This window comes from Paenibacillus endophyticus (assembly GCF_014192395.1).
GTDB classification, from domain to species: domain Bacteria; phylum Bacillota; class Bacilli; order Paenibacillales; family Paenibacillaceae; genus Pristimantibacillus; species Pristimantibacillus endophyticus.
The window spans coordinates 176,074-233,744 of sequence record NZ_JACHXW010000009.1 but is presented as its reverse complement, the minus strand read 5'-3'; the positions used below and the strand labels follow the sequence as shown (position 1 = coordinate 233,744).

The 57,671-nt window shown below is 49.3% G+C and carries 52 protein-coding genes (1 of these 52 running past the window's edge); 30 read left to right on the top strand and 22 right to left on the bottom strand.

Annotated features, from left to right (window positions below):
- The 6 genes from FHS16_RS16790 to FHS16_RS16765 form a co-directional block, all read left to right on the top strand.
- A protein-coding gene (locus tag FHS16_RS16790; RefSeq protein WP_183564769.1) for an MGDG synthase family glycosyltransferase crosses the window boundary here: on the top strand, positions 1-1,161 show its 3' portion. 3 nt of this gene lie to the left of the window's left edge; only the last 1,161 of its 1,164 coding nucleotides appear in the window; its start codon lies beyond the left edge, outside the window; its stop codon occupies positions 1,159-1,161.
- A gap of 18 nt (positions 1,162-1,179) precedes the next feature.
- The gene (locus tag FHS16_RS16785) at positions 1,180-2,379 is read left to right on the top strand and encodes an MFS transporter (protein ID WP_312890945.1); all 1,200 of its coding nucleotides are present in this window, start codon (positions 1,180-1,182) and stop codon (positions 2,377-2,379) included.
- A 4-nt stretch (positions 2,380-2,383) separates the two neighbouring features.
- Positions 2,384-2,992: a TVP38/TMEM64 family protein gene (locus FHS16_RS16780; RefSeq protein ID WP_183564766.1), complete on the top strand. Its 609-nt coding sequence runs from the start codon at positions 2,384-2,386 to the stop codon at positions 2,990-2,992.
- A gap of 11 nt (positions 2,993-3,003) precedes the next feature.
- The gene (locus tag FHS16_RS16775) at positions 3,004-3,366 is read left to right on the top strand and encodes a hypothetical protein (RefSeq protein WP_183564763.1); all 363 of its coding nucleotides are present in this window, start codon (positions 3,004-3,006) and stop codon (positions 3,364-3,366) included.
- A gap of 299 nt (positions 3,367-3,665) precedes the next feature.
- The gene (locus FHS16_RS16770; RefSeq protein WP_183564760.1) at positions 3,666-3,809 is read left to right on the top strand and encodes a hypothetical protein; all 144 of its coding nucleotides are present in this window, start codon (positions 3,666-3,668) and stop codon (positions 3,807-3,809) included.
- Positions 3,810-3,834: 25 nt separating this feature from the next.
- Positions 3,835-4,131: a transposase gene (locus tag FHS16_RS16765; RefSeq protein ID WP_183564757.1), complete on the top strand. Its 297-nt coding sequence runs from the start codon at positions 3,835-3,837 to the stop codon at positions 4,129-4,131.
- Between the two features lie 120 nt (positions 4,132-4,251).
- Here the strand turns inward: FHS16_RS16765 and FHS16_RS16760 are convergent, their stop codons facing one another.
- The 4 genes from FHS16_RS16760 to FHS16_RS16745 all read right to left on the bottom strand — a co-directional run bounded on the left by FHS16_RS16760 (position 4,252) and on the right by FHS16_RS16745 (position 9,185).
- A complete protein-coding gene (locus FHS16_RS16760) occupies positions 4,252-5,310 on the bottom strand; it encodes an FUSC family protein (RefSeq protein WP_183564754.1) in 1,059 nt (352 codons plus the stop codon).
- A complete protein-coding gene (locus FHS16_RS16755; protein WP_183564751.1) occupies positions 5,307-6,434 on the bottom strand; it encodes a DNA alkylation repair protein in 1,128 nt (375 codons plus the stop codon). Before FHS16_RS16755 ends, FHS16_RS16760 begins: the two co-directional genes overlap by 4 nt.
- Before the next feature lie 131 nt (positions 6,435-6,565).
- Positions 6,566-7,333, bottom strand: a complete 768-nt coding sequence (locus FHS16_RS16750) for a sporulation protein (protein ID WP_183564748.1) — start codon at positions 7,331-7,333, stop codon at positions 6,566-6,568.
- A gap of 73 nt (positions 7,334-7,406) precedes the next feature.
- On the bottom strand, positions 7,407-9,185 hold the full coding sequence (locus FHS16_RS16745) for an ATP-binding protein (RefSeq protein WP_183564745.1): 1,779 nt from the start codon (positions 9,183-9,185) through the stop codon (positions 7,407-7,409).
- Positions 9,186-9,469: 284 nt separating this feature from the next.
- Between FHS16_RS16745 and mscL the strand changes: the two genes are divergently transcribed.
- From mscL to FHS16_RS16730, 3 genes are all read left to right on the top strand, one after another.
- Positions 9,470-9,931: a large-conductance mechanosensitive channel protein MscL gene (gene mscL / locus FHS16_RS16740; protein ID WP_221226377.1), complete on the top strand. Its 462-nt coding sequence runs from the start codon at positions 9,470-9,472 to the stop codon at positions 9,929-9,931.
- Complete coding sequence (locus FHS16_RS16735) at positions 9,924-10,559, top strand: NUDIX hydrolase (RefSeq protein ID WP_183564741.1); 636 nt, start codon at positions 9,924-9,926, stop codon at positions 10,557-10,559. Before mscL ends, FHS16_RS16735 begins: the two co-directional genes overlap by 8 nt.
- A gap of 79 nt (positions 10,560-10,638) precedes the next feature.
- Positions 10,639-10,977, top strand: coding sequence for a hypothetical protein (locus FHS16_RS16730; protein ID WP_183564738.1), 339 nt, complete (start codon positions 10,639-10,641; stop codon positions 10,975-10,977).
- 227 nt (positions 10,978-11,204) lie between these two features.
- Here the strand turns inward: FHS16_RS16730 and FHS16_RS16725 are convergent, their stop codons facing one another.
- Positions 11,205-11,627: a hypothetical protein gene (locus FHS16_RS16725; RefSeq protein WP_183564735.1), complete on the bottom strand. Its 423-nt coding sequence runs from the start codon at positions 11,625-11,627 to the stop codon at positions 11,205-11,207.
- A 167-nt stretch (positions 11,628-11,794) separates the two neighbouring features.
- Here FHS16_RS16725 and FHS16_RS31790 point away from each other — a divergent pair, with 167 nt between their 5' ends.
- The 3 genes from FHS16_RS31790 to FHS16_RS16710 all read left to right on the top strand — a co-directional run bounded on the left by FHS16_RS31790 (position 11,795) and on the right by FHS16_RS16710 (position 14,287).
- A complete protein-coding gene (locus FHS16_RS31790; RefSeq protein WP_246431788.1) occupies positions 11,795-12,445 on the top strand; it encodes a hypothetical protein in 651 nt (216 codons plus the stop codon).
- A gap of 122 nt (positions 12,446-12,567) precedes the next feature.
- Positions 12,568-13,464 carry a manganese catalase family protein gene (locus FHS16_RS16715; RefSeq protein ID WP_183564731.1) on the top strand — a complete coding sequence of 299 codons (897 nt, stop codon included), beginning with the start codon at positions 12,568-12,570 and terminating at the stop codon, positions 13,462-13,464.
- A 160-nt stretch (positions 13,465-13,624) separates the two neighbouring features.
- On the top strand, positions 13,625-14,287 hold the full coding sequence (locus FHS16_RS16710) for a TraX family protein (RefSeq protein ID WP_183564728.1): 663 nt from the start codon (positions 13,625-13,627) through the stop codon (positions 14,285-14,287).
- On the opposite strand, the gene FHS16_RS16705 is transcribed toward FHS16_RS16710, so the two are convergent.
- Positions 14,239-15,183, bottom strand: a complete 945-nt coding sequence (locus FHS16_RS16705) for a serine/threonine protein kinase (protein WP_183564725.1) — start codon at positions 15,181-15,183, stop codon at positions 14,239-14,241. The two genes, FHS16_RS16710 and FHS16_RS16705, sit on opposite strands and share 49 nt — an antisense overlap.
- Positions 15,184-15,383: 200 nt before the next feature.
- On the opposite strand from FHS16_RS16705, the gene FHS16_RS16700 reads away from it, so the two are divergent.
- Positions 15,384-15,554, top strand: a complete 171-nt coding sequence (locus FHS16_RS16700) for a hypothetical protein (protein ID WP_183564722.1) — start codon at positions 15,384-15,386, stop codon at positions 15,552-15,554.
- Positions 15,555-15,682: 128 nt separating this feature from the next.
- Complete coding sequence (locus FHS16_RS16695; RefSeq protein ID WP_076337062.1) at positions 15,683-15,901, top strand: hypothetical protein; 219 nt, start codon at positions 15,683-15,685, stop codon at positions 15,899-15,901.
- 128 nt (positions 15,902-16,029) lie between these two features.
- Here the strand turns inward: FHS16_RS16695 and FHS16_RS16690 are convergent, their stop codons facing one another.
- The 6 genes from FHS16_RS16690 to FHS16_RS16665 all read right to left on the bottom strand — a co-directional run bounded on the left by FHS16_RS16690 (position 16,030) and on the right by FHS16_RS16665 (position 26,800).
- Positions 16,030-17,829: a methyl-accepting chemotaxis protein gene (locus FHS16_RS16690; RefSeq protein ID WP_183564719.1), complete on the bottom strand. Its 1,800-nt coding sequence runs from the start codon at positions 17,827-17,829 to the stop codon at positions 16,030-16,032.
- 21 nt (positions 17,830-17,850) lie between these two features.
- Positions 17,851-19,143, bottom strand: a complete 1,293-nt coding sequence (locus FHS16_RS16685; RefSeq protein WP_183564715.1) for a putative bifunctional diguanylate cyclase/phosphodiesterase — start codon at positions 19,141-19,143, stop codon at positions 17,851-17,853.
- A gap of 233 nt (positions 19,144-19,376) precedes the next feature.
- A complete protein-coding gene (locus FHS16_RS16680) occupies positions 19,377-20,108 on the bottom strand; it encodes a response regulator transcription factor (protein ID WP_183564712.1) in 732 nt (243 codons plus the stop codon).
- 103 nt (positions 20,109-20,211) lie between these two features.
- Positions 20,212-24,072 carry a response regulator gene (locus FHS16_RS16675; RefSeq protein WP_246431801.1) on the bottom strand — a complete coding sequence of 1,287 codons (3,861 nt, stop codon included), beginning with the start codon at positions 24,070-24,072 and terminating at the stop codon, positions 20,212-20,214.
- 178 nt (positions 24,073-24,250) lie between these two features.
- Positions 24,251-25,246, bottom strand: a complete 996-nt coding sequence (mgrA, locus tag FHS16_RS16670; RefSeq protein ID WP_183564706.1) for an L-glyceraldehyde 3-phosphate reductase — start codon at positions 25,244-25,246, stop codon at positions 24,251-24,253.
- Positions 25,247-25,354: 108 nt separating this feature from the next.
- A complete protein-coding gene (locus FHS16_RS16665; RefSeq protein ID WP_246431787.1) occupies positions 25,355-26,800 on the bottom strand; it encodes an HD-GYP domain-containing protein in 1,446 nt (481 codons plus the stop codon).
- 284 nt (positions 26,801-27,084) lie between these two features.
- Between FHS16_RS16665 and FHS16_RS16660 the strand changes: the two genes are divergently transcribed.
- Both FHS16_RS16660 and FHS16_RS16655 read left to right on the top strand, forming a co-directional pair.
- Positions 27,085-28,269 carry a peptidylprolyl isomerase gene (locus FHS16_RS16660; protein ID WP_183564703.1) on the top strand — a complete coding sequence of 395 codons (1,185 nt, stop codon included), beginning with the start codon at positions 27,085-27,087 and terminating at the stop codon, positions 28,267-28,269.
- A gap of 473 nt (positions 28,270-28,742) precedes the next feature.
- Positions 28,743-29,615 (top strand): aldose epimerase family protein, encoded by an 873-nt coding sequence (locus FHS16_RS16655; protein WP_312890942.1) that lies wholly within the window; start codon positions 28,743-28,745, stop codon positions 29,613-29,615.
- A gap of 85 nt (positions 29,616-29,700) precedes the next feature.
- On the opposite strand, the gene deoC is transcribed toward FHS16_RS16655, so the two are convergent.
- A complete protein-coding gene (gene deoC, locus FHS16_RS16650) occupies positions 29,701-30,390 on the bottom strand; it encodes a deoxyribose-phosphate aldolase (RefSeq protein WP_183564700.1) in 690 nt (229 codons plus the stop codon).
- Between the two features lie 270 nt (positions 30,391-30,660).
- Here deoC and FHS16_RS16645 point away from each other — a divergent pair, with 270 nt between their 5' ends.
- Together FHS16_RS16645 and FHS16_RS16640 are read left to right on the top strand one after the other, a co-directional pair.
- Positions 30,661-31,488: a purine-nucleoside phosphorylase gene (locus tag FHS16_RS16645; RefSeq protein ID WP_183564698.1), complete on the top strand. Its 828-nt coding sequence runs from the start codon at positions 30,661-30,663 to the stop codon at positions 31,486-31,488.
- A gap of 296 nt (positions 31,489-31,784) precedes the next feature.
- A complete protein-coding gene (locus FHS16_RS16640) occupies positions 31,785-33,446 on the top strand; it encodes a GGDEF domain-containing protein (protein ID WP_183564696.1) in 1,662 nt (553 codons plus the stop codon).
- 40 nt (positions 33,447-33,486) lie between these two features.
- Here the strand turns inward: FHS16_RS16640 and FHS16_RS16635 are convergent, their stop codons facing one another.
- Positions 33,487-34,677, bottom strand: a complete 1,191-nt coding sequence (locus tag FHS16_RS16635) for an MFS transporter (RefSeq protein WP_183564694.1) — start codon at positions 34,675-34,677, stop codon at positions 33,487-33,489.
- 136 nt (positions 34,678-34,813) lie between these two features.
- Between FHS16_RS16635 and FHS16_RS16630 the strand changes: the two genes are divergently transcribed.
- Positions 34,814-36,358 carry an HD domain-containing phosphohydrolase gene (locus FHS16_RS16630; RefSeq protein ID WP_183564692.1) on the top strand — a complete coding sequence of 515 codons (1,545 nt, stop codon included), beginning with the start codon at positions 34,814-34,816 and terminating at the stop codon, positions 36,356-36,358.
- A 182-nt stretch (positions 36,359-36,540) separates the two neighbouring features.
- Here the strand turns inward: FHS16_RS16630 and FHS16_RS16625 are convergent, their stop codons facing one another.
- Positions 36,541-37,002: a cupin domain-containing protein gene (locus tag FHS16_RS16625; RefSeq protein ID WP_183564690.1), complete on the bottom strand. Its 462-nt coding sequence runs from the start codon at positions 37,000-37,002 to the stop codon at positions 36,541-36,543.
- 207 nt (positions 37,003-37,209) lie between these two features.
- On the opposite strand from FHS16_RS16625, the gene FHS16_RS16620 reads away from it, so the two are divergent.
- From FHS16_RS16620 to FHS16_RS16580, 9 genes are all read left to right on the top strand, one after another.
- On the top strand, positions 37,210-37,575 hold the full coding sequence (locus FHS16_RS16620) for a hypothetical protein (protein ID WP_183564688.1): 366 nt from the start codon (positions 37,210-37,212) through the stop codon (positions 37,573-37,575).
- Between the two features lie 48 nt (positions 37,576-37,623).
- On the top strand, positions 37,624-38,115 hold the full coding sequence (locus FHS16_RS16615; protein WP_183564684.1) for a cation:proton antiporter regulatory subunit: 492 nt from the start codon (positions 37,624-37,626) through the stop codon (positions 38,113-38,115).
- A gap of 2 nt (positions 38,116-38,117) precedes the next feature.
- The gene (locus tag FHS16_RS16610; RefSeq protein WP_183564681.1) at positions 38,118-39,359 is read left to right on the top strand and encodes a cation:proton antiporter; all 1,242 of its coding nucleotides are present in this window, start codon (positions 38,118-38,120) and stop codon (positions 39,357-39,359) included.
- Between the two features lie 184 nt (positions 39,360-39,543).
- Positions 39,544-40,218 carry a response regulator transcription factor gene (locus tag FHS16_RS16605; protein ID WP_183564678.1) on the top strand — a complete coding sequence of 225 codons (675 nt, stop codon included), beginning with the start codon at positions 39,544-39,546 and terminating at the stop codon, positions 40,216-40,218.
- Between the two features lie 26 nt (positions 40,219-40,244).
- Positions 40,245-41,603: a sensor histidine kinase gene (locus tag FHS16_RS16600; protein ID WP_246431786.1), complete on the top strand. Its 1,359-nt coding sequence runs from the start codon at positions 40,245-40,247 to the stop codon at positions 41,601-41,603.
- Positions 41,604-41,659: 56 nt separating this feature from the next.
- Positions 41,660-42,676: a S66 family peptidase gene (locus tag FHS16_RS16595; RefSeq protein ID WP_183564675.1), complete on the top strand. Its 1,017-nt coding sequence runs from the start codon at positions 41,660-41,662 to the stop codon at positions 42,674-42,676.
- A gap of 169 nt (positions 42,677-42,845) precedes the next feature.
- Positions 42,846-43,760, top strand: a complete 915-nt coding sequence (locus FHS16_RS16590; RefSeq protein ID WP_183564672.1) for an ATP-binding cassette domain-containing protein — start codon at positions 42,846-42,848, stop codon at positions 43,758-43,760.
- Positions 43,757-44,485, top strand: a complete 729-nt coding sequence (locus FHS16_RS16585; protein WP_183564669.1) for an ABC transporter permease — start codon at positions 43,757-43,759, stop codon at positions 44,483-44,485. The genes FHS16_RS16590 and FHS16_RS16585 overlap by 4 nt, the downstream gene beginning before the upstream one ends.
- Before the next feature lies 1 nt (position 44,486).
- Positions 44,487-45,236 (top strand): ABC transporter permease, encoded by a 750-nt coding sequence (locus FHS16_RS16580; protein ID WP_183564666.1) that lies wholly within the window; start codon positions 44,487-44,489, stop codon positions 45,234-45,236.
- Positions 45,237-45,560: 324 nt separating this feature from the next.
- On the opposite strand, the gene FHS16_RS16575 is transcribed toward FHS16_RS16580, so the two are convergent.
- A complete protein-coding gene (locus tag FHS16_RS16575) occupies positions 45,561-51,524 on the bottom strand; it encodes an S-layer homology domain-containing protein (protein WP_183564663.1) in 5,964 nt (1,987 codons plus the stop codon).
- Positions 51,525-52,005: 481 nt separating this feature from the next.
- Between FHS16_RS16575 and FHS16_RS16570 the strand changes: the two genes are divergently transcribed.
- Positions 52,006-52,758 (top strand): DUF6843 domain-containing protein, encoded by a 753-nt coding sequence (locus tag FHS16_RS16570; RefSeq protein WP_183564660.1) that lies wholly within the window; start codon positions 52,006-52,008, stop codon positions 52,756-52,758.
- A gap of 18 nt (positions 52,759-52,776) precedes the next feature.
- Here FHS16_RS16570 and FHS16_RS31465 read toward each other — a convergent pair whose 3' ends face one another.
- The 5 genes from FHS16_RS31465 to FHS16_RS16545 all read right to left on the bottom strand — a co-directional run bounded on the left by FHS16_RS31465 (position 52,777) and on the right by FHS16_RS16545 (position 56,104).
- A complete protein-coding gene (locus tag FHS16_RS31465; RefSeq protein WP_221226376.1) occupies positions 52,777-53,673 on the bottom strand; it encodes a DUF4275 family protein in 897 nt (298 codons plus the stop codon).
- Positions 53,674-53,684: 11 nt separating this feature from the next.
- Positions 53,685-54,473, bottom strand: coding sequence for a hypothetical protein (locus FHS16_RS16560; protein WP_183564657.1), 789 nt, complete (start codon positions 54,471-54,473; stop codon positions 53,685-53,687).
- Positions 54,474-54,562: 89 nt separating this feature from the next.
- Positions 54,563-54,907 (bottom strand): hypothetical protein, encoded by a 345-nt coding sequence (locus tag FHS16_RS16555; protein WP_183564654.1) that lies wholly within the window; start codon positions 54,905-54,907, stop codon positions 54,563-54,565.
- Positions 54,908-55,003: 96 nt separating this feature from the next.
- A complete protein-coding gene (locus FHS16_RS16550) occupies positions 55,004-55,540 on the bottom strand; it encodes a hypothetical protein (protein ID WP_183564651.1) in 537 nt (178 codons plus the stop codon).
- Positions 55,541-55,693: 153 nt separating this feature from the next.
- Positions 55,694-56,104 carry an Lrp/AsnC family transcriptional regulator gene (locus FHS16_RS16545; protein WP_183564648.1) on the bottom strand — a complete coding sequence of 137 codons (411 nt, stop codon included), beginning with the start codon at positions 56,102-56,104 and terminating at the stop codon, positions 55,694-55,696.
- A 127-nt stretch (positions 56,105-56,231) separates the two neighbouring features.
- On the opposite strand from FHS16_RS16545, the gene FHS16_RS16540 reads away from it, so the two are divergent.
- A complete protein-coding gene (locus FHS16_RS16540; RefSeq protein ID WP_183564645.1) occupies positions 56,232-56,990 on the top strand; it encodes an MBL fold metallo-hydrolase in 759 nt (252 codons plus the stop codon).
- Between the two features lie 138 nt (positions 56,991-57,128).
- Here the strand turns inward: FHS16_RS16540 and FHS16_RS16535 are convergent, their stop codons facing one another.
- Entirely contained in the window at positions 57,129-57,494 is a 366-nt protein-coding gene (locus tag FHS16_RS16535; protein WP_246431785.1) for a c-type cytochrome, read from the bottom strand.
- Between the last annotated feature and the right edge of the window lie 177 nt (positions 57,495-57,671).

The window sequence follows — 57,671 nt, the reverse complement described above, 5'->3', positions numbered from 1 at the left end:
ATTCATTTCGAAAGCAATCCTCAGCCTAAAATGTTAATTTTGTATGCCTCTTACGGCGATGGCCACCTGCAGGTTGCCCGCGCACTCAAAAGCGCCATGGAGGAGCTGGGCAACTTCCGCACGGTTATGATCGATTTGATGGCGGAATCGCATCCATGGCTGAATGAGATGACAAGACGCTTTTATCTCAAAAGCTATACCAACATGCCTTCGCTCTACGGCTGGATGTATGATTTCACCAAGCCTATGAAGCATGACTCGTGGTTTGGAGGGCTGCTTCACTCTTTTGGCAAAGATAAAATCAAGCGCATTCTTCTCGCGGAGCAGCCTGACATCGTCGTTCATACTTTTCCGAGCTTCGCCCTGCCGGAATTAAAAAGAAGCAATGGCTTCCATCCGCCTTCCTATGCCGTTATTACAGACTTCGACTTGCACTGCCGCTGGGTTCATCCCAGTATTGACCGTTATTATGTCGCAACGGAGGATTTGAAGCAGGAGCTCGCAAAGCTCGGTATTTCGAATCAAGCCGTGCAGGTAACCGGCATTCCCCTTAAACGCGGATTTCGCGCAGCTGTACCCTCAACTGAGCTCTATCATCGTTACAACCTTAATCCAAACAATCCCATCATCCTCATTATGGCAGGCGCGCAAGGCGTCATGCCCGATGCGGCCCCAATCTGCAGCATGCTGCTGGATGACGCTCATGTGCAAGTCGTGCTTGTATGCGGGCGGAATCTTCCGTTAAAAAACACCATACAACAGCTTTTCCAGCATCATAGCGGCAAGTCCCGTTTATGCGTTCTCGGCTATGTCGATGCGATACATGAGCTGATGGCCTTATCCGATTGTCTCGTAACGAAGCCTGGAGGCGTCACGCTCTCTGAAGGCATCACTGCAGGCCTGCCTCTATTCATCTACCGCCCGGTACCCGGTCAGGAAAAGCAGAATGCGCAATACCTTGCAGCTAAAGGCGCAGCAAGCATTTCGTATGAGGCAGCCGAGCTAGCGAGCCAAATTTTGAAACTCGTCCATGATCCTTTACGTCTTACTAATAGCAAACTGTCCATCAAGCGGCTGCCGTCCTCCCAAACGGCTGCGGACAGCATTGTTTTGGATATTTTATCCAACATACGTATAATAGAGAAAGCATCTACTCTATAGGAGATAAGGAGCCCCGCCGTGCGCAATAATCACGCTTTCGGAGCGGAGATGCGCCTTATCTCCGCCATATTGTTCGTTGTGGAGTTTGTACGGGGAGCCGTGTTGGTTAGCCTGCTGCCTATTTATGGCGCAAAGACGCTAGGCCTTGCACCTGATGTCATTGGAGCTGCCATCTCGGCACATTACTTAGTGGATACGATGCTCAAAATGGCGATCGGCTATTTATTAGACCGCTTTTCGATTCGCATTGTCGTGCAAGTTGGGCTTATCGTATCGCTTGCCGGTGTTGTTCTCCTGCGGTTCGCAGAGCTTCCGTGGATGTTTATTGGGGCAGCTGCTCTATATGGCATTGGCATGTCCCCGATCTGGATCGCTTGCTTGACCAAAGTAAGCGCGCAGCAGCGAGCCGCGCAAATGGGTCTGCTGTATACCGTCTGGATGGTTGGTCTCGGGAGCGGGCCGATCGTTTGTACTATTTTGCTCGATGTCAGCGTATCGTTTACGTACAACCTGCTCGTCAGCTTGTCTGCCGCAGCATGCCTGCTCACGCTCTTCGTGAATCGCACAAAAGCTCAGGCGACTGAACGCATTCCGCTTGGCAAGCAGCTAAACCTCCTTAAGGGACAGGTTCGGTCCATGCGGCTTCTGCTGCCAGGCATGATCCTGCAAACGGCTGGGGCGAGCATGCTCGTTCCCATACTCCCCGGTTACGCGGAGCAAGAGCTTGGATTATCTGGAGCCCAGTACTCTATTCTCTTGACGACAGGAGGACTTACAGCGATTGCGAGCCTCATTCCAATGGGGAAATTATCCGATCGGCTGACCAGCAAAAAGTGGTTTCTCGTCGCAGGATTCGGGGTATTCGGATTTGGTTTATGGATGCTGGCTTCGGGACTTGCATTCTGTTATTGTTTACTTATATCTGCCATGCTTGGCCTTTCCTATTCGGCTATCCTGCCCGCTTGGAACGCGCTGCTTGCGACCTACGTCCCGCCTAAGCAAGAAGGGGTAGGCTGGGGAATGCTTTCCACCTTCGAAGGGTTCGGCGTCATGATCGGACCTGCTGCTGGAGGCCTCCTTGCCGCACAAAACGGAGAGAGCTCTGTCTTCTGGACGAGCGCGGCTCTGTTTGGACTGATTGGCTTATTTTATTTATGGCTTCCCAAACGAGCATTTGCAACAACCAATAAAAGCGATAAACAAGTAGAACGGAGTTAACGCTATGGATGATTGGCATAATTGGCTGGAATACATCAAACATTTGGATTTGGATTCCATACAGTGGACACTCGAGAGTTATTCGCAGTGGGGGCCATTTCCGGGAATTCTTCTGCCCATGATCGAATCCTTTCTCCCCTTCCTGCCGCTGATTCTTATTATCGCGGCTAATGCCAATATTTACGGTCTCGGATTCGGGTTTCTTTTCTCATGGATCGGCGTTACCGCCGGCGCGGTAACCGTCTTCTGGATTAGCCGCAAGCTTGGTCGCAACGTAAAGGGACGTCTGGAGCGGCGTTTTCCAAAGTCAGAACGGTTTTTTAACTGGGTGGAGCGCCGCGGCTTTACGCCGCTGTTTCTACTCGCTTGCTTTCCCTTTACGCCGTCCGTCATCATTACGGTCGTTTCCGGCCTAAGCAAGGTGCCTTTTCATACGTTTCTGCTGGCAACGCTTCTCGGCAAAGCCGTTATGATTTTCTGTATCTCGCTAATCAGCTTCGATATCGGCAATTTGGTCGATGAGCCTTGGCGTATCTTTGTATCGATTACAGCCGTGCTGGTCATGTGGTTCGGGGGCAAACGGCTCGAATCCCGATACCAGGTGAATGGATGAGGTGATGCCGCATGCTCCTTTGGCATAGCTTGCTAGCGTCACTGTCGCCTGCTCTGCTTACTTGGCTTGATGTTGGCATGGGCTCTATCGTACTCTTGATTGCCGGCGGATTTCTCGCCGGCATGTTTATGTTCGTACGTATTGCATCGGATGATTCCGACAAATACAAGGATCTCAAAGAGATGGTCGAGACGATATTCGGCACGCCTGCACATCTTAGGCCATCGGCAGACGATGCCGACAAGAACCGTCATGATCCTGACAAGCTGAGAGCAGCGGCTGCTCTCCCCTTCTCGGAGCCTTGTCCTGCTTGCAGCGAAACCGTCACCGAGCAGGATGCGGCCTGTCCATCCTGCGGTCTCCAGCTTTTATAAGCTTCAGATTTGACTTTATCCTTAGTTTTATCCTTGGTTTTATCCTTGGTTTCAGATTTGGCTTCTTCTCTAGCTTCTCTTTAGCTTCTCTTTAGCTTCTCTTTAGCTTCAGATTTGGCTTCTCCTTTAGGTTCTCTTTTGCTTCAGTTTCATCCTTGGCTTTTTCTTTCTCTTTAGCTTCATCCTTGGCTTCTTCTTTAGCTTCGTCATAAGCATCCCCTTAATCCGAACTCATACATTTCTTCCTTTTGTGGCACACTGTTGAGGAACTTCTTATGAAGAGAAGGGAGGGTGATGACATGTCAGACCAACAGCCATCCGATCAACAGAAAGCGGCGAGCAAAGCACAATCGCGGGCTGACCGCAATCAAGCGAACAAACAATCTGCAAGCGAGCTGCAATCAGATGCCGACCGCGCAGCGGTGCCCAAGCATGGATTATGACAATAGGAAGGTTGGTTAACAACATATGAGCGAATCTAACCACCATGAGATGAATCCCCTGTCGGGGGAGCCGGTTGAGGTCAAAGGCACTTATCGCAATGAATGGGGACGCGAGGAGCAGCTGGAGCGAGGCGACGTTTTCCCGGCGGATCCGATGCTCGGTTCCACGGAATGGCAGCTTGTCGAGCTGTTTTTCAACAATCACCATGAAGGACATACCGATCCTCGTTTGGTGCCGCATGACGATGATAATAATCCAGAAGCGCATATGCAGCATCCACGCCGCCATGAAGGTAGCAACAAAACCGACGATGATCAATAGGCAGCAGCCAGAGCGGTGTTAACAAGCTAATAAGGCAGTTTCAAACCAAACAGCAGGCCGGAGCGCGCTAGGGGCGCATCTCCGGCCTGCTGTTTTGTTATTTGTTTATCTTTAACAAGTCTAAGCTGATTCCTGCGCCTCGTCGGTATCGCGCCTCGCGTTTTCTTCACGCTGCTGCACCTGATCAAGCAGCTTCTCCAAACGTCTAAGGTGATAAGCGTATTCGAATAACCCAGATGCTACAAATATAAGGCGCTTATGCTCATCCGGGTCCTCCATCACATAGGCCGTTAAATCCTTGACGAACCTCGCTTCACGTTCTTCCTCCGGCTCAATCAAGGCGTTAGGCTTCATCTTATCCTCGGCCTTCAGCAGAATTTGCTCATGATATTTCGATAAGTCTTCGATTTGCCGATCGAAGCGCAGCGCCCACTCCCCCGCACTAGGAGAGGCGAAGTAATGCTCCTCCACGACATCAAGCAGGTCTGCCCCTTTTTGCAGCGTCTTAATCATTTGCTTGGACACGAGCAGCTGCCTGGCATGACTCGTCTTCGTTCGGGCGAGAACCTTGCGCTCTTCTTCGAATACGGTATGGCGCTCCTCCAGCTTGCGAAGCGTGCCGTGAAGCTTGTCCTTCTCTACGCGGAACACCTGCTCCTTCATTTCATTGGACACCGCTGTTCTCAGCAGCAGGGAGAGCTGCGTATAAGCCTGATGGACCTGCTCCGTGAATTGTTTTCTCGGCCTGGGCGGGAATACGAGCACGTTCACCAAAAAGGAGGAGCCGATGCCCGTCAGCACCATTAGCAGCCTTGAAATCGCAACATCCCAGCCCTGTCCGTTCGCCTCCATAATCGCAACTACAGTAACCAGAGTTAGGCTTATTGTACTTTCCATTTTGAGCCTGATACTGATTAGAATGACCAATATGCACACGAGTCCCGCCGCAATCGGCGTATGGCCGAATAAACGAACCGCGGCTATAGCGATAACCGCGCCGAGCAGATTCGTCTGTACCTGATCCGCTACTCGCTGCCAAGAGCGGTAGATAGACGGCTGAATTGTAAATATAGCCGCTACTGCAGCAATCAGCGGGGAAGCAAAGCCAAACAGGCTGCTCAAATAAATGGCGAGCGCGACAGCCATCCCCGTTTTTAATACTCTGGCGCCGATCGTCATAACGGTTTCGCCTCCGTTACCGTCAGCTCCGCTGAGGCTACCTCTCTCCCGTTCACCCATAGTGTCACGACATGAAGCCCGCTATAGTGCTTCCGCGTCGTTAAATCCGCAAAGCGATGTACGCGTACATTGGAAGCAGCAGCGCCTCCTGCATACTCGCGGTCAGAGAGGAGAAAACGTTTAATCGATGTTTTGCCTCCGGACTTTACGAATGCAATGCCATATTCAATACGAAGCTTGGCGGATTTTCCCTCGCGCAATCGTACATGGTATCGCAAGGAAATCTCGTCTCCGATGGCTACTATGCTTGGAGTGGCCTCCAGTTCTGCATAAGCAACAAGCGGCTGCTCCGTCTCTTCCGCTGCGTCGTGCTTCGCATATCCAAACAAAGCCATAATCTCAGGAACCGACTTCTTGATTAACGTACGGCAGCCATGCCGCACGATCCAATCCGTGTGCGGATTTTCGCCGATCCATGCCTCCGCTAGTGCAATGACAAGCTCCGGATGATCCTTCGCAATATCATTCAAATTATTAGCCACACTCTTGCGAACGTAGAGGGATGGATCCCGTTTCAGCTTCTCCAGTATTGGTACAATAGGCGATGGATCCCGCTTGAATAACGGGAGAGCCTGCGCCCATGGAAGGCGCGGCCTGATTCCTTCGCTCGCAAGCCGTCGAACATGCTCATTCGGATGCTCCGCCCAGGCAAGCATCTGCGAAGCCATGCGCTGCGGATCATTCAGGATAAATGCCCGAATGGCAAATTCAGCAGTAGAGCGTTCCGTGAAACGCGTCAGCGCCGCCAACGAAAGGTCCCAGTTATGCGGCTCCATGCCATATACCTCTACAAAATCCGAGAAGAAAATATAGGGCAGCCCCGTGCATTTCTCATCTATTAAATAAAGGACAGCAATCGCCTCATCATATGATCGCGGCAGTGCAGTGCCTAATGCTTCTGTAATTTTTCGGGCGCGAGCCTTCAGCTCCAGCTGCTCCCAATTGCCGTCCCTCACATGCTCCACAAATTTCGATTCGTTAAACGGACTCCATGCGGTCTTCACCAATGCTGCAAATCTCTCTAGAAAAAAGCCATCATACATGGCCTTAAGCGGTTCTGCCAAAGTAAATCCCCTCCTCCAGCTATTATACCGAAAAATGAAAGCCAATCATGCTTTCTCTATCTTAATCGCAAAAAAAAGCTCCGAAACACCCCGCAGGCGTGCTTCCGAGCTTTTTACAACGATTCAGCGGTTTATGCGTAGCGTGCAATAATACCGGACAGCTGGTTTGCGATTGCATGTGGTCCTGCCGCCAACTGCTCATTCGTAAAACGGGTACGCACAAAGGATTCATCCATATTCATGGCCTCCGCGAAAAAGCTGGACAAGCCGCGTGCGCGCCGATCGATTTGGAGCACGAGCTCCAGCTCGCGATCCGACGGATAGAACATCACTTCCAGCTCGTCGAGTTGTCCGCGGAATTGCGTCGTCGGTACAAATTCAAGCTCTTGGATAAAGGGCATTTTGCCGCCAAGCTTGGATGAATACTCACATTCTGCCTTCCGCAAGCGGAACCCGAGGACGTTCAATGCTTCGAGTACCGTATTCATGGCAGCGGTTGGGACAACCTCGATTCGGTCGTTATCGCCGGGATCAACGCCGCCTCGCACATCCAGCTCGGTCTTCACCCATACAGGCGCGCGTCCGATCGTAAGCGGCGTTTGGTGTGGCAGCTGGAAGTTGAATGGCACCTCGCGCTGCTCGTTTGCGTTCAACGTGAATGGAGCGCTCACATGATAGCGGCCAACCTCGCCATTCTGCGTTATTTTGCTGTCATTGCTCTCGCGGATATATTCTGTCATTACCGATAGCTGGATCGTTTCGATTCGCTGCTCCACGTTGCCGCCTTGAATCTTCACGATGCCTCGAACCTCTTCGCCAGGCGCATAACGAGGTTTCTCCAGCAGTGTATCAATTTTCGCGGACCCTATGCCGATACTTGCCAAAAAACGATTAAACATCTTAACGACCTCCACCCTCATAATGGTGATGCAGAACTTCTAAAGCATATTACGAGACCTCTCATTTTAGGTTTCACAATGCAAAATCCGATTCCTCAGCCTTTGCGACAGCTATTTCCTTATAAGGCAATTGGATCACAAAAGTCGTTCCCACGCCTAGCTTGCTCTCTGCTGAAATCCGTCCTTGATGGTTGTCTATAATCTTGTAAGTAACCATTAGGCCAAGCCCGGTGCCTTTATCCTTAGTCGTATAAAACGGCTGTCCGATCTTAGCCAGCTGCTCGTCCGGTATGCCTGAGCCTTCATCCTGGATACGGATCAACACAGCGGATTCCTCTTCAAGGGACATCGTAATCGTGACAACACCGCCATTGTGCATCGCTTCAATGGCATTCTTAAGAACATTGATGAACACCTGCTTAAGCTGATTCTCCACGCCAAGCACCCATAATGGGCGATAATCGGAATGGAATTCAATCATCACATTATGCAGAATCGCTTGCGTTTCGAGCAGGTTCACAGTATCCGCCATAATTTGGCGGGAGTCTTTATGCACAAATTCATATACCTGAGGCTTAGAGAGCATGAGCAGCTCACTTACGATGGATTCGATGCGAATCAGCTCTGATTTCATAATATCGTAGAAATTGCTGCTGTTGCCGCGGCCCGAAGCGATAAGCTGCAAAAAGCCCTTCAAGGAGGTAAGCGGATTGCGAATTTCATGTGCAATCCCGGCAGCCAGCTGGCCAGCTACATACAGCTTCTCCGAATTGATCAAAAGCTCCTCGTTCTTCTTCCGTTCGGAAATATCTCGTATAATGACCTGTTTAATCTGCTTTCCAGAAAAGGTGGAGCTGGCGCTTACCATTTCCGTATGCAGCAAGGTCCCTTGTATCGACAACCATTGCAGCTCAAGCGGCTTGACTGGGACAGCCTCGTTGTCTTGCCCTGCCGCAAGCCATGCCCGCATCTCGTCATGGTGCTGCGGAGCCAGCAGGACGTATACGCTTTGGCCCATCAAAACCGTCTCAGACTGCGCCTCGAACATACGCAAGCCTGCGCGGTTCATAAATTCCCATTTGTCATCACTGATCAATGCAATCGTGTCCATTGAATTCTCGACGAGCAGCTTGTAGCGCTCATCGATCTGGCTATATTTATTGGAAGCGAGCCAGGTCGTCAGGCTAAAGCTTAGAATAATCAACGTGGACAGCCCTAACAGGAAGGCTAACAGAAGCAAATATTCGTTCAGCAGATCGGTCGATAAAATATTGTCATATTCGATTTTGAGCGCATGCATGCCAATTTGGTGGATCGCCATATTGGATAAGCCTAATGACACACAGCTTTTGAATTTATAATACGGGGACTTGGAATCCAGCCAGTAGAAGGCCAAATAAGCGCCGGCAAAACCGACACCAAAGGAGAGCCAGAAGAGCGGCCAATTCATTTGGAGAATGACTACGGACTCGGATAACATCGATATATACTGAAGCATAGTCGATCCCAGCGCCATTAACAGAGCGCTAAAAAGATAACGTCCCCTTACGAGCTCCTGCTTTTTCAAGACCAGCAAGGAGGAGTAGACGATAATCGCGCAAACGACCAATACGAGCAGCATGCTCCAATCCATGACCATCCGGTAATCGGATGCGAGCAAGGAAACGACATGCATCGTCCATAAGCCAAGCCCGTAAACGGAGGCTCCGCCAATAATCCAATTGAACCCATACATGCGCCGCTTAGGCTGAAGCTGCTCTACCATATTCAGCATCGTATAAGAAGCAAAACACATGATGATGACCGATAAAACGAGATAATAGGGGTTTCCAGAAACGATAGAGTCAGCCATAGGGCTCCTTAGATATCCATATATTTACCTACAAATAGTAAAATTCGACAATTATCCAAAAAACCCTCTGTTTTATTCATAAAATTTTGTAGGATTATGGCGTAATAGCAGTCACTATTTCTCTTCTCCCAAACTTCCGCTATTATGATAGGATGGCTCTAACCAAAACAGGCCATACTAGCAGAATAGAAAACCGCCCGCTTGCTCCATGGGCAGAATCCTATCTATTAAGCTGCACCTGAAGAGCCATTATCGTGTCATCATATTTGCTAGGAGGAAAAGAAATGAAGATCGTCAAGGAATTTAAAGAGTTTGCCATGAAGGGCAATGTCATCGATCTCGCAGTCGGGGTCATTATTGGAGGGGCTTTCGGAAAAATCGTCACCTCGCTCGTCAATGACATTATTATGCCGCCGATTGGCCGAATATTGGGGGGAGTAGATTTTAAAGATTTAAAGATTCCTCTCTACTCTGAAGAAGAAATCAACAAACTAACAGATCCAGCTACCGCACCGTACATCGCCTACGGCCAATTCATCAACGTGTTGCTGGACTTTATCATCGTAGCATTCTGTATTTTCATGCTCGTTAAAGTGATCAACGTGCTGCGCCGCAATGAGAAAAAGGAAACGGCTCCCGTGGAAGTAACCGAAAAGGACTGCCCTTACTGCTTGTCCAAAATTCCCGTTAAAGCTACTCGCTGCAAGCACTGCACCTCTCAGCTTGAGGCTGCCGCGCATGGCTGATGAGCTGTTCGATATTTATGACGAGCAGCTTCGGCCGCTTGGCACGGCGACGCGTGCGGAAACGCATGCTCGCGGCTATTGGCACCGCACGTTCCACTGCTGGCTGACCCGCCGCGAAGGCGACCGCAGATTCGTGCGGTTCCAGCTGCGGCAGGACAGTAAGGATACGAATCCTGGCTGCTATGATATTACCGCTGCCGGTCACCTTGCAGCAGGCGAAAACATCCGTGAGGCGATGCGTGAACTGGAAGAAGAGCTTGGCGTAACCGCCTCGTTCGAGCAGCTCATCCCGCTAGGGCAAATTCGCGAGGACGCAAGCGGCGTAGTGAATGGCATGCCATTCATAGACAGGGAGGTCAGCGATGTTTTTGGCCTCGTTTGCGAGGTGCCTTTGCACGAGCTGAAGCTCCAGCCAGAAGAAGTGGCCGGCGTTTACGAGGCTGACCTTGATGCGTTGATCGCACTATTTGAAGGCTCTTTATCCGAGGTGTCTGCTTTCGGCGTCGAGCTTGGCGAACCGGGCGCTCCGCTGAAGGCCGTGCAGCTTTCCGTCCAATCCAGCCAGTTCGTTCCCCGCGACTTTGCTTATTACGTGAAAGTGCTCCAGGCACTGCACGGCTGTACTTAACCTGTGTCTCGTCCGAATGGGTCTGACCGCGAACTCCCCATGCCTGCTCCCAGTTGGTATACCACTGATCAATCAAGCCATGAATATTATAAAACTCTGTATGGCGCGGGGCGAGGTCGAAATCATTCAGCTCAGGCTGATTGTAGAGACGCGCCCCCATTTCATGGAAGCATCCATGAAGGTTGGTCTCAATAAAGCTGCCAAGCTGATCCAGCGATTGAAACGACCGCGGGTTCGATTGTACTCTTTGCTCAGCTCCGGCATCGTAGCAAGAGGAACGACGTATGCCCTCCGGCACCTGGCTCCATGGTGCAATCCATCTTCTATCGTAGCCCATCGCGTCATACCAGCTGTACACCCGATTAATATAATCGCGATGAAACCGCAGGAATCGCTCGCCATAACCCGGCGGCGGTAACGTCCCAGGCACCAAATGGTAGGTGTGATGCCATATCTTGTGCTCGTCTAACAGCGCTTGCGGAAAATTAGGAATTAACGGCATCTTGCTTCCCTCCTTGCTCGTTCGAACCTCTTAACACTCACTCCTCTACCGTATGCTTCTGTCCCTGCTTCTGTGATTCAAATGCCTGCAAACGGCAAAAAGACTGCCTCCTAAAGAAGGCAGCCCTTTCAAAAACAATAATCTTAGTACCACATGTTGCGACGGCATGGATCTTGAACGCGTTTAACACAAATGTCGAATGATACGGAAACGTCATGGTTTCTGCCGAATGAGCAGCAAATTCTTACACAATCTTTCTCATGCGTACAGAAGAAGCAAACGACGCGGCAATGGCAATCGAGCAAGCATTGAATGGCTCTAGCGTCGCGGCAGCGGATCGCTCTCACGAATTTTTCTGCGGTTTGCTCGTCTTTTAATTGCTTGAACAAATCGCTTAGCTCTGATCCTGCAACCTGCATAGCTTCAACTGCTGGTTCAGTGCGTCGGCTGCAGCCGCAGCTTTTATGCTCATCTTTGCATGTGCAGCTGGTTGATATACGGGCACTTCTTTTGGATTTGCGATTGGTTTTGACGCTTGTTACTTTTACTTTTAATTTGGCGGACATTTCTATCCCCCCTCCCTCTCGAACTTACTCTATTCTATGCAAATTTGAGAGATTGGTATGGACGAGTGCTACCCGCCAAACGCTTGATTCCTTTCTCGCAATTGTTGTATGACCCGTGATTCTTCCGCATACCTATATGAGATACCATTCGAATGGAGGTCATTGGCTTGGCGGAAAACATGATGAATATGGGCAATATCGGAAATATGGGCCATGTAGGGAGCATGCCGAATGTCGGCGGGGCGGGCAGCATGCCGGGTATGAACAGCATGCCGAATGTCGGCGGGGCGGGCAGCATGCCGAGTATGAACAGCATGCCGAATGTCGGCGGAGCGGGCAGCATGCCGGGCATGAACAGCATGCCGAATGTCGGCGGAGCGGGCAGCATGCCGGGCATGAACAGCATGCCGAATGTCGGCGGAGCGGGCAGCATGCCGGGTATGAACAGCATGCCGAATGTCGGCGGAGTGGGCAGCATGCCGGGCATGGGGTATATGGGGAACATGCCCCATAAGGGACATATGGGCAGCATGGAGAACAACGCTCCCGTTCTCTATCAAGCAGAGCCTCAGCATACGGAGATGGTCATGCAGGTAAGGGATCGCGTCATGGGCATGTGCGGCGGCCATATGCATAAGCATGTTCGCGTACAGACAGTCGATGGGCATATTTACGAAGGCATGCTGATGCATATGGACCACTGCATCTTGTATTTGCAATGTACCATGCACAACCCGCGCGCCTTCATGAATCCATATAATGCGGTGCTGCCGCTCGTATTGTATGAGCTACTCGTGATTACGCTGCTGAACACCTAGGCGGAGCAGCAGCACGTTTATTCGACAATAGATTGTCCCTTGCGACAAATTCGGTATATGGTTGCGCATTCGGTCATACATTGGTTTAGATCGAATCGTCACTGAAATGAGGTGAGCAACCCGTGATTGAACGAATGAACAGGCTTCAGGTAGAGCTTCCCCCATCCCCTTACGCGGATGCAAACGCTGCGGCGGCGGTACAAGAGCTGCTCGGAGGAAAGTTTGGCGAAATGTCCACGTTGAACAATTACATGTACCAATCGTTTAATTTTCGCGAGAAAAAAAAGCTTAAGCCGTTCTACGATCTTGTATCAAGCATAACTGCCGAGGAGTTCGGGCATGTGGAGCTGGTATCGACCGCTATTAATATGGTGCTTACAGGCACGACCAGCCCAGGCGATCCCAACTCAGCACCGCTTAAAGAAGGCGTCAACAAGCGCAACAGCTATTTTTTCATTCAAACCGCGCAAACCTCCTTGCCAGGCGATTCAATGGGCCGTGCTTGGACCGGTGACAATGTGTTCAGCAGCGGAAACCTTGTGCTGGACCTGCTGCATAATTTCTTCTTGGAATGCGGAGCGAGGACGCATAAAATGCGCGTGTATGAAATGACAGATCATCCGACTGCTCGGGCAATGATCGGTTATTTGCTTGTCCGCGGCGGCGTTCATGTGCTGGCTTATGCCAAAGCGCTCGAAATTGCGACTGGCGTTGATGTGAAAAATCTTATTCCCATCCCCGATCTTAGCAATAATCGGTTCGAGGCTGCCCGCAAATATGAAGCAATGGGCCTTGGCAACAAGCTGTATACGTTCAGCCAAAACGACTATAAGGACATTGTACTTATTTGGAATGGCCAGAATCCCCTTACCGGCGCGCCGCTAGAGGTTATTCAGGGTGCACCGCAAGGGGCGCCGATGCCTGATTTGAGCGAGCTGCCGGAGGAATTTGCTCCCGGTATCTCGCAGGAAGACTTTATTCAGATTGCTCGCCGCTTGCAAAAGAACGCAGGTCTTTAGCGACCGTGCGCGCGGCCGGCATTTTCCGTTCTAGACCATGCAGCCCGTCCACGAAGACCTCCTTATCCGCACTGTCGCGGCTCGGAGGTCTTCCTGCTCCCATTCTCTCGTATTTCGTATGCTATACTAGAAAAAATACGAGAGAATGAAGGTGTCCTAGTTGCAATTTTTGGCCATGCTGACGATGCTTATTGATCATATCGGCCTATTATGGTTTCCTGAAAGCTCTGCTTGGCGAATTGTCGGCAGACTTGCGCTGCCATTTTATGCTTTCACTATGGTGCTGGGCTATTTCCGAACCCGAGATGTCAAACGTTATTTGCGAAGAGTCGCATGGATTGCCGTTTTGTCCCAGCTGCCTTACCAGTTCGCTTTTGATCGGCTAGAGGTCAATACGGTTGGCTCCCTGTTCGTATGTCTCCTTCTTCTGCGGCTTCTGGATCAGTGGAAAGGCAAACAAGTCCTGCAGGTTATCGCTGCGGCTGGCTTTGCTGCCATATTGGAGTTTTTCCCGTTCAGCTATGGCGCATATATAGTATTGCTCGTGCTTATTTACCGTTACGCTCAAATCCAATGGTTTGCCTTGTTTCACTTCTCACTGAACGTGGTAAGCTTTTTTATAAAAGGATGGTTCCTTCAAGCCTTCAGCTTGTTCGCTACTTTTCTCATCGTATATTGGCCCGGGTTCATACGCAGCGCGGACAAAATAAAGGTTCCGCGTCTCGTTTGGCGCAGCTTCTACCCGCTTCATCTTGCCGTGCTCGCCATCATCTATCATCTAACGAGCAACCAGGTCTTTATCGATATCCTGCGCGCGCTATGAGGCATCTGATCATTCTCCAGCTCAAGTACTTCCAGCAGCTCTCTAAGCTCCTGACTGCATTGCTCGGCCGTCACGTTGCTTGTTCCGCTGCATTGAAGAAGTCGGCTTACAAACTGCTGTACCGCAAGCGGAAGCTCCAGCTCTTCTTGCCAGCTTCGCTCCGCCTGTCCTTCATCATATTCATAGCCGGCATACATCATGAATAGAAAAAAATGCCCAAGGCCATAAAGGTCGCTGGCCGTCTCAGGCCGGCGCATCCGCTGCTTCGCGTAGAGCCAGTTTCCCGATTTTGAAGCGGTTTCCTTCATCTGGCTTTGAAGCTGCGGCTCCTTTAAGCTCATACGCAGCGATTCCGGGAGCTGTTCGCCAATGCGGCACGAGAGGCCGTAATCAATCAAATAAAGGCGCTGGCCATTGTCAACGGCATTCGGTATGCGAACGTCGCAGTGAACAAAACCCAATTGATGCAAATACTGCAGCGGGCGAAGCAGCTCCTGCAGAATACGCAGCGCCTCTTGAACCGAATAGGTCCGGCCTTGCTCCATCGCCTGCTCCAAATTCGCGCCTTCAATAAGCTCCATGATGAGCGCTTCGTGCCTGCCATGCTTCTCATAGCGAATCCATTGCGGAATTTGCGGATGCTTCAATTGTTTCAGAATCTTGCTTTCCCTCTCCAGCAGCTCCTTGCTCAACAGGTTTTTACTTGGGAGATTACGTTTCAACAGCACGCGCTTACCGAGCACAATATCCGTGCAAGCATAGGTTTGACCATAGCTGCCCATTCCGATAAAACGCTCGATCCGGTACCTTTTCAGCCACAATACGCCTGTGCGGAGCGGAAAATCCCGCCAGTCTTTAATAATCTCCTTGAATTGGCCCGCAATAAACGAAAGCATGATCCTTCTCCCCTAACGCTTGATGATCATTCAAGGCAGCTGCCGCCTATGGCATGTTCAGTGAATAAGAAACCTTGATGAAATAAATCCGTACGGTTATGAATAAGAAATCGTACGCTTTGGCCGCATATTCGTTTCACGAGATCGGACGAACGCGTTTTTCTACATCATTCGACAATTTCATTTAGGAGGTCTGTTTTATGTTAAGACATTTGCTTAAGCGTTTGTTGTATTCACTCATGGGTCGCAAGCAGCACCGTCGTCGTCATTACAGCAGCAGTGACCATAATAACGGGCATTATCGCCCGCACAACCGTCCACATAGCGGACATGGCTATTACAAAAAGAAGCGCAGCAGCTATTCCAGCTAAAAAACGCGACATTTGTCGAAAATGTTAGAAAAGTGTAAGTAAAATAAACAAAATCCTGACCACCGTTTCATAAGAGGCTAAAAGGTTTACGTTAGAATGGGGGAAATCGATCGGAGGTGTAATAGGAAATGATGAAAATCGTTACCTTCAAAAGTCGTTCCGTCCCTGTATATTATCCTAACGAACAATCAGCATCCTTAGAACTGCTTAATCATAAATTGTACGAATTGGAATTGGATTTTGATTTCCGCAAAAAATGGAGAAGAATTAAGTCCGTAGAAATGGTGCGCGATGTGGCTATTTTCCAGTATAACGACGGCACAAAGCTCTATCTGGAAGTATGTTAAATCCCCCGAGAAAAAAGACCTGACGGCACACAACATGTGCTCCTTCAGGTCTTTTATATTTTCCGGCATCTTATCCATAAAAAAAGCCCGGCAGCAATAAGCTGCAAGGCATTTGTCCTTCATTTCTCTTACACTTTAAACTTCGAAATTTCATTCTGCAAACGCTCAGCCATATTGGCCAGCATTGCAGAGGAGGCTGCAATTTCCTCCATGGAAGCTGTCTGCTGCTGCGCCGCAGCGGCTACCGTCTGCGTACCTGAAGCACCTTCTATCGCAACATCCACAACCTCTTTGATCGTAAGCATGACCCGTTCCGTGCCTGCAGCAATGCCGCTTGCCGCCTGGGAGACCTCGTCAATCTGCTGAGCCACTTGGATGACCTCGTCGCGGATCGTTCCGAACATGCTGCCAGCGCCCTCTACGGCTAGAATGCCGCTCGACACGACGCTTCCCGCATCACCCATGGCGATGACTACACGTTCTGTCTCTGCTCCAACGGCTTTTACGATGCTCGTAATATGCTCGCTGGATTCCTTCGTCTGCTCTGCAAGCTTGCGCACCTCTCCTGCTACGACCGCAAAGCCTTTGCCATGCTCTCCCGCTCTAGCTGCTTCAATTGAAGCATTCAATGCGAGTAGATTCGTCTGCGAGGAAATGTCGGAGATGACCTGAACCATCTTCACGATTTCTGTAGAGCGCACGCCAAGACCGCGCACTGCCTCCGCCAATCCATCAAACGATCGCTGAATCGATTCCATCTGTACAACTGCCTGCTGCAGCGCGTCGCTGCCTTCCGTTGCTTGAATAGAGGTTCTTCTTGCCGAATGAGAGGCCTGCTCCGTGCTCACCGCGATTTGCTGTACGCTGGCTGACATGTCATGAATAACCTGATAGCTCTGTTCTGCGCTCGTTGACTGCTTCTCAGCCCCATCAGCGACCTTCTGAATCGTATAGGCAATATGCTCGCTCGCTTGGCTGGTCTGCTCTCCGCTTGCCATCAGCTCCTCAGACGATGAAGCTACCTGATCTACGCTGTGCCCAACCTCATGGACGAGCGTTCTGAGCTGCACGACCATTTCATTAAAGCTGTTAGCCAATACGCCTGTCTCATCGCGGTAATGGCATACGATTGGCTCGATGCGAAGATTGCCCTGCGCAACCTCTTTGGCAAGCGCGGACACCTGCTTAATCGGTTTCGTCATGCGTACAGTGAATAGGATCGTTGCTGCAATTCCGATCACGATCATAATGAGCAGCGTAATGATCGTAACCTTTATGATTTGCTGAGCGCCTTGGTTGAAATCATTCATATAGGTACCCGCAGCTACATTCCAACCCCAATAAGGATCCTTCTCGATATATACAATTTTGGATGCGATTTCATCTTCCGTATCGGGAAGCGTCCAATCGTAATAAACGAAACCGCCGCCTGCCTCCGCTTTTGCAAGAAAGGCGTCCGTAACCGGGATTCCCTTCTCATTATCAAGGACAAGCTCCCCTCCGCTGTTTGCCATACCGGCCAAACTGCCGCCTTCGGACGAAGGATGGGCAATGACGACCATCTCGCTGTCGAATGCAAACGGATATCCGTTTTCGCCTAGATCAATGCTTTTATTAACAGGACGCTTGCCTGCCTCATCCTTCACGCCAAGCATGGATATTTTCACGAATTCCTCTGCCGCCTTACGGTCAACCGCTCCAGTCTTCACTTGTGTATCCAGCAAAGCAATTAAGCTGATCGTGCTCCTTACACTATTCTTAAGCTGCTTCTGCCCGCCGGTATTCAGCGCATCAACTGCAGATTGGTAGCTAAACACGCTAACGAGAATACTTGGAATAAGCAAGAGCGATAAACATAAAAGCATGAGCTTTAACCGAATAGTCGGCTTGATCGATCGAATGTTTTTGAGCTTGTTTAATAGAAGCATGCTTTCATTCCCCTTTAGCTGTTACGAAGTTGTGTATGCTGAGCAGCGAATCATCGTTAAATCGAGCATATCCGGCTCTTTGGGCTTACCAAGCAGAAAACCTTGCACATAGTTGCATCCCCACTCGCTTAGCAGCTCATATTGCTCCTTATACTCCACGCCCTCGGCTATTACCTCTAGCCCCAGTTTGTGAGCAAGCTTAATAATGCCTTCAACGATAATCCCCTCTGCACTCGGAAGATCCATTTTCTTAATGAAAGACTTGTCAATCTTTATGCATTGAATCGGCAAATGCTTCAGATTGACAAGCGAAGAGAAGCCCGTGCCGAAATCATCCAAGACGACGCGAACACCAGCTGCCCGCAGCCAGCTCAGCGCTGCTGCTGCCGTGTTCGAATTGTAGATCATATTGTCTTCCTTGATTTCAAGTTCGAAAGAAGAAGGAGCGATCCCATGCTCCTTCAGCGCATGCAGCACCGTTTGCGAGAATGTGCTGCTCTGCAGCTGCTGTGCGGATACGTTAATGGACATAATCAAATTGCATAAGCCGTACTTGCTCATACTCGCCAGCATTCTGCATGATTCGCGCAGTACCCATTCGCCGATCGGCACAATTAGCCCGTTATGCTCCGCAATCGGGATAAATTCCGTAGGAGATATCTCTCCAAGCTCTGGATGCTCCCAGCGGATCAACGCTTCAAATCCTCTCAGCTTGCCGTCCGTCATCTGATATACGGGCTGATAGCTTAGCCGGAATTGTCGCAGACTCAAGGCAGGCCGCAGGCCTGCCTCAATAACGATACGACGATTCAACTGAATCGTATCCTCTGTATTATAGAATCTCGCTTGGTTGCCGCCTCGTTCCTTGGATTGATAAAGAGCTGATTCCGCCCGGCAAATCAGTTGTTCACTTGTCCGTCCATCCTGTGGAAACAACGTTGCCCCGATGCTGGAGGTTAAGTACAGCTCCGTTCCCTCGACATCAATCGGCCGTTCAACCGCATTCTTGAGCGCCTCCACGGCCTGAATGCTGTGACAGTCATCATTCTCAAGCGGCATAGCGACCAGAAACCGATTTCCCCCTACCCGGCTCACACTCGTTGCAACCCTTCTTGCCGTTGACAAACGCTCGCTTATCTTGCAAAGCAATAGATTCCCGAATTCCGTCCCTTTGGTTTCATTCACCCGATAGAAGCGATCTACATCGACCATCGCTACCACCATTCGCTTACCTGCCGCACGTACGACATTTACCGCCACTTCGAGCTGTGCAAAAGCTTCCTTGCGGCAAGGCAAACCGGTTAACGCATCCATTTTTTTCGACCACCGTCCCAATCCTTTAATTAAGACTATTGTCCCATACAACCATTAGAAAAATTAATGAGAGAGATTTAGAAGATTGTTAGATATTTTAATATCATTTCCAATATCCCTTACATTTAGGGAAGGAGAATACATAATAGACTCCCTCCGCCAACTTATTTGTCTCTGTAAACGCAAAAAAAGAACGAATTCGCCGCCGCGAAGTCGTTCTTTAAGGTGAAACGTTAGCCTTTACTCATACTTGTATGCTGAGCCGTATACTTGTAGCCAAATCCCCAAACCGTTCGAATAAGACGCGGCTCCTTCGGATTTTGCTCGATCTTCTTCCGAAGATTAACGATATGTACGTCGATGGCACGGTCTGTCACAAAGGAATCAAAGCCGCGAATCGTATTTATAAGTTCTTCCCTGCTGAATACTTTGCCTGGATAGGCAAGAAACAGCTTCATTAACTCATATTCCGAAAAAGTAGTTTCAACCAGCTGTCCTCGCACTAGCAGCAGCCTTCTTTCGAAATCAAGCTGGATCGGATCACCGTCATCGATTACTTCCACCGCGGCAGCAACCTGCTGCTGCGTCGTTTCTGTCTGCATGGAGCTGGAACGGCGAATAAGGGCTTCTACCCTTGCCGTCATCTCATGCATGCTGAATGGCTTACACATGTAATCATCGGCGCCAGCCTTCAAGGCCTGGACCCGCTCCGACACTTCACTCTTCATCGACAAAATCATAATCGGTACGTTAGAACGTTTCCTAATGAGTGAGCAAACCTCCATACCGTCTAAATCGGGAAGGATTAAATCAAGCAGTACCAAATCAGGATCAAACTCAGACGCGATTCTCAGTCCATCGTCTGCTCTGTAGGCCTGCATGACGGAATATCCTTCTTCTGATAAATACATAGACAGCATATCACTCATCATGACGTCATCTTCAATAACTAGAACTTTATACATTTGTCGTCACCCTTTTTGAGGATAGAAGATTTCTGTCGAATATTTATTGTATCTCTACTATACAATACCGACAATAAAGGGACAACAATTTGTTAGAATTTTGTTAGGATTTTGTGTCGAAAACATTTTTTGCCTGTCGAAGACCGTTTAAAAGCTGATTTAGCGCTACTTCCAGCTGATAAATAGCTGCTTGAAGGCCCTCCGCCTCCAATTCAGGAAGCTTTACAATCCGCTCTACCTCGCATGCGGCATCTAGCAATTCATAAGCCGATAGATAACCGGCTGCCCCTTTAAGCGTATGGGCCATTCTTTTGACAATAGTCAGCTCCGACTGCTTGACCATCATCCGAAGCTGGTCGGCAAAGAAATCGTAATCGAGAACGAATTGATCCATCATATGGAGGAGGATTGGCAGCTTGCCGTTCACTCTTGCCAGCGCGCTCTCGATATCCATGCCCGCTATTGCAGGAAGAGGACTTTCACTCGCTTCTTCAGGCGCCCGGTGACGCTTGGATTCTCCCTGCGCTTCTTGCACTGCAGCGGGAGTCCCAATCAGCTTGCAGCCTTCCTTAAGCCAATAGGAGATGACCGTATGCAAGCGCTCTGAAGAGATTGGCTTCGTTACAACATCGTTCATACCCAGCTTTATGTAACGCTCGTGATCATTGCGAAGCACGTTTGCCGTTACCGCAATGATCGGAATATCATCATATTCCGCTTGGGCTCTAATTAAACGAACCGCCTCCGAACCATCCATGACCGGCATATGGATATCCATCAGAATGAGATCCCAATGCTCTTCAACGAGCTTTTGGAGCACCTCTTCGCCATTCTCTGCCAACCCTACCTCATAGCCCTGCTCCTTGAGGATTTCGATAGCGACAAGCTGGTTAATCTTATTATCCTCAGCAAGCAATATTCGGATATTTACGTTATTCAGCTGTGCTGGAGCTGCCGGAGCCTCGCGTTCCTCACTGCCTGCATCAGTGACCTTCTGCTCCAGCACGCCCTCGATTGCCCGCAGCATCGCTGATCTCATAATCGGCTTAATCAGCAGTGTGACAGGCCGCTGCTCCGCCGGGAGCTGCATCATCTCATCACGGCCGTAAGAGGTTGTCATTGCAATCGTCTTGACGCCCGCAAGCTCAGCATCCCGATGGAATTCCAGCCAGGTTTCCGCCCCGTACATATCCGGCATCTCCATATCAAGCACGATCAGCTTCGGCAGCGCTCCCGCACCAATCCGGCGCAAGCGATCCCTTGCTATTTTCCAAGAATGGAACACAATCGGGGTCAACCCATAGGTCTCGATCATATCGCCCCAATGCCCGCGCATCTCATCATCGTCCTCAACAATCCATATCGGCTGCTCCAACATGTCCTCGCGAGCCCGCCAGCGCTGCCCCGCGTACTTATGCGCAACGGTAAACGGCAGCGTGAAATAAAACTGGCTTCCCACGAATGCTTCACTGCTCACCTCCAGCTTGCCGCCCATGAGCTCTACCAAGGATTTGGATATGACTAGCCCAAGTCCGGTGCCGCCGAACTTTCTTGTGGTTGAACCATCAGCTTGAGTGAACGGCTTGAACAGCTTCTCCACTTGCTGCTGGCTCATGCCGATTCCCGTATCCGAGATCGTGAAGCGCAGGCTTATCGTGCTATCCGTTTCATGAACCAGCTCCAGCTGCAGCCTTACCCTTCCCCGGTTCGTAAACTTAATCGCGTTCATGCAAACATTAAGGAGCACCTGCTCCAGGCGCATAGCATCGCCAATAATGGTCTGCGGCAAATCCTCCGGCGTCTCAATGATGAACTCGAATTGCTCCTTGCCCCCCATAAACACGCTAAGCTGATCGGTGATGCGGTTCATCATCTCATCGGGCTGAAATGGCAGCCTCTCGATATCAACCTTGCCCGCCTCGATTTTGGAGAAATCCAAAATATCGTTAATCAGCCGCAGCAGTGTCTCGGAGGAGGTGTGCATCTTGTCCATATAGTCTTTCTGCGAAGCGGAAAGTCCCGTTTTCCGCATAAGCTGCGTCAGGCCGGTAATGCCATTAAGCGGCGTGCGAATCTCGTGGCTCATCAGGGCGAGGAATCGGCTCTTCGCCTGATTCGCTTCTTCCGCTTCGAGCGTGGCTCGGATGAGCTCCTCCTGGACCATTTTCTGCTCCGATATATCCCTTGCGATGCAGGAGAAGAAGATCTCACCCGTATCTTCGTCATTATGCGCCACAACAACCATCGATACATGAATGGGTTCGCCATTGCTCTTCAGAAGCTGAGCGCCGCTCTCCCAATAACCGTATTGGCGCGCTAAAGACGCGCCTTTCACGAGCTCCGCGTACATTTCCGGCTCAGAATGCTGCTTGACGGAGTGCACGTTGTTCCCCGTACTCACCAAACCCAGCATCTCCCGGCCTGCGCGGTTCATATAAACGAGCTTGCCGTCTGAGCTTACCGAGGCAATCAAATCCTTCGCCGACTCTACGATATTAAGCAGCCGGTTGCGTGCCTTCTCTACATGCTTGCGATCCGAAATATCGAGCACCATGCCGACGACGCCTGAGAAGCGGCCATTGCGGTCACGGAGGCCGTTCGAGCTATGCAATGTCGGAATGCGTGTCCCGTCTTTGTGAATAAAGGTCCATTCCCGCTCGTACGAGAAGCTCTCGCTGCGCAGCTCCTTGAATACCTCGAGTCCCGGCTGCACCTCACGCCCGAGACTGATCGTCAGCTTCTCAGCCTCCAAGCGAATTTCGTCCAAATCCATGAACATCAGCGGTGTTGCGACGCCTGCCAGCTCCTCCGTCTTGTAGCCCAGCATCTCTTCCGCTGTTTTGTTAAGATAGGTTACCTTATAGTTGTCATCGAGCACGATAAATGCATACTGATTCTGGTTAATGATCGCCTCAAGCCGGTCAAACATCTCCTGCAGATGCTCCATCATGCCATTGACGGAATGGCCGAGCTGGCCAATCTCGTCATGAGGCTCAACCTCCAGATGCTCTGCTTCGAATATGCCCGCGGCAGCCTGCTCTGTCACACCTAGAATCCGCTCAAGCCGTTTAACGATACGTTCGAAATAAAGAAAGAAAAAGACGGCAATGATGGCCTCAGCAATCGCAATCATACTGAAAATACGCCAGAATATCGGCCTTATATTTTCCTGAAGCTTGGACTCCGGCTCCTGGAGCGCGAAACGCCAAGGCGTCTCGCTAACCTTCGTATAAAAGACAGCATACGGCACGTCTTCTATGGTTATATTGGAGACGCCTTGATAGGAGGAAAGCATATCGTCTGCGATAGGAAGCAATGGCGACTCCTTATCGAACAAGTTGGTAGGAGTAAGCAGATCAGATTCAGAGCTATAGATAAGCCCTCCAGCGTCATTGAACAAACGGATGACAGAATTGTCGTCCGCGAACTCTATGAATGGACGCAGAGTTGAAAAGACAATCGAAGCATATACGATACCCTTAAGCTCATTCGTAGCTCCATAGACGGGTACTAGAATGAGAGACTGCTTCGTATTCGAGAATGTCGGTGTGAAAGGGTCCGTAATGACCACTTTCCCTACGGCTGCCTGTTGGAAAAAGCTCTCCCCGCTCATATCTCTGCGAGTTCCGTCCGTTCGCAAAGCCAAGCCATTCTCGTCAATAAAGCCGAGCGCATGATAAATAAATCCGCCCCGTACAAGCTCCCTCCCGAAATAATGAAGGCGTTCCTCGTCCGTGCCGAACCTGACCACCTCTGTACGGCTCATGACGACAACTTCTGCCTTGCGGATTGCCATCCATGCTGCCAAATCATTGGCGCGGTTATCCTGCCTGCTGCCGGTCTTCTCTATCTCCGATTGCAGCATCGCCTTCTTCACTACGGAATAGTTGCCGACGCCGGCAAGCAATAGCGGGAACAAAGAAATAAGCACGATTAAAATTAAGCCTTTGGTCCGCAACGACATCTTTTTCAAGCCGGTTTCCCCTTCCGCTTTGCGTATTCCCGCAGTTGTCGAACTTTGACACTATTATACCTCTTTTAACTGATCATGGGAGTAAAAAAAAGCTGGAGCAATCACGCCGCGTTATAGCGGAATGATTGCTCCAGCTGATTGTTAATATGGCTTCAAAATACCGCTGCTGCTATTCAGCCGCAAGGATCGTTTCGATGCGGCTAAGCTCTTCGTCACTGAAATCAAGACGGCTGAGTGCCGCCACATTGTCATCAATTTGCTCGACCCGGCTTGCGCCGATCAACGCCGACGTTACTCGCCCGCCCCGCAGCACCCACGCTAAGGACATCTGGGCAAGCGATTGCCCACGCTCCGCGGCTAGCTCGTTAAGCTGTTTGATTTTGTCCAGCTTCCCATCCGTAATATGATCCGCCTTAAGAAACACGCTTGGTCCGCCCGCACGTGAATCGGCAGGAACCCCGTTCAAATATCGGTTGGTCAGCAGGCCTCCGGCAAGAGGGGAAAATACGATAGAGCCTACGCCTTCTTGATCCAATACATCCTGCAGCCCATTCTCGATCCATCGGTTGAACATGGAGTAGGATGGCTGGTGGATAAGAAACGGCGTGCCCAGCTGCTTCAATATAGCAGCAGCTTGAGCCGTCTGCTCTGCGCTGTAATTCGAAACGCCGACATAAAGCGCCTTTCCGCTGCGAACCAGATGATCAAGCGCCCCCATCGTTTCCTCGAGCGGCGTATCCGGGTCTGGACGGTGATGGTAGAAAATATCTACGTAATCCAGGTTCATTCGCTTCAAGCTCTGGTCCAGGCTGGAGACCAGATATTTGCGGGATCCCCATTCTCCATAGGGGCCTTCCCACATATAATAGCCCGCTTTGGTAGAAATAATAAGCTCGTCACGGTACGCTGCCAAGTCCTGCTTCAGAATTTGGCCGAACATCTCCTCCGCTGAGCCTGGCGGCGGTCCGTAGTTATTTGCAAGATCAAAATGAGTAATGCCGAGGTCGAACGCACGGCGCACCATGGCCCGTCCATTCTCGATGCGGTCTACGCCGCCGAAATTATGCCAAAGGCCTAAGGATATGGCGGGCAGCTTCAAGCCGCTTCGCCCAACGCGATTATACTTCATGCTCTCATACCGATTATTAGCCGCTAAATAAGTCATGTTCGATATCCCCCAAGCTATTATTAATTGCGCGCTTTGCCTATGTGAAGGCGGTCAGGCGCAATCACTATCTATTGTACTGCTACCGCGCATGAATTGGAAATTCCGCTACCTCACAAGCCTCTTATCCAGCTTCAAATGCGGGCTGTTCCTTATCGTTTCCTCGAAGAAAGTCGATTGCTCCAGAACGAGCCGCTCCCATGCCTCTACGCAATACGGATCGAAGTGCTTCCCGCTTTCCTTCAGAATAATCGCCATAGCCGCTTCATGCGTCATAGCCTTGCGATAAGATCGCGAGGAGGTCAGCGCATCATAGACATCCGCAACGGCAGTGATTCGCGCGAGAAGCGGTATTTGCTCTCCCGCGAGCTGATCCGGATAGCCGCTGCCATCCCATTTCTCGTGATGGGATCGAATGACCGACAGCTCTTCCGGCATAAATCCGAGCCTCTTGCACAAGTCGTAGCCAGAAACGGGGTGCACCTCGATAATATTGCGCTCCTCCGGCGTGAGCTTGCCTGGCTTGTTCAGAATCGTATCCGGAATGCGCAGCTTGCCGACATCATGAACGAGACCTCCCTGCGCAATTGCCCGAAGCTCCTCGGAGGATAGGGAAAGCTCCTCTCCCAGCTTTAGCGCATACAGCGCAACACGGTAGTTATGGCCGGCCGTGTAGGAATCACGGGCCTCCGTTGTCATGACTAATTCCCGAACGCTTGTAGACATATAAGTATTGATCCAATCGCTCGGGTTCGAGCGAAACATGAGCTTAATGGATGAAGTAATGGATTTGGAGCTGACGTATTGGCTGACGATGCCTGCAACCATAATGAGAACAGACGCTAACAGCAGGAAATGATACAGCCACCAGCTCAAATTCCAAGATTTTCCCGTTACAATTATAATCTGAGCGACGATCATCCAGCCCGCGCTGTAAACGATCGAAAGCTGCAGCGGAAACCGTGAGGATAAATAGATCGTCAAATAACGATAAATCGTCCATCCGTTCATTAGTATGATGAATAGGGTAGCCACCCACATCATCGGTCTTTCCTTAAGGTGGAATTTCATAATCAAATCAGGGAAAAACCACAGCAAGGTACAAACGCCGCAAAGCAGAACAATCCATATAGGAAGAAGCTGCCGCTGCCACTCTGAGAACCACTTTATAAGAGGCAGATCCACCGAAAGCGAAGACAGCCACAGCCATGCTACAGCAAGCAGGACGCTTAGCTGAGCCGCGCTTGCTGCAATTCCGGAATGATGCATAATGAAGCCCGGCGTAGACAGGCCATGCAGAACAAACATACCGGTTAGGGATACATAAGATAACGAAAGAAAACTAATCTTAATATTGCGGAGCTGTATCGCAACGATACCGACCGCTATGGCAAGTCCCAGCGAGATCAGCGCCACTAGGCTGACGATGTAGAAATGCTCATGAGGCGCGTTGAAGCTTTTGTCGAGCGCCGTGCCCCTCAGTGCCAAATAAGCCGCAAGCGGTAAAAGCATAGCTGCTGCAAATTGTGTGAATACCCCCGTATTTTTACGCAAATTGCTTCCTCCTACATGACTTTCATTAATATGTTTAGTAACCCTGCCGCCAATGGGGGTGTATAAAGACGTTGGAGAACGATAGACAACTCGAAATTTGTAGGATAATGTTGGATTATTTCTCCTCTTATCATAACACCCTTGCAGCTTTGTATAAATAGAGAAGTTAACTAGCGGCTGTATATTTGCGATTCGACATATTATATTTTATTTTAGATTAAGGTTTTTTTAGGCTTGTTTTGTTATAGTAAATGAAGATAGGCAAATCGAAGGGAGTTTATGGAATGGATAACAAAGAATCGCAGTCAAAAAAAGACGCAGAAAAAGAATTGACTGCGAAAGAAGAGCGTTACACATTTGATGAAAACGAAGGAAAGCAGGACAATCTTTCCGAGCATGAAGCAGCGATCGAAGAAGACCTGCAGCATGCGATCGAAGAAGAGCTGCAGCAAGAATCGAATGAAGAGCATGCAGAAGCTGCGAACGAAGAACTTCGTGCAACTTCATTAAGTGCAGAAGGCAATGATCAAGCACCACGAAGCGGAAGCGGCAAAATATGGGCGATTGTATCGGCCGTGCTGGCGATTGCGCTCATCATCGTATTGATTAAGCCGCCATTCGGTGGATCTGGCGACGAAACGGTCGCAACGGTCAATGGCGTCAACATAACGCAGGACAGGCTGTATGATGAACTCGTAACAGCTGGCGGGAAAGCTACGCTGGAGAACGTCATTACGCAGGAGCTCATCAGCCAAGAAGCCAAAGCCAATAATATTGAAGTTAGCGACGCGGACATCGATTCCGAGATCGCTCTGATTAAAAAAAGCTTCGGCAGCGACGAGGAATTTGAAGCAACGCTTGCACAGTACCAAATGACGCTGGACAGCTTGAAGAAGGATACGAAGATCAACCTGACGATCCGCAAAATTCTAGAGCCTAAAACAGAAGTTACTGACGAGGAAATCCAACAGTTCTACGATGCCAATAAAGAAACGCTTGGCACTCCAGAAGAGATTCAAGCTTCGCACATCTTGGTTGCAACCAAAGAAGAAGCCGACGCTATTCTAGCTGAGCTGAAGCAAGGCGGCGATTTCGCGGCTATTGCAAAGGAGAAATCCATCGACCCAGGCTCGAAGGATAAAGGCGGAGACCTTGGGTTCTTCGGCAAAGGTGCAATGGTTCCCGAGTTCGAAACGGCTGCTTTCGCCTTGAAGGTCAATGAAATCAGTGCCGTCGTTCAATCGGAGCACGGTTTCCACATCATTAAGAAAACCGCTGAGAAAGCGGCTGTTATTCCAACGTTCGAAGAAAAGAAAGAAGAAATCAAGAAACAGCTAGTCGCTACTGAAGCGAATGAGTTGTCGGAAGCTTGGATGACTGAGATTCGTGCAAAAGCGAAGATCACGAATACACTGTCGCCGGAAGCTTCCGCTGATCCTGCGGCTACAGAAGCACCAGCTGCACAATAATGCAATGGCAAGAAGACAGCGTTCCACAGGCGGTTATGCGCTTAGGAACGCTGTCTTCTTTGTACACCGATAAGAAAAAAAAGCCCCCCAGTCACCTGGAGGGAGAGGCTTAGGGGAGCTTGGCTTCAGATCGCGCAAGCCGGCGGGAACAGTTACTGTGGCTGGCTGTATGATGCGGCATGTTAACAGGATGATTCCGGCATCGTGTTCGGCTTCGTTGTCTGGAGCGCTGCTGCGGCTGCTGGTCGACTCGCTTGCGTTTCTCTTAAGCTAATATATACTATTCGAATCTCTGCGATTGGAGTAGATGATTGCTTTACTAGATTCGACCATTTTGAAACCTGCAAGCTGAGGCTCGGCAATGGACGGACTATTAGCCGGGAAGGCGATATGACGCGCTAGGCAGCAATCGGGAAGCCGATTATGATATGATGGGACAAGATGGCATTCACCTATTCATTGGAGGGACTCAAGTGAGCAATTATGAAGTTCGCAGCTATACAGATACCTATACGTTGTATGAATTAACGGAGGAAAGCACGCAGTCGCGCATTCTCGTGTGTCCAGAGCGAGGCGGCATCGTAATCGGGTGCCAGCTGAATGGCTTGGAGCTATTCTACTTGGATAAGTCCACTTTCGAGCATCCTACAGCCAACATTCGAGGCGGCAATCCGATCCTGTTCCCGATATGCGGGCAGCTGGAGCAGCAAGCTTATGAGTGGAATGGCCAAACCTATGCCATGGCCAATCACGGCGTAGCCCGCACAGCCGTATGGGAAGTAGTCGGAACGGGCATTGACGGTGAAGCTTCGATTACAATACGGCTGCGAAGCAATGAAGATACGCTTCGCTCATATCCGTTTGAATTCGAGCTGCTGTTTACATACGCGCTTCAGAACGGCGAGCTGCATACGCGGCAGACCTACAAAAATCTCAGCCAAGCAGACGCGATGCCTTTCTATGCGGGCTTCCATCCATACTTCGCGATCGATTCGGACAAGAAGATCGCCTACGATATCGATGCGACACGCTACCTTGACTACAATGATAACGAAGAGAAGCCTTTCAACGGCGTCATCGATTTGGAAGACCTTGTCGAGTCCGTGACCTTGCTTGATGTCAAGACAAGCAAAATCGCTTTCCCTGTCCTACAGGGTGCCAAGGTAAGCCTGTCTTATGATGACATCTTTAAGTACATGGTGCTTTGGTCCGTCAAGGACCGCCCGTTCGTGTGCGTCGAGCCATGGATGGCGATGACTGGCGAGCTTAACCGCCAAGAGGAGCTTGTTATGCTCCCAGCAGGCGAAGAGCTGCATGCCAATCTGACGATCAGCTGCGAGCGTTAAGCTTTTTGGCGCATGCAAAGAGGGACTGTTCGCTCGCTGCGGGAAATCGCAGCGTACGAAGCAGTCCCTCTTTTCGATAAGCGGCTTAGTAGCCTTCGCCTTGGCCGCCCGTAACGATCGCAATGCCTGAGCTTGCGCCGATGCGCGTTGCGCCTGCAGCGATCATTTGAAGCGCCGTTTCACGGTCGCGCACGCCTCCAGATGCTTTCACGCCAATATCAGGTCCCACCGCACGGCGCATCAAAGCGATATCCTCGACCGTTGCCCCGCCTTTGCCAAAGCCCGTTGACGTCTTCACGAAATCGGCTCCTGCTTCTTTGCATATTGCGCTGGCAGCTGCTTTCTCCTCGTCAGTCAATAGCCCCGTTTCAAGAATGACTTTAAGGATCGCTTGTCCTTTCACGGCCGCTGCGACACCTTCTACATCACGCTGGACGCCTTCCAGGTCGCCTGATTTCATTAAGCCGATATTCAGAACCATATCGATTTCCGTTGCTCCGTCTTCAATGGCAAACTTCGCTTCCGCCGCCTTTGACGCCGTAGTCGTCGCGCCAAGCGGGAAACCGACTACTGTCGTAATGCCAACGCCCGAGCCTTTCAGCTCATCGCTAGCAATCCTTACCCAGCTTGGGTTCACACAAACGGTAGCGAACTGGTATTGCTTCGCTTCCCGGCATATTTGGAGAACCTCTTCCTTTGTTGCATCTGCTTTCAGTATCGTATGATCGATCATCGCCCCAAGCTCTGCCGGCGTGTAATTTGTACCGCTGCTCATTATTATTCCTCCGATTCAGTTCATTGCTATGTTGTAAACAGACAGCTCTGCTGCCTATGTGTCCCGTTCTATTCCCTTTCGGAAATGGAGGACACAGGATACGTATTATTATACGAAGCTTTGCCCAAAACAACAACAAGCCCTGCAAGCAGCCGTCGGTTTACATGAACGCTTGCGATACGCTATGATTGTTATGCTCATGAAACGGGCCTTGCGCGCAACATGCAGCCTTAAGCAAATCGCGACCACACTTTAGGAGGTTATTCCCACATGGAAAACATGCTTGTTAAAATAAATGAAGCAGCGGCTTATATCCAGCAGCAGCTAACCGTTCAGCCGCAAATCGGACTTATTCTTGGCTCCGGGCTCGGCGTAATGGCTGACGAGGTTATCGATCCAATCGTCATTCCTTACGGACAGATTCCCCACTTTCCCGTCTCTACGGTAGAGGGCCATTCCGGCGAGCTCGTCATCGGGCAACTGGAAGGCAAAGCCGTGCTCGTCATGAAAGGCCGCTTCCATTATTACGAAGGCTACTCGATGCAGGAGGTTGTATTCCCCGTTTATGTTATGAAGCAGCTGGGCATCCGGACGCTGCTGGTAACCAACGCAGCCGGCGGCATGAACCGCGACTTCGCGGCAGGAGATTTGATGCTGATAACGGATCACATCAACAACACTGGCAGCAACCCGTTAATGGGCGCCAACATTCCTGAGCTCGGGCCGCGCTTCCCCGACATGTCACAGGCTTATAACCGCGAGCTTAGAGCGATCGTAGCTGGCAAAGCGGAAGAATTGAACATCAATCTGCAGAAGGGTGTCTACATCAGCATATCCGGACCTGCTTACTGCACGCCAGCGGAGCTCTCGATGATGGCTGGCTGGGGCGCTGACGCAGTCGGCATGTCGACAGCCCCAGAGGTAATCGCTGCAAATTACACAGGCATTCGCGTGGTCGGCATTACCTGTATTACCGATATGGCTATTGGCGATGAGCTGGAGCCGCTTACGCATGAACAGGTTGTCCGGGTGGCCGAGCAAGCAAGGCCCAAATTCATTGCACTGGTCAAAGCATCAGTCGGTGCGTTCACCGTTTAAACACCGTAATAACAAGGGCTGCTCACAGGCCATTGACCTGCGAGCAGCCTTTTTCGGTACATAAGAATGTTTTCACATATAAATGTGCTTATATATCTCCGCAAAACGACTGCTTTTGCCATAGAGGACGGCGACAGCCGTCTACGCTTGTCCCAGCAAGTTCCAATTAAACCAGTGCCTGTTCCCCTACTCAAATGCTTATAAATATGACATGTGGACAAACCGTAGGTTGTGATCTATTCTTTACTATATACTAACAATCTTATCCTGTACGGACAGCAGAAGAGGTGCGAAGCTTGACCTTGATTTCAAAACCGAATCGCGAAGCCGATTTATTCACCAGCGCTTTCCATTACGCTTCTATTGGCATGGCTTTAGTTGATTTAGACGGTCGAATTATGGTAGCCAACCCCTCCGCGCATGCGATGCTGGGGTACGAGGATAGTGAGCTTTCAGGTTTGACCTACGGGGAAATTACACATCCCGATGATCTCGAAGAAGACGACCGTTATGTCAAGCAATTGCTGGACGGGGTCATTGATACGTTCCAAATGCAAAAACGATATATAACCAAATCGGGCGGTATCGCGACCGCACTGTTGTCCGTGTCGATGGTGTACGACGAACAGGACAAGCCGCGCCATTTCATCTCGCAAATGATGGACATCACTGAGAAAACGAAAGCTGTCTCGGAAGTGAAGCAGCTGACCAAGCGTATTTCGACAATACTGGAGAGCATCTCCGATGTCTTCTTCTCGCTGGATCATCAATTCCGCTTTATCTATACGAATACGGCTGCCCAACAGATGTTCAATCGCAGCGAGGACGAACTCATCAATCAATTCATATGGGATATCTTCCCTTGGCTCACCGGCACCATCAGCTACAATGAATATAAGCTCGCACTCGAGCTGCATGAATCCCGCTGCTACGAGCAGTTTATTCCTAAGCTCAACAACTGGTACGAAGCCAATGTCTATCCATCCGACTTCGGCTTATCGGTTCATTTCCGCCAAATTACCGAAAAGAAACGAATCGCGGACAAGCTGCTCGAAAGCGAAAAGAGCTTCCGGCTCCTCGCCGAGAATTCCAGCGACATGATATCGAAGCACGACCACGAAGGCATGTTCACCTATGTGTCTCCCGCCTGCTATTCGCTGCTCGGCTACCGGGATGACGAGCTGATTGGCCGGTCTCCCTTTGATTTCTACCATCCTGATGATATTCAGCGCATCAAGGACCATCAGGAGCTCGTCTTCCAGCAGATCGGCGATTATGCCATTACATACCGAATCAAACGAAAGGACGGCGATTATCGCTGGTTCGAAACGACGACAAGCATCGTCTTTCACGAAGGCAGCCGGCTGCAAACGCTGGTGGCCGTCTCTCGGGATATCACGCCGCGCAAGGAGATTGAACTTAAGCTGCTGGAGCAATACCAATTGCTGCATACGCTTTCTCATGTGGATGAGCTGACCAATATCGCTAATCGCCGCTCCTTCGACGAAACATGGAACAATGAGTGGGAGGAAGCACAGCGTCATCATATGCCGATCACGCTTATGCTGGGTGACATCGATAATTTCAAGGCCTATAACGATAATTTCGGACATCAGAAAGGCGACGATTGTCTGAGACAAATCGCCGCCGCTATGCGCAGTGCATTGAAGCGCCCGCTAGATATTGTCGCCCGATATGGCGGCGAAGAGTTTGGCATTATTTTGCCCCAGACGAGCGAGCTTCGAGCAGCAACGATTGCAGAAGCCCTTCTGGAAGCGATTCGAAAGCTTGGCATTCCGCACGCAGAAGCCTCAGGCTGCGAAACCGTCACGATCAGCCTGGGCTCCGCGACCTGGAACCCGGATTCCAGCGCTACGCAGGATGAGCTGTTCACGCTGGCTGACAAAGCCCTGTATCAAGCGAAACGCGAAGGGAAGGACCGGTATATATCCAAATAATCCACTTCCATAATGGCCGCAGCCGCACCGTGCTGCGGCTTTAATGCGTCTCCAGCTTGCTTTGCCGGCCCTGCTTCAGCTTTCTTTCATACATGAAATAAACAGCCAAATAGACGATAAAAAACACACTTGATACCAAATACATCGTCGCATAGTTGCTCCATGTCGCTACGAGTCCAAGAAGCATCGCCCCGCTGCCGATCCCGATATCGAACGCATTGTAGAACGTAGCGGTCGCTACGCCTCTGCGTCCAGGCTCGACGCGGTCGATTACCCATGCCTGCAAGCCTGGGAATATCGCGCCGAAGCCCGCGCCGTAGAATACGGCTGCAAGCAGCAAAGTACCCGTCGATTTCGTCATGTAAAGAATGATACAGCCTATGATGCAAGAGACAGCTGCGGGAAAGAGAACCCAGAACCTGCCTTTCGTATCGAATATCCGTCCGCTAACGAATCGAATTAGAAACTCGCTAAGCGCCAGCACCAAGAAGAAAAATCCGATATTTTGAACGCCGGTCTCCTTGCCAAACAATGTAATGAAGCTAATGACCCCGCCAAGCGACAAGCCTACAAGCAGACCTAGCAGAGATGGCATCAGCGCCTTCGGCTCCACGAACCTCAGCATGAATGACGTACGCTCCGCAGCTGCCTGTACCTTGACCCGCTCTGCCTTCGTATCCCCTTTCACAAATGCCGTAAACACGATTGCAAGCAGAAGAATGCAGGCACCTACGATAAACAAGGCGGAGAAGCCGTATTCCTCCATGAGCCAAATGCCCAGAAAGGGGCCTAATGAAATGGCTACTGCATTTCCAGTACCAAAGAAGCCCATCCCTTCTCCTCTGCGCGAAGCCGGAATAATGTCGGAGGCTACCGTGCCGTACAGCGTGGTCGAGATGCCGAATCCGACGCCATGGACAATGCGGAGCATAAGCATCATCGTAATCGTAACCGCAGCATAATAGCTGGCTGTTCCGATTAAACAGATGGCAACGCCTACCAGCAGGAGCAGCTTTTTGCCGAATTTATCGGAAGCCATGCCGACAAAAGGCCGCAGCAGCACTGCCGAGAATGTAAATAAGCCGATGATAAGGCCAATCTGCGCATCGGTTCCGCCCTTTTCGGCTGCGAACATCGGCAGCGTAGGCAGCAGCATCTCCAAGGAGAGAAACAAAAATAAATTCGATAAGATCAATAGAATAAACGGTTTCGTCCAAAGCGTTTCCTTCACAGCTTTTAATTCCTTTCGCGGGCCTATGTTTATGTGGTTTTATCCATTATAGCTAATATACATTTTTAAAATGCCGATTTATACTATAGATACTTGAACGTTTGAAATTGCTATCGCGGAAATGAGGTCTCATCTTATGCCATTACCTAACCAGCATGAACCAGCTGGAGACCACATCTACACCTCTTTTCTTTCCCAGCTCCTTCGTAATTATTTATTCGGTTCTACGGTTGCTGTAGTCGGTGTCGGCGGCGTAGTCGTATTCTCTACCCTATCCATTCCAGCAAGCGAGCGTATCGTAATGGGAGCCATCATGGGCATCTCCCTAATTGTCATGCTTATCTGCGAGCTATTCGTATTCTACCGGCATTTGAAGCCGATTCAGGCTAGCTTTAAGGCATCGCTGCCTACGTCAGAGCAGTTAAAAGACGCCTACATGCAGACGCATAAATTCCCCGTGCTGTCGGTCAGGCGCACCTTTGGCCCTCATTTCCTCGGCCTGCTGCTACCTGCGGTTGGCATGGCCTTCTTGTTCATTAAGCTTGACATGCTGCAGGTTCCCTACTTCTATATTGCAATCGCGGCTGCTGTTGCTTTCATGATCGCCAGCATGCATGCGATGATTGAATTTTTCCTCACGACCAAAGCCATCCGTCCCGTCATTACCTATATTCGCGCCAGGCATGTAGACTTATTCAATCAGGATATCACGCTAAGCGGGCATGTGCTCGTATCGATCCGCACCAAATTCCGGCTAAGCGCTTTTCTTATCGGCACGCTGCCGCTTTTGCTGTTTGGCTTGGCCTCGCAAATCAGACTCGACAATATGCAGGCGGAAAACAGCTCAGCCTATTGGCAATGGGCAGGCGTTATCCTGATCATTGGCATCATTTATTCCCTCTTGGGCGCATCGCTGCTCTCGCGCAGCATCGAGGATCCCATACATACGATTCAAAGCGGCATGAGCAGTGTGGAATCCGGAAACTTTGATGCAAGTGCCGCCGATGTCTATTCCGATGAATTCTCCAAGCTTGTAGCCGGATTCAATCATATGGTGAATGGCCTAAAGGAGCGCGAGCAGCGCAATAACCTGCTCCTGCAAAGCTATTTCATGACGCTCGCGGCCGCGCTGGATGCCCGGGACACGTACACCGCCGGCCACTCAACCCGGGTAGCGCGCTTCTCCGTTCAGATCGGCCGATTGGATGGGTGGTCGGAGAGCCAAATCGACATTTTGCACAAAACCGCACTCCTTCATGATATTGGCAAAATCGGCGTTCGCGACGCCGTCCTGCTTAAGGAGGGCAAACTCACGGATGAGGAATTCGATCAAATTAAGCGTCATCCTGTCCTCGGCGAAAATATTCTGAAGCAAATTGAGCCTGCCGATGCGATGGCCGATCTGCTTCCAGGCGTGCGCTCGCACCATGAGCGTTACGACGGCAAAGGTTATCCGGACGGATTGCAGGGCACCGATATTCCGCTATTCGGGCGGGCGATTGCCATCGCCGATGCTTTCGATGCGATGACCTCGGACCGGCCCTACCGGAAAGGAATGACTTACGAACGCGCTATTTCCATCCTAGAAGAGGGTAAGGGCACACAATGGGACCCCAAGCTTACCCAGTTGTTCATAGCCTCGTTGACCTTGAAATCCCGCACCGATGAAGAAGCCTCCTAACACGAGCGTAAACGGCTGTCGCCGTCCTCTATGGCAAAAGCAGTCGATACGCGGAGATATATAAAACATTTATATGCGACAACATGTACATTCTTATCTATTGAATAAGAGCCGTCAGGGCAAGGAATTTCCTTCACCCTAACGGCTCTTTTTTATTATCCGTATCCAAATAATGAGTGCGTTTATCGTTTAATTAACTTGAAATCATCGTAATGAAAGCCAGGTGCTACCACGCAAGATACGAGTACCGGCTCATCACCGAGCACACGTGTCATCTGCCATTCATTAGCCGGCACAAGCGCTTGCGGCTGATGGCCTGCGAGCACATCGGGGCCGACTATGATTTCTTTTCTCGTCTTCGGATCCGCTTCCGTACCGCCAAGGCTAAGCACGATCGGACTACCTGAATGCCAGAGCCACAGCTCGTCCGAATAAACCTTATGCCAATCGGAGAATTCTTCCGGATGCAGTAGAAAATAGATCGATGATGCCGCAAAGCGTGGTCCAGAATAAGGAGCGCCAAGAACCTCCTGCGGTATTTCAAAGCTAGCCTTCCAAATCTCCTTGTACCATCCGCCCTCAACGTGCGGCTTCAAGCCAAGCTGCTCCACGAGCGGCGACAGCTGTTTTACGGATACTCCCATCCCAATCAACCTTCTTTCTCTCTTATGCATGCGCGTAAACGGGTTATTTCGTTCCCTCATTCTATAATGCATATGCCAGGCCGTCAATTCATTAAACCAATAGGATTAGATAGGAAATGAAAATAACTTCGTCAATAATTGGAATCCGCTTTGAATTTTCCGATTTATAAGTTATACTTATATTAATAAAACGTTGGAGGTGAACAGATGAACAAAGGTGTACTCGAATTTGGACGCATCAGCCGCAAGCGCGTCATGAACTTGCTTATTATTGTTCCGCTGCTGCTAGCAGCACTGTTCGCCTACCAAGCTGGCAATACGTTCGAGCAGACTGCCGGCGCAAGCCGAATGGTTGCCTCTGCGAGATTTGCAGGCTCCGCCAACGTAGGCAGAAAAAACAGCACGACCAAGGTTTTTTTGCCGGAAAATGTATTGCTCGTCTCCTACCTGAGCGCGCTAAGGCGCCTATTCAGGCATTCTGTTTCCAGGTTTGAGCTCCGTACGACTATTCCGCAGCGTTTGCGGGATTTGCTTATGACCCCCATCAAATTCACTTCTCACTTCGTTGGTTAATCCTCTCATTTTGTTCGTATACTAACAACAAATGAGGAGGCATACACCATGAATATTAGAGAATCCGACCTGCCCGGCATTGGGCGCAAATACCAGATTATGACGAGAAGCGGCGACAAGTTTGTCATTATCATTCACGATGACGGGCGCCGCGAGTTATACCACTTCGAATACGATGATCCGGATGATAGCATTTCTATGGTTACCCTTGAAGACGAGGAAGCTCGGCAGGTAGCTGCTATCGTTGGCGGCATGACCTATAAACCCAAAGCACTCGAAACGATTGAAGTCGCGTTGGATGATCTGACGATTGAATGGTACAAAATCGAACCAAACGCGGCATGCATTGGCAGAACCATCGGTGACGCCGATATTCGCCAAACGACTGGAGCGACCATTATCGCTGCCGTCGAGAAGGAATCCAAGCATATTAACCCAGGCCCCGACTATGTCTTCAAAGCGGATACCACACTTATTGTCGCAGGTGAACGCCAGCATCTAAAGCTTCTTAAGCTTATGCTGCAAAACGGGAGCCGTTAATTATGGATCACATGGTGCTGGAGATCGGTCTTGCCGTTATTCTTATTGCCTTAGTCGGGCTATTAGCTGCAAAAATTCGGTTTTCCGTCATCCCGTTTTACATTTTGATCGGCATGGCCGTAGGTCCGCATGCGCCACACGTAGGCATATTGGACTTTAGGTTTATTCATAGTGCAGAACTAATTGAATTCATGGGGCGGCTAGGCGTGCTGTTCCTCCTGTTCTATTTAGGTCTGGAGTTTTCTGTGGGTCGATTAATGAAATCGGGTCGCTCTATTGCGATTGGCGGAACTATTTATATTCTAATCAACTTCTCGCTTGGCTTGCTGTTCGGCTGGGTCAATGACTTCCCCATCGAGGAAACGATGGTTATTGCAGGTATTACAACGATATCCTCAAGTGCGATCGTTGCGAAGGTTCTTGTTGATTTGAAACGGACTGCGAATCCGGAAACGGAGATGATCCTTGGGATCATCATGTTCGAGGACATATTCCTAGCTGTTTATATTTCTGTACTTTCAGGACTTGTGCTCAGCGATTCTTCATCGCTCGGAGGCGTGCTTCTGTCCGCTTCTTACGCACTCGGATTTATGCTTCTCTTCTTGATCATAGGCCGCAAAGCAGCCCCGCTGCTCAATAAGCTGCTTAACATCCGGTCGAATGAACTGTTCCTGCTGCTCGTATTCGGTATCCTGTTCCTCGTGGCAGGCTTCTCGGAAACCATTCATGTTGCTGAAGCGATTGGCGCGCTATTGGTCGGATTGGTCCTCGCTGAGACGGTCCATATGAAGCGGATCGAGCATCTGATTCTGCCTTTCCGTGATTTCTTCGGAGCGCTATTCTTCTTCAGCTTCGGCTTGACGATTGACCCGTTTGCCCTTGGCGGCGCGGTATGGCTGTCGCTAGGCGCGGTTGGCGTTACGTTGTTCGGCAATTTCTTAGCTGGCATGCTTGCAGGCAAAAGCGCAGGATTATCGCCTAAGGCATCCGCAAATATCGGCCTAACGATCGTATCACGCGGAGAATTCTCCATTATTATGGCGAACCTGGGCAAAGCCGGCGGCTTGCTAGAGCTGCTGCAGCCTTTCGCCGCTTTATACGTGCTCATTCTGGCGATATTAGGGCCGCTGCTAACGAAGGAGTCCAAGCTTGTTTTCAAAGGCTTGAACGGTATCTTCCGATGGGAGAAAGCCAAGAAACCGAAAGAGCCGGCACCTGCCAAGGAACCTTCGGGCGGCAGCTGATGGCAACGGAATAAGTTGAAAAAAGGCTTAACGAGAAACCCCTCGTTAAGCCTTTTTTGCCCTCACGGGCTCTACAATCCAGGTTTCGTCTCCATTCGATCGGAGTATGGATATTCAATGTCCGCCGCTTATGTATAATAATAGGACAGATTCCCAATTCAAATCGGAGAGGACTACCCTACATATGACTGCATCCATTCTATATATCGAGGATGATCTCGAAATCGGGCGTTTCGTTAACGAGCATCTGCTGGAGCAAGGCTACTCCGTCAATTGGCAGCGAAGCGGCGAGCATGCGCTCGAATCTGCTGCCGGCTGCAGGCTCGTTATTCTAGATGTCATGCTGCCAGGGCTTGATGGCTTCACAATCGGGCAGCGGTTGAAAAAAGCAGCGCCGGATCTCCCTATTCTGATGTTATCGGCACGTACATCAATTGACGACAAACTGCAGGGCTTACAGTTTGCCGACGATTATTTAACCAAGCCATTTCATCCTGATGAACTAATCGCTCGCATCGAGGTGCTCCTGCGGCGTTCAGGAGCGCGTACGGCAGAACCGCTAGCCATTAAGCATTTACTCGTACATGAGCAGCAGAATCGGATCGAAAACCGGGATACCGGAGAAGAGATTATGTTGACGGGCAAGCAGTTTCATATTTTCGGCTATCTGCTTCGCCACCTTGGACAGATTTTAACGAAGGAACAAATTTATGAGGCCGTATGGGGTGAAGCCTATATCGAGGGAGACAAGACGCTGATGGTCCATATCCGCTACCTGCGCGAGAAGATCGAGCGCGACCCTGCTTCGCCAGAAATTATCGAGACGGTGCGCGGAATAGGCTATCGGGTCCGTGCATGAAAAAGCCCAATCTGCGAACAAGGAGCATGCGGTTTCGCCAAACGCTGCTGTCCCGTTATCTGTTAATCGTCATTTTTGCTTTTTTATTTATTCCGATCGTCTTCCCGCTCGCTTCCATCGGCTATGTGATTATTCAAGAAAATAGCAAGCAGGCTGATGACAACTTTCTGAAATACGGCAGCAGCCGTGAATTAACAGCCATGTGGCATGGGGAAGCCGCACTGCTGCAAGAAACAGAGGCTGCTGAGGTAGACCGCAGGCTGCAGGAGCTTAAGCGGAAATATAAGGAGGCATCTTTGTTCTGGGTCGATTCCTCCGGCGCAACAAAGCTTCAGCTTCCGCCTCAAAGTCTCCTTCCTGAACGATGGTCTCCAGCTGATGCCGTGAGATTCATGAAGGACAGCATCGACAGCGATCCATTTACGATCGTTTCCTTTCTCGGTGCAGAGCATAAAGGGCGTGCCTTCATGGTCATGCAGATGCCTCGCTCCATCATCCAGCTTGATCGGCCGGTTGGAGCAGGAACGCCTTTCTATATTGCGGCTCTAATTGGCATGATATCCTTATTCTTTCTGATTTCCTTGCTCTTCTTCCGCCGCATTCGCAAACGCCTAATCGGATTGCAAGCAGCGATGGCGCTGCAGGGCGAGAATGGTCTGCCTCAGCCCATTGCAATAAGCAGGAATGATGAAATTGGGCAATTGGAGACTGCCTTCAACCGCATGGTCGGACAGCTCAAGGAAAGCGCCGAGCGCGAACGAGCGGAAGCCGAGCTGCGCAAACAGCTGATTGCCAGCTTATCGCATGACTTGAGGACCCCGTTGACTGTCATGAACAGCCAGCTTTATACGCTGCAGAAAGAGCCGTTAAGCGAAAAAGCGCAAGCCGCGGTCAAGCAGGTAGAACATAAGATCAGCGGCCTGGATAGCCTGATTGAAAACCTGCTCTCCTACACCCTCATGGCCAGCGGACGGTATCCGATCAAGCTGGAGCGCTTGGATTTGCTTCGTATCGTAAGGGAAAGCGTCGCTTCTTGGTACCCGTTATGGGAACAAGAAGGCATCTCAGCCGATATCGATTTGCCTGAGGAAGCGATGCTGCTAACGCTTGATAAGGCCGGGTTCCGCCGCGTGCTCGATAACTTATTCCAAAATGTCACTAGGCACGCGAAGAATGGCAGCTATATTGGAATTCGCATGGGAACGTATGACGGGAGGGCTGCCCTAGTCATTCGCGATCGCGGGAACGGTCTCGCCGCTCATTCTGCAAGCAAGGGAGCAGGTCTAGGGCTCGCAATTGTTGAATATTTGCTGCATGAGATGAAGCTTGGCTGGCATATGGCGAGCAGCGACGAGGGAATGGCTGTCTACATTTTCGAGCTATAAAGGACATAGCGTCTTTTAGCTTTCATTATGACAATCAATTAGCGGAGGGGTTCACAATGATCATTTATCCTCACTTAGAAGAAGGAGCAACCATTGGGGTTACTGCACCATCCTCCGGTCTGCGGGCTGAGCTTCACGAGCTCATGCACAGTGCCCTATCACGAATGCGCAGCAGCGGCTTCCAAGTCACGTGCGGGGACACCGTCTGGACGCAAAACAAGGCAAAATCAGCCCCTGCCAAAATCCGAGCGGAGGAATGGAATGCGATGATGCGCAATGAGCACATTGATGCGATTATTCCTCCCTGGGGCGGAGAGCTGCTCATCGAAATACTGGAGCATCTTGCATTTGAAGACTTACCGCATAAGTGGGTACTCGGCTATTCCGACCTTAGCGTGCTGCTGCTTGCGATTACTTTGAAGACTGGCATTGCGACCGCTCACGGAGCCAATTTCATTGATTTGCGAGGCGAATATTCCGATGCAACGACGTCGATGTGGCGGACTGTCCTAGCCACTAAATCTGGCGATTCCGTGCAGCAGCAATCATCGCTTCATTTCCAAAGGGAATGGAAGCATGATGCTCCCTCGCCTTGCGTATTCCACTTAGAGGAGCCTACGTATTGGAAAACCGTTTCCCAAGCGGAGGTTAACATGCAGGGGCGTTTGCTTGGCGGATGCATAGACGTAATTAGGCATCTGATTGGTACGCCATATGGCAATGTGCAGCACTTCCAGAGTCAGATGATTCACAACGAACCGATTGTCTGGTATTTGGAAAACTGCGAGCTGAACACAGCTGACCTGCGCAGATCGCTTGTCCAAATGAAGCTTGCCGGCTGGTTCGAGCATTGTGCCGGGCTTATGTTCGGGAGAAGTCCAGCCAATCAAGCTGTCGATGGCTATACGGTCGAGGATATCTATGAAGAATTGTCAGCCGAGCTTCAGATACCGCTTATCTACGACATGGATTGCGGCCATGTTCCGCCTCAAATCACTCTGATTAACGGGGCGCATGCTGAAGTTCACTCATATGGGGGAAAAGGAACGATTACGCAATATTTTCGTCCTTAACCGCGTAAACGTCGAACAGAGCACTCCTCTCGTTCATGCTTATGCCAACCGTTTCTAAATCCGATACAACCTGATCACCCAGCCTGAGCTTAAAATTTAAACCCATTTTAAACTTGGGGAGCTCTTCGTTTAACCTTCAACCGTTATTGTTGATTCTGAGGTGATCAACGTGAAGGAATGGGTAATTGAAACGAAAGGACTCAGCAAGCGTTACAAAGGACGTTATGCTGTATCCAACTTGAATTTGAAAATCGAAAAAGGAGACATCTATGGATTTCTCGGACCGAACGGCGCCGGCAAAACGACGACGATCCGTATGCTGCTCGGTCTGATTAAGCCATCGAACGGGTCCGTTCATATTTTTGGCCAGCCATTGAACAAGGAAAAACTCTCGATTCTAAGGCGAGTAGGCTCGCTGGTAGAGTATCCCTCCTATTACGGGCATTTAAGCGCCACCGACAATCTCGAGGCCATTCGGCGCATACTCGGCGCTCCCGCTGCGAGAATCACAGAAGTACTCGATATCGTTGGCCTGTCCAAAGAAGCGCGGCGACCGGTGAAGGGCTTCTCGCTGGGCATGAAGCAGCGGCTTGGCATTGCAAGCGCGCTGCTTGGCAGCCCCGAGCTGCTGCTGCTCGATGAGCCGACTAACGGACTCGATCCGTCCGGCATTCTCGAAATTCGCGAGCTGATCAAGCAAATGCCGAAGCAGCATGGCATCACGGTCCTCATATCCAGCCATCTGCTTAGCGAGGTTGAGCTGACGGCAGGCACGGTCGGGATTATCCGACAAGGAGAACTCGTATTCCAAGACACGATTGCCCATCTGCATCAGCAGGCGCAAGGCAGCATGTCGCTGATTGTCTCCGAGCCGGAGCAGGCGCTCGCAACGCTGCTGCAGCAAGGCATTGCGGCTAAGAAAAGCGGAGACGCCCTGCTGTTTGCCAACATCGGTGATCATGCGGTAGCCCGAATAGTGAAAAGCTTGGTCGAGCATGACCATGCGATCTACCGAGTCGAGGAAATGAGGAAGTCGCTTGAGGAGCTATTCCTCCAGATCGTTGGGGAGGTCAAGCCGTCATGATGCTCAAGGCGCTCTCGTCTGATTTTTTGAAAATACGCGGCAAAGGGCTGTGGTTCCTCATCTTTATCGGCCCCATTGGCTTAATTGCCATGCAGGCGCTCAACTACGGACTTCGTTACGACTATTTAACGCAAAAATATGCAGGAAAGCTATGGGAAGCACTGCTTGTCGATATCCAAATGTTCGTGCCGATCTCACTATTTCTCGGGGTGACTCTCATCCCCTCGCTCCTATCCCATATCGAGCATAGCACGAATGCCTGGAAGCAGCTGCTGGCGCTGCCGATTTCCAGAGGAGCCGTGTTCCGCTCCAAATTTGCGCTCAGCGTTATTTTGCTAACGATATCCTGCATGGTGCTTGCAGCAGGCACGGTCATACTTGGTTTTTCTTTGCGATTCGAGCTTGCTGACATGCCGGTTGGAGAAATTCTGAAGCTTTGCTTCCTGCCTTTCTTCGCCTCGCTTCCAGCTCTTGCCCTATTCCTATGGCTTTGCATCAATATGAGAAATCAAGCCATTCCCATTACGCTAGGCGTGCTGATTGCAATCAGCTCGGTCTTCACCGGGCTTATTTCCAGCACATGGTCGAAGTGGCTGCCGATCAACTGGCCAATGTTCAGCTTTGCCGGACCGCAGCAGGAGCTGTTCGTCGGGGCAGGCTTCCTGCTCGGCGCAGTCATCTGTCTGCTTGGCACCTTTCATTTCATTCGAAAGGATGTGAGCTAAGATGGCAAGCTTCTTCCGTTTAATCGCAGCGGAGCGATTAAAGCTGTCTAAGTCGTATATTTGGGTGCTCGCTCTGGTTAGTCCGCTTCTATCGCTTGCGATCGGCATTCTCGTCTCGCCAGATAAGTTCGGCATGACCAACGACCAAGAGAAATACGCTCTGCTCGTATCCTCGATGGCCTCCTTTCATGCGATGCTCTTTCTGCCGATACTAACCGGTATTCTCTCTGCGTTCGTGTGTCGGTATGAACATGTCGGCGGAGGGTGGAAGCAGCTGCTTACACTTCCCGTATCAAGAAGCGGCCTCTACTTTGCCAAGTTCAGCATCGTTGCTTCGGTGCTCGCGCTCACCCAGCTGCTATTTCTCGCTGCTGTCTGTGCAGCCGCAGCCTATCATGGCTATGCCGTTAGCTTGCCTTGGGAAACGATGCTTACCGGAATTGGCAGCGGCTGGCTTGCCTGCCTGCCGCTTGCCGCGCTGCAGCTGCTTGTTTCCGTAAGCTGGAGCAGCTTTGCAGCACCGCTCGTCATTAATGTGATGCTCACCATCCCGAACATACTCGTCGTCAACTCCGAGAGGTTCGCGCCGTTTTATCCGTGGGCACAGCCTATGCTGGCCATGCTGAGCTTCAGCGGCGAAGACTTCGGCGCTTTCGCGCTGCCGCTGGAGAACGTACTGATTACCGTGCTGGGCAGCTTTGTTCTGTTTCTCGCTGCAGGGCTGCTTTACTTTAACCGCAAAGAGGTGTAGATGCAAAGCAGAAGGTTTTGCGGGACTTTGCGGGACTTTGCAGGAATTTGCAGGGCTTTGCGGGACTTTACAGGCTTTACAGGACTTCGCAGGGCTTTACAGGACTTCGCAGGGCTTTGCGGGACTTTGCAGGACTTCGCAGGACTTCGCAGGGCTTTGCAGGACTTCGCAGGGCTTTACAGGACTTTGCGGCTTTTCATTATGTACAGAAAAGGCAGCCTTTCCTCGTCAATGACCAGGAAAGGCTGCCTTCATTTTGTAACATTATACCGAGCGTACAGGCGTCAGCGCTGCCGCCAATAAACAGAGACAAATTATCGTTTTTTATTGCACATCATCGCTGATCGTTTCAATCCAGGTTTCGCTTCCATCCTCATTACGCTCAGCTTTATGAGAAATCGTTGCTTCCTGCACATCTCCGAAGCCCCAGTGGCTTTCAGGCATGTCAGGGAACAATGGAGCAAGACCTTTCAAAGGACCACGATAAACCATACGATTGATCATAGTCACAGCCTCTACACGTTTAATTGCATTTTTCGGCTTAAAGCTGCCATCTGGATAACCGCTCAAAAACTTGCCGTTATACAATGCTTCTAGTGTATCGGCTCCCCAGTAACCAGTTGTATCTGTGAAATGTACGGACGTAGGCTCGCTAATTCCAAGCTTCAGGAACCGTGCCATTACAGCTGCCAGCTCTCCTCTTGTCACAGCTGCATCTGGACGGAATGTTCCATCCTCGTAGCCGCTAAAGTAGTCATGCTTCATCGCAATTTTAATGTAATTCGTAGCCCAGTGGCCTGTACGGATATCATTAAATGACAAGGAGTAGTTAATATTCTCATTCTCAGTAAGCCTAGCTACAATCGCCGCAAGCTCAGCACGAGTCAAAGATCCCTCAGCCTTAAACTCTTTATCTGGATAACCCAGAATATAACGTTTATGCAACAGCTCACCGAAGCGATCGGAGAACACATTAACTTTTACAGATGATTTGATTGTTTCATTCTTTGTAATAAACTCGCCTAGAATATCAAAATCTGTATCTGCCTTTTTCATAAGCGGCCATTCGACAACCACTTTATAGCTTCCAGTTTGTCCTCCAAGCAGATTTGTTACTTTCCATACAATTGTGTTGCCTGTTGCCGTACCGCCAGCTGTATCCACAATTGCAGCGCCAGCAGGTATCGTTACCTTAATTTCCCCTTCAGCAATTGTACTATTGGATACATTGCGGTAATCAATGGTAATGATAGACTTGCTGCCTTCTTTTACTTGGTTTTTATCTACCGAAATAGAAAGTGTCGGGATCACTGGTGCCGATGATACAGGAATCAGCTCCAAATCATGCCTTACAATTTCCCATTCTACAGCAAGATTCGGACTAATATAGGTATTGTACCCAGGCTTTGTTACAACCAGGTAATAATCGGTTTCAGGATAAACCATATACGCATAAAAACCATGCTCATCAGTGAGCTGTACCGGACTTGCATTATCATTTGGCGCAAATCCTACCAATGCAGGCAAGCTTACCTCGCCATTGACTGCAATGCTTTTAGCTATGTTCCGTGGTGTATTTGCATAATGAAGTACAACCTTAGCATCTTTAATGACCGCTTTTGTGTTCGCATCTGTAATCGTTCCATATGGATCGACTAGCGCTTCAGTAATATTCATTTCCCCCGAAGCCGTTACACTTACCGCAGCATGGCCAAACGCGATAAACTTACCTGGCTCGATCTCATAATTGATCTCCAGCTCATAATCGCCAATGGCTAGACCATCCGCATTAAACACGCCTGATCCAGTTAAGTTGAATACTTTTGGCGCTCCGCCCTCTGTTACGTAGCTGCCATCGGCGTTCTTCAAATAAAGAACAGTACTGGCCAGCATTGCCCCGCTAAACAAGGAGGTTTCACCATCCGGCTGCTTAAGCAGCACGATGCCGGTTACCGTTTTCTCGGAATCAAAGTTTTCTTCTCCTGTGCCTGTAACCTCACCGACCTGAGCTTTTTGCTTATAGACAATTGGCGTTGGTACGCCGCCTACGTCAACGGTCTGCGAAACCTCCAAATTATAAGAGACATCGCCCTTCGGTACAATGACGTAATACGCACCGCTTGCATCCGTCACGACTGTTTCATCAAAGTCATTGGAATCTATAATGCCATCTTCATTAAGATCAAGCGTTACTCTGATGCTCGCTCCAGCGACAGGTGTATTCGACTCGCCTTTCGTAATGAATCCTTTAACTGCTGCAGGCAAGAAAGTAATAATGACTTCTTCCTGTGATTTCAAGCCGCGCTCTTTGTCGTATACATTGGCTTGAACTGGAATAAACTGCTCAGCCACACCTGTAATTTGTCCTGATTTGTAAGTCACAGTCGCAATACCCTGTGCGTCAGTGACTGCCGTATTCGGCCCTACAAACTGACCTTTACCTATAGGAGCTGTAAATACAACCGTAACACCTACAACTGGAGTCCCGTCTGCATTTTTAAGCTGCGCAGTAAGATCAGTAGTCGATTTGCCGTCGCCCAAAATTTTATCAGGATTAGCTGTTAGAGTAAGTTCTGCCTTCACTACAGTAAAGTAGTTGTCTGCCAATCTATTCGACCACTCTGCTGGTAACGACGCACCCAAGATATCTTCTGCAAGGTAAGTAACCATGTATTGATTAGGAAGTGTTTCCGTTGGCAGAATGTAAGTTGAATTCTCCCATAGCTTGTAGCCGTCGGCAGCAAAGGTAGCTTGGTTTGCAAGCGTTAACTCGACAATTGCACCATTTACATTTGCTGTTACCTTCTCAGCTAGCAAAGTACTTACCGCGGAGAGCTTCAGCTGTTCTCCTGGAATAATATTCAAGTTCTCAGAATCACCTTGGGCCTTGTCGCCTGCCCAGCCATCTAATGCTCTATGAATATTAATCGTAACCGTTGCTGGTGTTTTGCTTGTCTGGCCTTTACTGTCCGATACACTATATGTGAAGCTATCTTGACCAGAAATAAAATCAGGTCCTGGCGTATAGATCCATGTATCACCCGAAACATCATCGTCCGCCGGACGAATGGTGCCTTTGCTCGGATTACTGTCGAGGCCATATACAATGCCAGTAACCGTCTCTGGGTCAAGACCTTTTAAAGTAATAATAATTTCCGTTGAGCCTTCCACTACGTTTACAACGACAGGCTCTGCAACCGGTCTACCGTTATAGTCGATATAAATCGCAGCAGGAGCTTCAGAGAATTGCTTGCCGTCGCTTGCTTTCCAATCGAAAGTAACCGCACTGCCTTCCGTCAATGTAGCTGAAGGCATAAATTTCAGGCTGTCCAAACGATCTTTAGCAATGACAGCAGTAGTAAGCGGCGTTGCATATACGGATTCTCCTACCGTAGATGTATACCATAGCTTACCGATATCGTTAAAGTTTTCTGGAAGCGTAATAGACACTGTACTTAACAGATCTTCATCAGCATCTATATAACGAGGTGATTCTGTAAAATCAGTAGCTTTGAAATCAATGACCACTCCTGACAATCCAGTCTTGTCTATGTCTCCAACAACTGGCGGTGTATTGATGTTAATCGTTACTTTCTTGATATCCTTGGCATATTGATTGCCATCGGAGCCATTCCAATCAAATGCCACAGCACCGGTAGCGCCAGATGCAGGGATAAATTTCAAATTGGGTAAGTCTTCTACATCCATTTCGAATCCGGCCGTTGTAATTTCAACTCCCGCATCCGGACCATTCTGAAGCACAAGCTTGCCTTTGTTCGGATCAGGAAGCGTAACGAGCTTCACCTTATCCAGATCCTCTTCATTCGTGTCACTGTATGGAGTCGTAAAATCAGCTGCTCCGAATGATAGCGAATCGCCTTTTAGGATGGATTTATTAATCGGTCCTACATGTGGAGCTGCATTTGCTGTAACCGTTACTGCAGCATTAAGCGCTGCGAATTTGCCATCTGCATTTTCGCCGTTCCAATCGAAATTAGCAATTCCCGTGAAACCGCTTGAAGCCGGTACAAATGTCAGCTCCGCAATGTCAGCGATGGCAATGAGGTCGCCAGCAGCCACTGGCGTTTCATTCAGCAATAATGCGCCTTGCTCAACATTCGGAAGCGTAACGATCTTAACGTTCTTCAATCCGCTTGCGTCCGCATCCCCGTTTTGTTTCGAATAACGATTTTTAAACTCGTCAGCCGTAAAGCCGATGGTTTCGTATTGAAGACCCGTTTTGGCGATATTGCCAACGACTGGATCATTCGTGTAGGTGATGCTCACTTGCGCTGGGGCTAATGAATATTGATTACCGTCATAACCTTCCCAATTAAACACAACCGTGCTGTTCTCTGCCAAACTCGCTGCCGGCTCAAATTTCAGCGTATTCAGCATCGTTTGATTGAGAACTGCAGATGTATTCGGGGCTATCTCATTCTCAGTTATTCCGTCTGTATACTTCAGCTTGCCTTTACTAGCAAAACCTGCCGGCAGCGTGATCCGTACCTGCGTTAAGGCATCATTTTCTGCATCAGTATAAGCTGCAGCATTAGCGAAATCGACAGCTTTAAATGATATCGATTCGCCAGCAATGTCAGCAAACGCGATGTTTTTCACGATCGGTGCAGCATTGATCGCGATCTTCACCTTTTCATTATCCTTCGCATACTGCTTGCCGTCTGACGCATTCCATTCGAATTCAGCTGCACCAACAGCATTCCCGTTAGGAATAAAGCTTAGCTTGTCCAGGTCTGCGGAGTTAATTTCAGTACCCGCCGCAACCTCCACTGCTGGATTCGCGCCGTCTTTATACCAGAGCTTACCTAAACTTACTGCTGGCAATGAAATGATTTTTATTTTGCTTAGTTCCTCTTTCGGAAGCGTTGCATCTGTGTAATGACTCTTGAAATCAGATGGAGCAAAAATAAGAGTTGACCCTTGATTCATTTGCTTCGTAATTTCAGTCACTACAGGAGCTGCATTTGCCGTGATGGTCACAGTAGCGTCAATAGCTGCATATTGCTCGCCATCGTAGCCATTCCATTTGAATGAGACTGCACCCGTGATACCCGATGCATCTGGAACGAAGGCCAATTTATCCAGGTCTGCTTTAGGAATACCTTCCCCAATTGCAACATCTTCTCCATTCAATTGAAGCTTTCCTCCAGTTGGAAGAGTGGTGAATTTCACCATATTGAGCTTGTTCGGTTGAGCAGTACCCGCCAAGTTATTATATTTGCTACTAAAATCTGATACCGAGAAATTCGTTGGTACGTATTGTGCTCCTGCTTTCGCGATATCCTTCACTTCAGGATCAAGGGAAGACAGCGAGTAAATATGCTGTGCACTACCTGTGGTATTGTCGAACAATATGTAATTCACCTTGTATTCTTTGCTTGTACTTGCGCCAGGAACGGTAAATGCAATGTTGCTCCAAGCCTGACTTTCTCCTAGTTTAGAGTTCGAGAATAATTGCTCGGATAAACCTACGTTTTGTTCCACAATTTCATTGCCATACGCCGTTTCCTGAGTAACGCTAACTTCCATTCGATAATTCCCGTTAGCTTTTGGCATAAACGCTGTATCAAGTGTCACCTTATTCGTGCCAATCGTTACTTCTGCTTTAGTAATTTCCGCTGCTGTCTTCGGACCTCCATCGATGACAAGCTGTCCCCAATCAATGGTGGTCACCCAACCAGAATTGAACGAACTAGCAGCTAGAAGATGATGGTGGACAGAAATGCCGACGAATAAATCTTGACCGTCAACGATTTCATCCCATTGGTCTTCCTGTATTTCAAATGTTGTCGTATTCCATGTCTCATTTTGTCCCGATAGAGCGCCCACTAGCTTTGCTTTAGGAAACTCCATTTTATACGCAGCCGAACTAAAATTACTTGGCCAGGCTGTTGTAGCAGGCCCTAGCGCAATGTCTGAAGGATTAGATGAAATATATACACGATCCCACTCGCCATTTGCTGCTGCAATCGTCGGATCGTACTCATCTACATCATTTGCACGGATTAGCAAATGAGCGCTTTTGGTTGGCTTTTTAACGCCTGCTATTTTAAATTCAATAGGATAAATAGAGTCTCCATTTTTGACTGATACATCCATATCTCCATCAGCCGTGCTGGCAGCAAGCCCGCCCTTCCAGTTATCCGAACCGGTAAAAAACGTAGCTCCAGTATCTGCCGCTGCAGCAATCGCTGCATAAGGCGCTGGGAAAAGCTGTCCCATCAGTACTGCGAGCGTTACCAGCAATGCAAGTGCCTTTCTCCGCAAACCTTTGTTCCTCTTGCGACTTGTATTTCTTAATCTTGTTGCTTCCAAAGCCCTTTCATCTCCCTTAAGCCATTTTCTTCTTTCATCCCCATACCTACTGCAATAAAACGATTCAATAGGAAATAAATCGAATTACTGCGATTGCAATATGTCTTCTGTCCCCAAAACATCGGACTTCTTGACCATTTTAACAATTCCTACTGAACAATTTCTGTACACATTCATAAAATTCATGCAATTAAATGATAATGAACAACAACAAAAAAACGCCAGGTTATGATTAACCTGACGATCCTTTCAGTTCTAGTTCCAACTTCATTGTGCTGAATGCGCAGCAATTACCATTGCAACTCACGCTGCAGATGAAATCATGTTTCCTTCTATAAAAGTACTACAAAAGTTAGAACTACTGCCCTCTCATAGGCGTGCGCTATGATGAATGAGCAAGACCGCACAACATGAATGGAGGAGGCTGGACGTTGTGAAGCAAAAGCTGTTCTATGTTTTGGTAGCTGTCACCAGCTATTTTGCAGGCGTGCTCGCCTATTTAAGCTATCTAATCATCGTCTACGACCAAGGTATGGGCAGCGATGCCAGTAAGTTAATTCACTGGACGCTCCCCCCATACCTCTTTCTAATCCTACCCTTCTACACCCTTATGTTCAGATGGCGAAGACCGGCTATTTGGCTGCGGATCGTTCTGTTTATTGGCTTAAGCATAATAGCAGCCGCTTCCGTTTTCTTCATGATAGGCTTCGGTATCTGGCGCCTTAGAGATTTATTCATACCAGAAGCCATGCTATTCATGCTGCTATTCGCAAGCTCGTCTGCCGTATTTATAATCGGCTCGTTGATTTCCACTAAAAAGAAAGGTTACTTGCCCTTTATTCTTGCGTCAATCGTTATCATCTATCTTCCCAATCACATCATAGCCGCGGCAGTTGAGCAAAACAGACCTGTCATTCACCAAATTCCGCAAGATTTCCATGGGACGGTCAGCATTTATTACGGGGAGGAGGGCAGCCCGCCTATTCCTAGGATAAAAGGGTATGAGGTCATTAAGATACCAATCAGCGGCATCTATCACACGTCAAGCTCAAGGCCTTCCAGAGGCATTAAGCACATGCTCGTTGACGAGCATGGAGCAGACATACAGCCCATATCCATACCAGGCGAAATGTCGAAATCAGGCGACAAGCCGGCGATTTCCATCAGCAGCTATGAGGTGCCGTAATTCTGGAGCTTCCTGCCCCTATCTTTTGGAACAGAAATAAGGACCGCAGTAGGACTCATGCGTCATTACGAACGTCCACTCAAAGTTTTGATCTACGATGTATATATCCTGCTCGCCTTCGAGCAAATTTGCCGTTAACCGACCAGCCTCTGCTGCGAACAAAGCCAAGTCATGATCTTGGTAAAAAACATAGCAGCCCTGCTTGCTTGCATCGTGAAAAGCTTTTATCGCTTCGTCCTCTTTCAAGCATGATGTTTTCTTGAAGCTGAACGCATGCCATAGAAACTGGTCCATAGCGATTTGATCTTTCTCATCGTCACTCAGCCCCGCGGCAAAAACACGTTCCCATGCGAGTTTCAGTTCTTGCCCTGGTCTATCCGCCTCAGCGGCTTGCACATTTCCGGCTTGTAGGATGGGCAGAAGCTTTAAATCGCTTATCTTTACTCGGCGTTCGCCAAATAAATAGCCTTTCAGCGCTTCCTTAAACTCATCGCTCGTATGCTGCAGCAATTCATAGAGCTTGCTTGCATGACGCATGACAATATCGTGGTCCAGCTTACTGTCCGCCTCAAAAAAATCATCCGGATATTGATCCAGCTCCCGCTTCCGTACGGCACCGAAATACTCGAACAAGTATATGAAGCTGCCATCGACGATGCTTTTATCAATCATCTCCTCGATTTGCGCTCTGCTAATGCAGTCAACAATCAATAGCGGATTCGCCGACCATATAAACCCGCTATCCCCAATGCCTCGATTGTCTTCACGAATGGTTAGGATGCATTTCATCGTATATACGTTGGAGTTCCAGCGTGAGCCGTCCGGAAACGTGACGATTACCATTGTCTGCGCCTCGTCATCGCCTTCAAGCCTGCTTTCGTCATCTATCTGGATATGTCTCTTCTTCGGTAACAAACAATCCCGCCTCACTCTTTTAGATTAAAACTCGCATAGGGAGGATTAGCTCCTTCACTCTTAAAAAAAGTCATTGAATCACGGTCGACTTCATAAGCAAAGAACTGTGAATTCGTTATATTTCCTTTCCGCCACGTTTCAGTAAACGTAACAATGCAGCAGTTCCCTGCTGTCTCTTCCGCACTGGTTTCCCTAACGACCTGATAATCTTCAATCGTTCCTCGCCATGTGCCGATATGATCAGGAAAGGCTTGTATGGCCGTTCCCTTCCCTTGCGTGGCAAAAGCTACTGCTTCCTCAGGGGAAAACGGGGGTTCAGGCGGGGCCTTGCCGTCCAGCACTCCCCAAGTTACCGCGTACAGCACAACGGGAAGAAGCATGATAAAAGCGACTCTCTTCCCTTTCAGCATCCTAGCCTCCAGCCACCAATCCAACGCCCCATAGGCTAATGCAATGAGAACGCCGATTAACAAAAAGAACCAGCTTTTTGTAAGCAAGCCTAGACCCATCCCAAAAAGACCATGCAGCAATACGCCTAACCATGCCCAGCGTGCAAACCATTTGCAGCGAAACCACTCGATCATTAAAGAAACCGCATTGCCGTAAATAAAAATAACAGTTCCTATATACATGTTGTAAACAAGCGTGATATAGAAGATGTCTGCCATAACCTGATCCGCGCCTATCGCACCGTCGTTTCCCAACCAACTAAACAAAGGCAAAACAATAGATGCCAACGTCGATATTACAAAGGTTGTCATTAGCTTTCTAATCATCAGATCCGACATGTCGCTCCCCATATTAACCCGCTCCATCCTTAGCTTCTATCAGCTATGCATCCATCATAGCCACGGCTGCAAATGAACGGCAGTTCTAACTTTCGTAGAACCTAATATTTGGGGCCACGCCGCCGCCTCGTCTGCGCTAGTCGAATAACGGAAACCAAATAAAGAAGGAGCACCACTCCGAATAAGCTCCACATGCTTGGCAGAGCCGCAAATGTCAAATAAAGCCCATAGGGCAGCGACCATACGAAAGCGACTGTCATAAGCGCCATCCGCCTTGCAAGAGCTGACGCAAGCGCAAGGCATGCGGGCGTAATCAGCATCACCACAACAATGATAATCGTATCCGGTTTAGGCGGCGCTTCGGAATATGGATTCGCGAATAAGAACATGCCGCTCAGAAGAATGCTTGCTGCGGAAGCTGCCATGCCTACCCATTCTACTTTCATGCCTTGCCTCCCCTGCTAATCGCAATCTATGTATTTCTTGCATATGCATTCTTATATTTTAAAAAAGGCCGTTCAGCAGCGTCCTTGCAAGTCCTTTCACGTTTGCTGCAGCGGGTTAGTCGGCACCGGTTCAGGCTGCTTAAGCATCTCCGTTGAAAGCGTCGTTTCATAAGTCATGCTGTAGTAACGGTACTTAATCGTAATACGCTCAATGGTCGCTTCATCCGCTATCGTAAGCGCATAAATCTTCTCCTCGGTACTTGCCGTTCCCTCGTTCAGCTTCTCAAGCTGTTCTCCCGGTTCCGTTCCCGGACCCAAGCTGACCGCAGACAATTCCGCAAAAGCAAACTTATCTGGATGCTCCACTTCATTATACGACGAGATGATGAAACCCTTCCGATGATCGCTTACTTGTATTTTCGCGAAAGCTGGCGTCGCATCTCCATTCACAAGCACCTGCAATATTTTTATGTCACCGAACTTGCTCTTATTGCCGACCGATACGAGAACTACTTTTCGATCGCTAGTCGATGCGCTTACTCCTGCTGCTAAAGGAGGATTAGCTTTCAGATAGCTATAGCCTACAGAGAGCATCGACAAAACAACGACTGCCACTACAACGGTTGCTAGCAAAACGATTTTCCTCAGAGCTTGGCACCTCCTGTTGCATTTCCTCAATTTCCAATATTTATTATATAGACGCTGGCGATACGAAAAGGTTGCCCGACAAAAAAAGCATCAACAAAAAAAGACACATCTTTAGAATGTATCTTTTTTGTTGATGCTCTACGACTTTTTAATGACCATAGCTATTTTGTAGTTAGCATGTTCGGTCAATCCATCAAGAAACTGATCTATGTGTTCATTCGAGGGGAATCTACACTCAAGCAGATAACATCCATCTCCACTGATTTTATAGTTATTCAATATGTAGTGCCCTTGCATTTGAATAAAGGCAAGCAATGGCTGATGATTATGGCTATTCGTAAAAATCGTAATAAAGACGTGCATCATGCATCCTAATTTAGCTTGGTTAACTTTAATCGAATACCCCTCAATAACGCCAGTATCCACCAGCTTCGCAACACGGCTTGCGGCTGCTTGTCCGGTCAAATGCACTTTACCTCCTAATTCCTTCATTGTGATACGACTATTTTCAGATAACTCAGCCAAGATAAGCATATCGGTTTGATCCATAGTAATCCTCCCTATTGAATGTTTTTCAAATATCAAGTGAAAACGCTAAACGACTTGAATTAAGCTCTGTAAACCCATATGTCTATCCCATACAATACATATATATCAAAACAAAGGGGATGTAATAATGAAAGTTACACTAATTAGAAATGCAACTTTGGTTGTCGAATATGCGGGAAAGAAATTTTTAGTTGATCCATTTTTGGCTGACAAAGGAACTTACCCTCCATTGCCGAACTCGCTGCGACAGGATCAATTCAACCCGCTCGTTAGCTTATCTACTTCCCTTGACAACATTATAAATGTGGATGCTGTTATTGTAACCCATCTGCATTTAGATCATTTTGACGATAAAGCAAAAGAGGCACTGCCAAAGGATATCCCGATGTTTGTACAAAACGAAAACGACGCTAAGGAAGTTCGAAATGCTGGTTTTGAGAGAGTAGAGGTTCTCAATGAAGATTCACGTTTTGAAAATATCCAACTAATCAAAACAAAAGGAGAACACGGTCGAGGGGAACTATTAAAACTGACGGGCGATGTATGTGGCGTTGTTTTTAAGCACGAAGATGAAAAAACAATCTACGTAGCTGGAGATACCGTTTGGTATGAAGCCATCCAGGAAGTAATCGAAACCCATAAACCAGAGATTATTGTCGTAAATGGCGGAGATAACCAGTTCCTACAAGGCGGTTCTTTAGTAATGGGTAAAGATGATATTTATCAAGTAACGCAAGCAGCTTCAAACTCCACAATCATTTCCGTCCATATGGAAGCAGTGAACCACTGGACCTTATCAAGAGAGGAATTAAAAAGATTCCTCGCAGAAAAAGGGTTATCTACTTCCGTTTTAGTACCGAATGACGGTGAATCTTACACATTCTAATGGCAAGAACGATATACAACCGTTTGAATATGAAAGGACCCCATTAAACAAATTGAATCGAATAAATAAATTTAATAAATAAACAGCAGCAGCCCCTTAGAATTGATATCGTTCTAAGGGGCTGCTAGTTGTTTCGCGTTATTTATGCCCAGCCAGCCAACTGGCAAGCGCAGCAATTTCCTCGTCCTTCAGCTGTCCTTTGTAAGCAGGCATCCCGTTCCCGCCATTGCTTATTTGTGTCGTGATCTGATCAGCAGACATCTCCGCACCTACATGCTGCAGGTTAGGTCCAACCCCTCCGCCAAGATCTACCGCATGACAGCTTACGCAGTTTTTGCCGTACAAAGACTCCGCTTCAGCCGTATTGACCGTCGCGTTACCGTTATTATCGGCTGGCGTTTCGTTTTTAGCTCCGTTATTCGTTTTGTTGCCACCGCAAGCAGCAAGCGAAATAAACAACAGGAACACGGTAAGCATCATCAACCATTTGTAGTGATTTTTCATTGTTTTGCCTCCTAGGTATTGGGAGATTTATTATTAACTTCCCCTAAAACCCATGGCATATGCGCAGCTTCCCAATCATTTTCAGAAAAGGCAAGCCTGCGCATAACGGTATGTTTAATGGATATCCTAAAGAAATGTCATGACCGTTTAAACGAAATAAGCTTGTACTGCGGGGTG

Coding starts and splice junctions, on each gene's coding strand:
- FHS16_RS16700 (WP_183564722.1), top strand. CDS start 15,384: ATGTTAAGACATTTGCTTAAGCGTTTGTTGTATTCACTCATGGGTCGC.
- FHS16_RS16730 (WP_183564738.1), top strand. CDS start 10,639: ATGAATATTATAAAACTCTGTATGGCGCGGGGCGAGGTCGAAATCATT.
- FHS16_RS16555 (WP_183564654.1), bottom strand. CDS start 54,907: ATGAAAGTAGAATGGGTAGGCATGGCAGCTTCCGCAGCAAGCATTCTT.
- FHS16_RS16750 (WP_183564748.1), bottom strand. CDS start 7,333: ATGTTTAATCGTTTTTTGGCAAGTATCGGCATAGGGTCCGCGAAAATT.
- FHS16_RS16725 (WP_183564735.1), bottom strand. CDS start 11,627: ATGTCCGCCAAATTAAAAGTAAAAGTAACAAGCGTCAAAACCAATCGC.
- FHS16_RS16620 (WP_183564688.1), top strand. CDS start 37,210: ATGAACAAAGGTGTACTCGAATTTGGACGCATCAGCCGCAAGCGCGTC.
- FHS16_RS16600 (WP_246431786.1), top strand. CDS start 40,245: ATGCGGTTTCGCCAAACGCTGCTGTCCCGTTATCTGTTAATCGTCATT.
- FHS16_RS16760 (WP_183564754.1), bottom strand. CDS start 5,310: ATGACGATCGGCGCCAGAGTATTAAAAACGGGGATGGCTGTCGCGCTC.
- deoC (WP_183564700.1), bottom strand. CDS start 30,390: ATGAGCAGCGGTACAAATTACACGCCGGCAGAGCTTGGGGCGATGATC.
- FHS16_RS16625 (WP_183564690.1), bottom strand. CDS start 37,002: ATGGGAGTATCCGTAAAACAGCTGTCGCCGCTCGTGGAGCAGCTTGGC.
- FHS16_RS16705 (WP_183564725.1), bottom strand. CDS start 15,183: ATGCTTTCGTTTATTGCGGGCCAATTCAAGGAGATTATTAAAGACTGG.
- FHS16_RS16775 (WP_183564763.1), top strand. CDS start 3,004: ATGCTCCTTTGGCATAGCTTGCTAGCGTCACTGTCGCCTGCTCTGCTT.
- FHS16_RS16595 (WP_183564675.1), top strand. CDS start 41,660: ATGATCATTTATCCTCACTTAGAAGAAGGAGCAACCATTGGGGTTACT.
- FHS16_RS16780 (WP_183564766.1), top strand. CDS start 2,384: ATGGATGATTGGCATAATTGGCTGGAATACATCAAACATTTGGATTTG.
- FHS16_RS16645 (WP_183564698.1), top strand. CDS start 30,661: ATGGAAAACATGCTTGTTAAAATAAATGAAGCAGCGGCTTATATCCAG.
- FHS16_RS16735 (WP_183564741.1), top strand. CDS start 9,924: ATGGCTGATGAGCTGTTCGATATTTATGACGAGCAGCTTCGGCCGCTT.
- FHS16_RS16580 (WP_183564666.1), top strand. CDS start 44,487: ATGGCAAGCTTCTTCCGTTTAATCGCAGCGGAGCGATTAAAGCTGTCT.
- FHS16_RS16615 (WP_183564684.1), top strand. CDS start 37,624: ATGAATATTAGAGAATCCGACCTGCCCGGCATTGGGCGCAAATACCAG.
- FHS16_RS16535 (WP_246431785.1), bottom strand. CDS start 57,494: ATGAAAAATCACTACAAATGGTTGATGATGCTTACCGTGTTCCTGTTG.
- FHS16_RS16630 (WP_183564692.1), top strand. CDS start 34,814: ATGCCATTACCTAACCAGCATGAACCAGCTGGAGACCACATCTACACC.
- FHS16_RS16540 (WP_183564645.1), top strand. CDS start 56,232: ATGAAAGTTACACTAATTAGAAATGCAACTTTGGTTGTCGAATATGCG.
- FHS16_RS16745 (WP_183564745.1), bottom strand. CDS start 9,185: ATGGCTGACTCTATCGTTTCTGGAAACCCCTATTATCTCGTTTTATCG.
- mgrA (WP_183564706.1), bottom strand. CDS start 25,246: ATGACTTATTTAGCGGCTAATAATCGGTATGAGAGCATGAAGTATAAT.
- FHS16_RS16675 (WP_246431801.1), bottom strand. CDS start 24,072: ATGTCGTTGCGGACCAAAGGCTTAATTTTAATCGTGCTTATTTCTTTG.
- FHS16_RS16680 (WP_183564712.1), bottom strand. CDS start 20,108: ATGTATAAAGTTCTAGTTATTGAAGATGACGTCATGATGAGTGATATG.
- FHS16_RS16610 (WP_183564681.1), top strand. CDS start 38,118: ATGGATCACATGGTGCTGGAGATCGGTCTTGCCGTTATTCTTATTGCC.
- FHS16_RS16695 (WP_076337062.1), top strand. CDS start 15,683: ATGATGAAAATCGTTACCTTCAAAAGTCGTTCCGTCCCTGTATATTAT.
- FHS16_RS16545 (WP_183564648.1), bottom strand. CDS start 56,104: ATGGATCAAACCGATATGCTTATCTTGGCTGAGTTATCTGAAAATAGT.
- mscL (WP_221226377.1), top strand. CDS start 9,470: ATGAAGATCGTCAAGGAATTTAAAGAGTTTGCCATGAAGGGCAATGTC.
- FHS16_RS16585 (WP_183564669.1), top strand. CDS start 43,757: ATGATGCTCAAGGCGCTCTCGTCTGATTTTTTGAAAATACGCGGCAAA.
- FHS16_RS16690 (WP_183564719.1), bottom strand. CDS start 17,829: ATGCTTCTATTAAACAAGCTCAAAAACATTCGATCGATCAAGCCGACT.
- FHS16_RS16560 (WP_183564657.1), bottom strand. CDS start 54,473: ATGGGGAGCGACATGTCGGATCTGATGATTAGAAAGCTAATGACAACC.
- FHS16_RS16660 (WP_183564703.1), top strand. CDS start 27,085: ATGGATAACAAAGAATCGCAGTCAAAAAAAGACGCAGAAAAAGAATTG.
- FHS16_RS16770 (WP_183564760.1), top strand. CDS start 3,666: ATGTCAGACCAACAGCCATCCGATCAACAGAAAGCGGCGAGCAAAGCA.
- FHS16_RS16685 (WP_183564715.1), bottom strand. CDS start 19,143: ATGGATGCGTTAACCGGTTTGCCTTGCCGCAAGGAAGCTTTTGCACAG.
- FHS16_RS16605 (WP_183564678.1), top strand. CDS start 39,544: ATGACTGCATCCATTCTATATATCGAGGATGATCTCGAAATCGGGCGT.
- FHS16_RS16765 (WP_183564757.1), top strand. CDS start 3,835: ATGAGCGAATCTAACCACCATGAGATGAATCCCCTGTCGGGGGAGCCG.